Below are 57,671 nucleotides of genomic sequence, written 5' to 3'. Positions count from 1 at the left end.
GCACACGTCAGGCTGACCATGCGCATATCGAGTACTGCCGCGGCATCAAGAATCCGCTCGGTCTCAAGTGTGGGCCGTCACTGCAGCCGGATGATCTTATTCGCCTGATTGATCTTCTGAATCCGGGAAACGAAGCAGGACGTCTGACGCTGATTGCACGCTTTGGCTACGACAAGGTTGGCGATCACCTGCCGCAGCTCATTCGTGCTGTCGAAAAGGAAGGTCGCAAGGTCGTATGGTCATGTGATCCTATGCATGGCAACACGATCACTGCCGGTGGCTACAAGACGCGTCCGTTCGACCGTATCCTCAAGGAAGTGGAGTCCTTCTTCGCGATCCATCGCGCTGAAGGCTCGCATCCAGGTGGTATCCATGTCGAAATGACCGGCAAGAATGTGACGGAATGCACGGGCGGCGCGCGTGCGATCTCGGCAGAAGATCTGCATGATCGCTACCATACGCATTGCGATCCACGTCTCAACGCCGATCAGGCGCTGGAACTGGCGTTTTTGCTGGCCGAACTCCTCAAGAAGGAGCGCGATGCCGGTACGGACAAGCAGGTCGCGAGCGCCTGACGGTTTCCAACATTCCAGAACGTGCAGGGCGGGGTTTAGATCTCCGCCTTGTTGCATTTCGGGGAAACTCACCTATTGATTGCCTTGGAGCGGCATGTGTCTGAATGGATGCACGAGGAACGCTTTATGCTTTCTGAAAATCGGCTTTGATTTTCGGGCCAAGCTGTAACTAATTTGATTGAGGGTAATGATGCAGCGGATTTTCCTGGCTTTTCTTAATTCCATGCGAGCACTGAAGTACCTCGCAGGACACGAAAAGGCAGTTCAACAGGAGCTGGTGCTGTTTCTTCTGTCCCTGCCAGTAGCTTTTTTCCTTGCGACGACCTGGCTTGCTTTCCTTTTTATGACCGGATCGATCCTGTTTCTTATCCTCGTGGAAGTGCTGAACACCGGTATCGAGGCGACTTGTGATGCCGTCTCGCGGGATTTTCATAAGGAAATTCAGATTGCAAAGGATTGCGGGTCACTCGCTGTTCTGATTTCCATCGTGTTCGTCGTCGCGGTCTGGGGCTATATCCTCGTCAAGACATATCTGGTCTGACAAACAAAGCGGTTGATTGATTGCATCCGTTGCATTTGCTTACCCAAGCGCGCTAAAGCTTGGGCATGTTAGCCTCTCACGAGAATCTTGCCATGCTCCGTATTGCCGTTGCGCAGCTTAATCCCGTCATGGGCGATATCGCCGGAAACCTGACCAAGGCACGCGCGGCACGCGCTGAGGCCGCCAGGATGATGGCCGATCTCATTCTGTTTACAGAGTTGTTCATCTCCGGTTATCCGCCGGAAGATCTGGTTCTGAAACCATCCTTTCTTGCTGCATGTGAAAAGGCCGTAAGCGAACTAGCACGCGACACAGCCGATGGCGGCCCCGGTGTCATCATAGGAACACCGCTCAGCCGTGAAAGCGGACTGCATAACTCCATTGCAGTGCTGGATGGCGGCGAGATTATTGCCGAACGGTTCAAGGTCGACCTGCCAAATTATGGCGAGTTCGATGAGAAGCGCGTATTTCAGGCAGGTCCAATGCCGGGACCGGTCAATTTCCGCGGCGTTCGCATCGGGATTCCAATCTGTGAAGATATTTGGGGGGAACTTGGTGTGGCGGAAACGCTGGCCGAGAGTGGCGCAGAGATTTTGCTTGTACCAAACGGTTCGCCTTATCACCGTGCGAAAATGGACCGACGCCATCAAGTGGTCCTGAAACAGGTAATCGAAACCGATTTGCCAATGGTTTATGCCAATCAGGTTGGCGGGCAGGATGAGCTGGTTTTCGATGGTGGATCGTTCGCATTCAACGCTGACCGGTCGCTTTGCCTGCAAATGCCGCAATTCGCGGAGCAGATCACGTTGACCGTTTGGCACAGAGAGAATGACGGCTGGCGCTGTGAAAAAGGTGAGAAGGCCATTCTTCCGGAAGGGCTTGAAGCAGACTATTCCGCCTGCATGCTGGGATTGCGGGACTATGTGAACAAGAACGGTTTCAAGGATGTGGTGCTTGGGCTTTCGGGCGGCATCGACTCGGCAATCTGTGCGGCTCTGGGTGTCGATGCATTGGGTAAGGATCGGGTGCGTTGCATCATGCTGCCCTACCGCTACACGTCGGATGAATCTCTCAAAGACGCTGCTGATTGTGCGAAGGCACTCGGCGTTCGTTATGATATTGTTCCTATTTCCGCGCCAGTTGAAGGCTTTCTTGAAGCACTGAATCCGCTTTTCAAAGGAACCGAGAGCGGTGTTACGGAAGAAAACCTGCAAAGCCGTGCACGCGGCACCATTCTGATGGCTGTTTCAAACAAATTTGGTTCGATGGTTGTCACCACCGGCAACAAGTCTGAAATGTCGGTCGGCTATGCGACGCTTTATGGCGACATGAATGGCGGGTTCAATCCGATCAAGGATGTCTACAAGATGCAGGTCTATGCGATGTCGGAGTGGCGTAACAGCCATGTACCGAACGGCGCGTTTGGCCCGTCGGGTGAGGTGATCCCGCACAATATCATTTCCAAGGCGCCATCCGCTGAACTGCGTGAAAATCAGACGGATCAGGATAGTTTGCCGCCTTATCCGGTTCTGGATGACATTCTTGAATGCCTCGTCGAAAACGAAATGAGCAACACTGAGATTGCCAAGCGCGGGCATCCACTCGAAATCGTTCAACGGATTGAACATTTACTCTATCTCGCTGAATATAAGCGCCGACAGTCGGCGCCTGGTGTTAAAATTACCAAGAAGAATTTCGGACGCGATCGCCGTTACCCTATAACGAACCGCTTCCGCGACCGCTGAAAGACAATAAAATGACCGTAACCGTTCGTTTTGCTCCGTCGCCGACGGGCTATATTCATATTGGCAATACGCGCACAGCGCTTTCAAACTGGCTGTTCGCTCAGAAGAATGGCGGCAAGTTCATTCTGCGCTATGACGACACCGATGTTGAACGCTCCCGGGAAGAATATGCTCAGGCAATTGCAGTCGACCTCGATTGGCTCGGTGTAAAACCTGACCGTGTTGAATATCAGTCGAAGCGTTTCGATGTCTATGGCAAGGCAGTGGAGAAGCTCAAACAGGCCGGTTTGCTCTATGCCTGTTATGAAACTGCGGATGAGTTGGAGCGCCGTCGCAAGCTGCGTCTCGCGCGTCGTTTGCCGCCGGTATATGGCCGCGAAGGCCTGAAGCTGACCGAAGATGAGAGGGCCGCTTTCGAAGCTGAGGGACGCAAGCCACACTGGCGTTTCCTGTTGCCCAATTTCGAAACCGATCCATTCGATACCAAACGCACGGAGATCCATTGGGACGATCTGGTTCGCGGTCCGCAGACTGTCGATCTGGCATCAATGTCGGATCCGGTGCTGGTGCGTGAGGACGGCACTTATCTCTACACGCTGCCATCGGTAGTGGATGATATAGATCTGGGCGTCACGCATATCATTCGTGGCGATGACCATGTGACCAATACCGGCGTGCAGATTGCGATTTTCGAGGCGCTGGGGGCTACCGCTCCAGTTTTCGGACATCACAATTTGCTGACGACAATTTCGGGCGAAGGGCTTTCAAAACGAACCGGCGCTCTGTCTGTCGGTTCACTGCGCGAAGCTGGTTTCGAGCCCATGGCTGTCGCATCGCTGGCGATTCTGATCGGTACATCGGAAAGTGTATCGGCTGCGCCCAGTATGGAAAGCCTGGCCGAACGCTTCGATCTGGCTTCCATATCAAAGTCATCGGCAAAGTTTGACCCTGCGGAACTGGATACGCTCAATCGTGCCCTTCTGCACGAGATGCCGTTTTCAGAAGCCCAGTCACGTCTGGTGGACATGGGTATTTCCGGCGCGAAGGCTGAACCCTTCTGGCTGGCAGTACGAGGAAACCTCGACTGCTTCAAGGATGCTGGGCATTGGTGGTCTATCGTTGATGGCAACTTGCCAGAAATGCCGGACTTGTCAGAAGAGGATCGTGCTTTCCTGAAAGAGGCTTTTGCTCTGTTGCCGTCAGCTCCATGGGATCATCAAACCTGGAAAGTCTGGACTGACGCCGTGAAGGCTGCAACGGGGCGCAAGGGCAAGAACCTTTTCATGCCCTTGCGCCTAGCGCTTACGGGGCAGGCGCATGGTCCGGAACTGGCCGACTTGCTGGTACTGATTGGTCCGGAAAGAACTCTGAGCCGACAACCCTGACATTTGCGTTCGCCGTATAGGGGCGTTCCACAGGCGGGGCTATTTTGGCAGGTGCGACGTGGGTCGGTGTAATATCCGAGGACTGCACCGTCGCAGATGAGGTGTAATCGACTTTTTCCACTTCGACAGGGGCTGGTGTTTCATAGGCAGGCAAAGCAATGGTACTGCTCATCTCGGCGTGCGCCTTGGCTGTTGCTTTGAATTTCTGCTGCGGAATGTGGACCGTTTTCAATTGAGGCTTCTTAGGCGATGCGACCCAGGACGCCTTGCAGGATTTTACGTGTTTGGATGGTGACGCACGTCCGGCAAGCGCCATGTTCAGTTCATTAAGGCGTTCGCGCAAAGTCTGTGTTTCAGATGCCAGTCGATCTGTTCTGGTCAACAATTTTGTACACTGCGCTGATTTGACAGCAGAGGTAAACAAGCTGCCCACGCAACGATCCTGAGACGAGGTTTTTCTCAAGCGGGAAAGCTCTGCTTCCTTGCGATCAAGAGCTGATTGGGTGAGGAGATGCTGTTTCTTAAGCTGCTTTTGTTCGAGAGGCGTGCACAATTTTGTGGGTGGTATAGTAGTACAACCAGCCAGTACTCCAGACAATAGCAGGATTGCTGAGTAAAATATTGCTCTATTAGAGTTAATTGAAATAATAGACATGATAACCTCGATATCGATGCTGGCGTTATCATGTTTGAAAAATATAGTAAATTAAACACTAACGGCGGGTATATTTAAATATACCCGCCGTTTATCAGATTTATATTATATGATTCTAACTTAGTTATTGTTAATTTACTTCTTCTTACGAAGGGTTTCTCCGGATTTCTGCAAGGCTTCGACCACTGCCAGCGCAGTCATATTGACGACACCACGCGAGGTGACCGAAGGCGTCAGAATGTGTGCTGGGCGTGCTGCACCAAGCAAGATCGGACCTACATGCAATGCATCTGTGACCATCTTGACCACGTTCAGCGTAATGTTAGCGGCGTCAAGGTTGGGGAAGACAAGAAGATTGGCTTCGCCCTTTAGCCGTGAATTAGGGAACACGCGATCACGTAGAGCCTGCGAGAGAGCGGAATCACCATGCATTTCGCCGTCGGATTCGAGTTCCGGCGCCTTCTCGGCGAGAATTGCTGCGGCGTCACGCATCTTTTCCGCACTGGCTGATTCTTTCGATCCGAAATTCGAATGCGATACGAGTGCTGCCTTTGGCTCAATACCAAAGCGGCTGATTTCCTTCGCTGCCAGAATTGCCATTTCAGCGATTTCGTTCGCGCCTGGCTCGACATTGACATAAGTGTCAGTGAGGAAGAGGGCACCGCGCTGTGAAATCAGCAAGCTCAGTGCAGAATAGTCACGGATACCTGGAACCTTGCCGATAATCTGGCGTACGACACGGAGGTGGCGTTCGAAGCGACCTTCAAGACCGCAGATCATGGCGTCTGCTTCGTCGCGCATAACCGCGAGAGCGGCAATTGCGGTCGAGTTTGTGCGGACAATGGTACGCGCCGCCTCTGGCGTGACGCCCTGTCTACCGGTGTAGGAAAGATAAAGATCGACATAGTCGCGATAGCGCGGATCGTCTTCGGGGTTGATGAGTTCAAAATCAGTTCCCGGGCGAATCTTGAGGCCGTAGCGACGCAGGCGGGTCTCAATGACCTGCGGGCGTCCCACGAGGATCGGAGCTGCGACGCGTTCTTCGATCACGACCTGAGCAGCGCGGAGTACGCGTTCATCTTCACCATCCGCATAGATGACGCGTTTTGGCTTTTCCTGAGCACGGGCTGCGGCAAAAACCGGCTTCATGATGAGGCCAGAGCGGAAGACGAAGCGATTCAGTCGATCGAGATAGGCTTCCATATCTTCGATCGGACGCGTGGCTACACCTGTTTCCATCGCCGCCTTGGCAACTGCCGGGGCGATACGCAGAATCAGGCGCTGATCGAACGGCGATGGAATAATGTAGTCCGGTCCGAAAGTCGGCGTGTCACCGGAATATGCGCGTGCAGCAACATCTGAAGGCTCCTCGCGGGCGAGCGCGGCAATTGAGCGAACAGCCGCCAGCTTCATCTCTTCGTTAATTGCAGTCGCACCGACATCAAGCGCGCCGCGGAAGATATAAGGGAAGCAGAGGACGTTGTTGACCTGGTTAGGATAGTCCGAACGTCCGGTGCAGATCATGGCATCGGCGCGGGCCGCACGAGCCTCTTCCGGCATGATTTCCGGCTTCGGGTTGGCGAGCGCCATGATCAACGGCTTTTCAGCCATCTGCTTCAGCAGTTCAGGCTTCAACACGCCGGCAGCCGAAAGGCCAAGGAAGACATCAGCGCCGCCGATGACATCGGCTAGAACACGTGCATCGGTCTTCTGTGCGTAAACTTCCTTCCAGCGATCCATCAGCGTGTTGCGGCCTTCGTAGACAACGCCTTCGAGATCGCAGACCCAGATGTTTTCGCGCTTTGCACCGAGATTGACGAGCAGATTGAGGCATGCAAGAGCTGCGGCACCAGCGCCCGATGTAACAATCTTGGCGTCGCTGATCTTTTTTCCGGCAAGCTCCAGACCGTTCAATACCGCTGCTGCGACGATGATCGCCGTGCCGTGCTGGTCATCATGGAAGACAGGAATGTTCATCTTGGCGCGAAGCTGTTCTTCAACCTCGAAGCATTCAGGCGCCTTGATATCCTCAAGATTGATGCCGCCGAAAGTCGGTTCCAAAGCAGCAACAACATCAACAATACGGCCGATTTCATGAGCATCGATTTCGATGTCGAACACGTCGATGTCCGCAAATTTCTTGAAAAGGACGGCCTTACCTTCCATGACCGGCTTGGAAGCAAGGGCGCCAATATTGCCAAGGCCGAGAACCGCAGTGCCGTTTGATACGACGGCAACGAGATTGCCGCGGGCAGTGTATTCGGCGGCAGTTGCCGGGTCTTCGTGGATTGCGAGGCAGGGAGCGGCCACGCCAGGCGAATAAGCCAACGCCAGATCTCGCTGGTTGCCAAGCGGCTTTGTCGCCTGAATCTCCAGCTTTCCGGGCTTCGGATAACGGTGAAAGAACAGAGCTGCTTCATCGAAATCCGAACGGGAAGTGGAAGGTGTTTTGTTGGTCATGGTCGCATCGCTTTCCAAAATCTTTCGCGCAGGGCAAAAGCCCACTTGCACGTGGAGGGCGCGGTGATCGCATACAGTTTCTGCACGCTGCTTCCGCACACTGGGCCGTTATTGTTCTTAGTCTATCGGCTCAAATCTCAGTAGGCCCGTTTTCGAGAATGAGTTTTTCCAAATCTGCAGATCTATCGTTTGGTGCTGTTAAAACGCACTCTGATACGCACCGCCGTCGATAACGAGATTCTGCCCGGTAATGAACCCGGAATGTTCCGAGCAAAGGAAGGCACAAGCCTGACCAAATTCCTTTGGTTGGCCGATTCTTCCAGCAGGAATCGCCGATGCCCGCTTTGCAGCTTCTGCACCCGGTGTCGTGCCGTTTTTCTGGGCCGAGAATGCAAAGCCGCTACGAAGGCGATCCGTGTCGAAGGCACCTGGAAGGATATTGTTGATCGTCACATTGGAGGCTGCAACCGTGCGGGCGACGCCAGCCAGAAACGCAGTCAGACCGGCACGAGCCCCGGAGGAGAGATCAAGACCGGGAATAGGAGAGTAGACCGACGTTGACGTTATATTGACGATACGACCGAAACGGCGCTCCACCATTCCGTCAATCACGGCTTTGATCAGCTCGATGGGGGTAACCATATTCTGCGTCACTCCCTGCAGGATTGCGTCGCGATCAAGAAGGCGGAAATCCTTGAAGGCAGGGCCGCCATTATTATTGACGAGAATGTCCGGCGCAGGGCAGGCAGAGAGCAGTTTTTCCTGTCCTCCAGCAGTTGATACGTCGGCAACCACAGCATCGACTTTTACACCAAATGTCTGGCGAATTATCTTCGCTGTTTCTGCGAGGATTTCTTCATTTCGTCCATTGAGAACCAGGTCGCACCCGGCTTCGGCAAGCGCTTCCGCACAAGCCCGTCCAAGTCCCTTGCTGGAAGCACATACAATCGCCTTTCGACCCTTCAGGCCCAAGTCCACGGTTCGATCCTCATATTTCGTTCAGGTTCTCAAGACATGCCACCAAGCGAGCGGTTCGATCAACCGGATTCTGGTTCACGGGCGTATATGTCCACTTTTTACGGGCAGAAAATGCTGTCCTTGAGAACAATATTTGGTGAGTATCGCTATTCAATGGAGGGAGTGAACTCCGCTCTGGGTCGTATCAGAGATCCGCTATCCGCTTGTTCCAGTGCGTGGGCGAGCCAGCCAGCAATGCGCGCGAGTGCAAAAAGAAACAGCGGCGCATCGGGCGGCAGTTCGTAGATTTCTGTCACCGCAGCGAGTGCGAAATCGACATTCGGTTTTTCACCAAGGATGTCCGCAGCACTTTGCTCCAGATCGCGATATGGAGCAGGCAGGTCCAGATGTTCCAGCAACGCGGAAGCGCGTATATCACCTGTTTCACGATAAAGCGGATGACCGAACAAATGAAATTGAGTGCCTTGCCTGAGTTGGTCTTTTATGGCCGCTTCCGCACCTATTTGCCGAGCTTGGGCAACAATAGTCGCGGCAACAGTTGCCGCTCGCCCGTGTCGCGGGCCGATCAATGTTGATAACCCGGCGAGAATTGTAGCTGAAAGCGGTGCACCCGTCGATGCCGCAACGCGTGTGGCGAATGCCGATGCATTGAGTTCATGGTCCGCCAGAAGCACCAGAACGCGCCGGATTATATCGCTTGCCTGCGGCTTTTCCCAAGCCGAGGCAATACGTTCATGCATAGGCTTATCGGATGCAGCAACTCCAAGAACGGTATTGTGAAAAAGTTGCAGCAGACCAAAGGCTTCGTGCTGCAGAATTGCCGTGGAGCGTCCGGAACTGGGCAGGTCGTTCGCTGCGCGAATGCCAAAAACAGTAAATAACCGTTCCAGAGGTATGGAACTGCTCTGACGGTTGTCTGGATTTGGGGTAGTGCTAGAGACGCTGATATTACCGAAATCCATCTGCCACAGCAAGGCGGCCACTTCTTCCAGTGTCGCTGTTTCTGAGAGTTCAGCAGCGTCGTAACTGCGATAGAGCAGGCGACCATCGATAATGGTCGAGATACCCGAACGCATGATTGGAAGTCCCCAACGAATGGTGTCGGCGGCAACAACGCTATCTCGTTTACGACCGGGGCGCCTGTCAGCCAATCGATGAACGTCCTCCGATCTATAAAGGCTGCGCCTGGGATCGTCGGGCAATGGCTTGGAACGAATGCGACCGCGACTCACATTGGCATAGAGAGTCTGCGGCTTCGTCTGAAGAACGGCGAGGGCTTCTTCCGTTGTCAGCCAGTCCATTATTGCTCCCTACATTGATCGATTTCATCAAGATTGACGTCAACTATACTTGGATTCAATGTCGAAAGGCAAACAAGGAGAATTACAATGAATAGCGGACTCGAAGATGTGATTGCTGCCGAAACCGTACTGTCTGACGTCGACGGGCTGGCAGGCAAGCTGGTTATTCGCGGTCGGTCGCTGGACGATCTGGTCCCGCACAGTAGCGTCGAAGATGGAATAGAACTTCTTTGGGACGGCTTTTTCACCGATCTTCCCAAAGGGGAAGAGCTTCAGAAAGCGCTAGGCGAGGCACGCGTGCAGGTATTTCATCATACGGACGCGCTTGACGATAGCTTGATGGAAATGTCACCCATAGAAGCGCTTCGCGCATTGATGGCGCGCATCCCCGACGACGATGATCTGACTGCAGCACTGCATTTGATGGCGGCACCGGCGGTCTTCACGACCGCCATTCTACGAGCACAAAAGGGACGGCTTCCAATTCGTCCTGATCCTACGCTTCCCCATAGTGCGGACATTCTTCGTATGATGAATGCTGGAATGCCTGCCGAAGCAGAAATTGCCGGGCTGAACACTTATCTTATGACCGTTTCCGATCATGGATTAAATGCATCGACTTTCGCTGCTCGTGTTGTGGCTTCGACGCGGGCCGGATTGACCTCTTCTCTGCTCGCTGCAATCAGCGCTTTGAAAGGGCCGTTGCACGGCGGTGCGCCAGGCCCTGTTCTCGATATGCTGGATGCAATAGGCAGACCCGATAACGCAGAACGGTGGCTGGAATCGGCTGTTGCTGATGGGGAAAGGCTGATGGGATTCGGTCATCGAGTTTATCGCGTACGCGATCCGCGAGCCGATGCCTTGAAAGCCGCATTGAAGCATATTGAAGTGCTTGAGCATGAGCGTGGAAAGCCCCGCGTTGAATTGGCCGAAGCCGTGGAAAAAGCCGCCATCGCGATTCTTAAACGCCACAAGCCGGACCGCTCTCTCGAAACAAATGTCGAGTTCTATACCGCTCTGTTGCTTGAGCAACTCGGTTTCCCGCGTGAGGCGTTTACCTGTGTCTTCGCGATGGGAAGAACTATGGGCTGGGTAGCGCATTGTCGTGAACAGATAGCAGCGAACAAGCTCATTCGCCCGCAATCGCGTTATGTGGGCCCAAAGGTAAGACTAGTCGCTTAGGACGGTCATGAAACGAAGCGCGGAAGCTTGTTTTCCGTGCTTCAAAACAAGCCGTCATATCTTTGTGACATGAATCGGGTTTTCTGCGCTCAGATCAGGTTGCCATTGAAGGGGACAACCAAATGAGCACCGACGCTCCACAGCCCAGAAAACTCCGAACCCTTTTTATTTCGGATGTGCATCTCGGTTCAAAGGCCGCTCAGGCCGAACTGCTTCTGGATTTTCTTCGTTATCATGAAGCCGAGACGATCTACCTCGTTGGTGATATTGTCGATGGGTGGCGTCTGCGGCGCAACTGGCATTGGCCGCAGGAACACAATGATGTGGTCCAGAAGCTGCTCCGCAAGAGCCGCAAGGGCGCCAATATCATCTATATCGCCGGTAATCACGATGAGTTCCTGCGAAACTTCCAGGGGACGCATTTCGGCGGCATCGAAGTGATGAACCGGGCAATCCATGAGACGGCAGACGGTCGCAAGTTTCTTGTCATCCATGGTGACCAGTTCGATGTGGTCGTGCGTAATGCCCGCTTTATCGCCTATCTTGGCGACTGGGCATATGACACGGCGATCTGGATAAATACGGTTATGAGCCGGGTCCGTTCGCTCTTTGGCCTCCGCTACTGGTCATTTTCAGCCTGGGCCAAATTCCGCGTCAAGAAGGCGGTCAATTTCATTGGTCAGTTCGAGAATGTGGTTTCTGAAGAAGCGCAGCGTATCGGGGTCGACGGCGTTATCTGCGGTCATATCCATCATGCCACGATCGAGAGCATGAATGGCGTCGAATACATCAATACAGGCGATTGGGTGGAAAGCTGCACGGCTGTGATCGAACATTTCGATGGTCAGATGGAACTCATCGAATGGACTGAACGGCGCGATCGCCGTCCGATGGCAGGGATTGTCAATTCGGATAGTGAAGGCCATGACGAGGGCAGGGTCATTCAGCTTCCGCGACCTGTTCGTGAGTTGGTGAATTTGCGCCGATGAAGAAAATCGTCATCGTCACCGACGCCTGGCATCCTCAAGTCAACGGCGTCGTGCGCACGCTGACCAAATGCCGTGACTTGATGATCGAACGTGGATACGACGTCACTGTCATATCCCCGCTAGACTACAGATCGATCCCCTGTCCGACCTATCCGGAGATTCGGCTTGCGCTCATCACACCAGGCGCGCTTAGGCGACGTCTGAGGTCCTTGCAGCCGGATTATGTGCACATCGCAACAGAAGGACCTCTGGGTTTCATGGCGCGGCGTGCTTGCCTGAAAATGAGCTGGTCATTCACGACAAGCTTTCACACTCGGTTTCCCGAGTACCTGCAAGAGCGCTTTCCTATACCGTCGAGCTGGACCTACGCATTCCTGCGTCGTTTCCATAATGCGGCTCAGCATACGTTGGTGCCGACCCAATCCATTCTCGATGATCTAAAGGCGCGAGGTTTTACGCGACTGGACCTCTGGACGCGTGGGGTCGACCGAACGCTGTTTTATCCTCGGGCGGAAGCGGTAAAGGACCTGCCGCGACCAATTTTCATCTGTGTGGGTCGAGTTGCCACCGAAAAGAACCTGCCAGCGTTTCTTGAACTTGATCTTCCCGGCACAAAACTGATCGTCGGCGACGGTCCGTCCCTCAATGAGTTGCAGACGCGATTTCCAGAAGCGGTGTTTGTTGGAAAACGGGAAGGCGAGGCATTGGCAAAAACTTACGCTGCCGCAGATGTGTTTGTTTTCCCAAGCCGGACAGACACGTTTGGTCTTGTTTTGCTGGAAGCGATAGCGTCCGGCCTGCCAGTCGCAGCCTATCCGGTGCCCGGTTCACGGGATGTCGTGGGAGCAACAGGTGCCGGTGTTCTTTCCGAAAATCTTGGGGAGGCATGTCTGGCGGCGCTGGAAATGCAGCCGTTTGAGCCTGCGCAAGTACTCAAACAATTCACCTGGGATGCTTGTGCGGATATTTTTGAAGATGCTCTCGCCCCGATAAATGGCACCGCGAGCGAGAGTTATCAACGGGTGGATCAGCCCCAGACGGTGGCTTCGGGCGGATAGACCAGTGCGCCTTCATAGCGCAGCCCCGGATCACGATCATGGGCGAGAAGCAATGGTCCATCAAGATCGACCACATTTGCTTTCTGGGCGAGCAAGACGGCTGGTGCCATCCCAAGGGACGTGCCGACCATGCAGCCGACCATGATCTGAAGGCCGAGGTCTATTGCCTTGTCCCGCATGATGAGACCTTCGGTCAGCCCACCTGCTTTATCGAGCTTGATGTTAACAGCGTCGTAGCGTTCGGCCAGCTTCTCAAGGCCGATGGATGTATGGACACTTTCATCGGCGCAGATGATGACTGGGCGTTCGATCTCGCTAAGAATATGATCATTGTCTGCTGGCAGGGGCTGTTCGATAAGAACGACGCCTGCTTCGGCTGCGGCACGCATGTTCTCGGCAATGTTGTCTGCCGTCCAGCCTTCGTTTGCGTCGATGATGATGCGGCTGTTCGGAGCTGCCTTTGTGACCGCATGGATTTTCTCGATATCGTTCTCGCTGCCCATCTTCACTTTTATCAGAGGATAGTGAGCCACCTTTGCCGCCGATTCAGCCATTTCGACAGGTGTACCGAGCGAGACGGTGATAGCGGTTTCAAGGGGACGGGGCGAGGTGCCGAGCATTTCAGCAACGCTTCTGCCCGACGTCTTGGCTTCGAGGTCCCATAAGGCACAATCGACCGCATTGCGGGCAGCGCCGGCTGGCATCAAAGCCTGGATATCTTGTCGCGTGGCGCCATCTTCAATAGCGGTACGGGTGGCTTCAATCTGGGCGCTCACGCTTTCAATGCTTTCGCCGTAACGCGCATAAGGAACGCATTCGCCGCGCCCCTTATGGAGGCCGTTGCCAATCACACACACAACAACAGCGGCTTCGGTCTTGGAGCCTCTGGAGATTGTGAATTTTCCGACGATGGGATAGCGTTCGACAATGATATTCAAGGTATTGTGCATAGATATGCCCTCTGGGACGCAGTATTTCGGTCGTTCAACGACTCGTATATGAGGTAGGCCATGTTGACCGACACTGCCGACAAAGCAAGAGCTACCGATAATCCTGCGCCGAAGATTGATCTGACGGAGCAGGACGGCGCACGCCATATTCGGCTGAGCGGTCGCTGGGTGTCGCAGAGTGTCAATCTTGTCGACGAAAAGATGCGTGACCTTGAGAAAGCGGACGCGCACAAAGCGACGGTTATTGATGTTTCTGGCGTATCCGGTCTTGATACGGCGGGTGCCTGGCTGATTGAACGCTTGCGGCAGCGGCTTGTTGCAAAGAGCGCAGACGCGCAGCTTGAAGGCGTGCGTCAATCCTGGCTTCCTCTGATGGAGGAAGTGGGGCGGGCTGTCGAGCGCACTCTGGATATTCCACGCCAGAAAAAGCCGTTCTTTTTCGTTTCATTTCTGGCCGCGCTTGGCGGTGGCGTTATCTCTATGGGTAACGACTTCAAGATGGCCATGCATATCCTTGGGGCGACGATCCGCGGAGCCCAACTGAAATATGGACGCGGGAGCGGCATTCCCATTGCTGCCATCGTTACGCAGATGGATCGCATGGGCGTCGGCGCTATTCCCATCATCATTCTGATGTCGACGATCGTTGGCGCGATCATCGCCCAGCAGGGCGCATTTCAGTTGCGCTATTTCGGTGCTGAAATCTTTGTCGTCGATCTGGTTGGCATTCTGGTGCTGCGTGAACTTGGAGTCCTTCTGACAGCCATCATGATCGCCGGTCGTTCTGGCAGTGCGATCACAGCCGAAATCGGCTCCATGAAAATGCGCGAGGAGACGGATGCCCTGACGGTTATCGGCCTCAATCCGGTGGGCGTTCTGGTTTTTCCCCGTCTGGTAGCGCTGGTTGTAGTGCTGCCATTGCTGACTATCATTTCCGACCTGGCAGCGCTGGTCGGGGCAGGTGGCGTCGCCTGGTTCTATTCCAATATTTCGCCGGATGCTTTCATCAGCCGCCTGCATGATGCGGTTGCTTTGAACACTTATTTCGCTGGTCTTATCAAGGCTCCGTTCATGGCCATGATTATCGGAATTCTCGCCTCGGTAGAGGGTATGAAGGTCGGCGGCAGTGCAGAATCACTGGGTCGCCGTGTCACTGCTTCCGTTGTGAAGGCAATTTTTGTGGTTATTGTCGTGGATGGTTTGTTCGCAATGTTCTATGCGGCGATTAATTTTTAGAAACGACTTATGTTCTTTGTTTTTAATGGGTTCTTTGAGACACAGTTGCACAGAAAATTGACCCCTCAATCGTGTTCAACGGTTCAGTCCGAAGCCAAGCTCGGTTAAAGAATGGTTATGAAGAACGGCATCGACCACCGGTCGCAACCGCAGGACGAAGATAATCGCCAGACGGCCCTACCGATGATCTCGGTGCGCGACGTGACGGTTTCGTTTGGGCGTCAAACCGTGCTCGACAAGCTGTCGCTTGAGATTTACCAAGGTGAGGTTCTGGGCTTCATCGGCCCTTCCGGATCCGGCAAATCCGTGCTGATGCGGACCATTCTCGGCCTCAACAAGAAACAGTCGGGTGAGATCGAGATTCTCGGTCGCAATATCGATAAGCTGAATGAACTGGAAAAAATGTCCATCGACATGCGTATGGGCGTCTTGTTCCAGCACGGTGCGCTGTTTTCGGCACTGAATGTTCTTGAAAATATTCAGGTCCCTATGCGCGAATATCTCGATCTGTCACCGAAGCTGATGGACGAGCTGGCGCGCCTTAAAATCGACCTTGTCGGTTTGAAGCCTGACACGGCAGAAAAGTTTCCGTCAGAACTTTCCGGCGGCATGATCAAGCGTGCCGCGCTCGCGCGTGCTTTGGCACTGGACCCGGATATTCTGTTTCTTGATGAGCCAACATCGGGTCTCGATCCTATCGGTGCTGCAGAGTTTGACGACCTGATTGCCAATCTGCGGGATACGATGGGTCTGACCGTCTATATGGTCACTCATGATCTCGATAGTCTTTTTGCAATTTGTGACCGGATTGCCGTTCTTGGAAACAAGAAGGTACTCGTCAGCGGTAGTATTGAAGACATGCTGACGGTAGACGATCCGTGGGTTAAATCCTATTTTCGGGGCAAGCGTGCGCGCCAGATTGATCCATCGGCGCCAACGAGACGGCGGCCCGGCAGCCGCTTGCAGACTGGATAAGATATGGAAACTAAAGCCAATTATGTTCTGGTGGGTGTCTTTACGCTGATCGTCAGCCTGTTGGCTTTCGCATTCGTGTTCTGGATTGCCCGTTTCGGAGAAGCACGCGATTCTCTCGAGCTTGATGTTCGTATCCCGGGTTCTGTTACTGGCCTTTCGATTGGAAGTCAGGTCCTGTTCAACGGCATCAAGGTCGGCGATGTTCGGGCGTTGCATCTCGATGAGACCAATCCAGAAATGGTGATCGTCAAAACGCGCGTCAACGCGACGACGCCTATTACCCGCTCAACCGCAGCAACCCTCGGTTTTCAGGGGCTAACGGGGCAGGCTTATATCGAACTTAAGGGCGGTCGCCTCGATGAACCCAATCTTCTGACCGAAGCTGCGAAAGAAGATACTGTTGCCCGTATTGATGCCGACCCGTCTGCCGTCAACAATCTTCTTGCCACCGCGCAGGATATCGCTGCACGCGCAAATTCAGTGCTCGGTCAGCTGGAAGGCTTCGTGAAGGATGCTCGTGGACCACTGACGGATACAATCAATAACACGAAGACTTTCACCGACGCACTCGCGCAGAATGCCAATATCATTCAGGAGCTTGGCGAGAACACCGGAAACATCAACCAGATCGTCACTGACGCAAAGGACATGATGGCTCGCTTGAATGCGGCTTCCGTTCGCGTCGATGACATTCTGGCTAAGACCGACAAGCTCCTGTCGAGTGATGACAAGGATGGGGTTGTTGCACAAGCAAAGGCAACGCTGGAATCCATCCGCCAAACGTCTGACAACCTCGACAAGCGTTTGGGGCCGATTGCAGACAATCTGCAGCGGTTTTCCGGACAAGGATTGCGTGATGTGCAGTCCGTCGTCGTGGACAGCCGTCGTTCCATACAGCGCATAGAACAGGCAATTACTGATCTTGAGCGCAATCCCCAGCGCCTGATCTTCGGCGGTCAGGGGAATGTACCGAAATATGACGGGAGGACACGCCATTGATTTCCAGAGTCAGTCATATTGAGATGAGATCACCTCGCGCCGCTCGTCGCACAGTTCCTGTTCTTATTGGCCTGCTCCTTGCTGGCTGCGGGACGACAACACCGCTTGACACGTTCAATCTGTCGGCACCGCAACCTGGCATATCTTCGCCAAGCCGTAAGAGCACACAGTTGCTGGTTCCGACGCCAACGGCCCTCAAGGCGCTCGACAGCGAGAATATCGTCGTCAGCTCGGCACCTGGCTCCATTGAATATCTGAAGGGCGCCCAATGGGGTGACAGGCTGACGAATATCGTGCAGTCACGTCTGGTTCAGGCCTATGAAAATACGGGCGTGTTTGGCGGAATTGGTCGTCCGGGAGATGGGCTGGCGATCAATTATCAGATTCTGACTGATTTGCGTATGTTCGGAATTCAGGCCTATGCGTCGCCTAAGCTCGCCGTGGTTGAACTGGCCGTCAAGCTGATGAACGACAAGAATGGTGAAGTCCGTGCAACTCGCGTGTTCCGTACGGCTATTCCTGTGAGCGGTGCAACAAATGCAGCCTATGTGAAGGCGCTCGATGCGGCTTTTGAACGGACTGCAAGCGAGATCGTAAGCTGGACAGTGACAGCGCTTTAAACCGAGGCAAGATAGAATAATAAAAAGGTCGGCGTGTTGCGCCGACTTTTTTCTTGAACGGAACCAACCGTTGTAATCTCTGCCAGACGAACAAAAACGCGGCCCGAAGGCCGCGTTTTCTTTGAGTTCTGGTCTTAGCGAAGGCGACCGCTTGCGTGGGCAAGCATGGTGTAGACCTTGCCAGTGTCCGAGGTGAGGTAAGTCCGCGTCACCATGTTGTCACGGTCGTTGCGAGCTACATCTTCAAGCAGACGCTGGAAGTCGTCCATATAGCGGTCAACGGCGCGGCGGAATTCACCATCCGTCTGGTACTTACGCTTGATATCGTCGAAGGTCTGCTGACCCTTCAGCGTATAGAGACGGCGAGTAAAGACATTACGCTCACCGCGACGATAACGATCCCAAAGTTCTACCGAAGCTTCGTGGTCGATAGCGCGGGCGATATCAACCGAAAGCGAATTCAGCGATTCAACGACATGGCTTGGTGAACGAGGCGTCGCGGTCGGCTGAGCCTTTGGCTGTGCTGCTTCTTCTTCCTCACGGGACGCGCGAGCGAGAAGATCGGAGACCCATCCACGTGGCTTTTCTTCTTGCGTGGCTGTCGGCGCTGGCTGAACTTTCGGCGCATCATAGGCGCGCTGGCGGATTGCAACATCTGTCTGTGCTACCGGTGCCTGAACCGGAGCTGGGCGAGGTGCTACCGGTGCCGGGCGCGAAACCGGACGATCTGCACGGCTTTCGCCGACATCGACCAGACGACCGGATTTGTTGACGATTTCAGCCAATTCCTTGAGCGCGTTGATCTGCTCGCTAACAGCCTTGCGCATCGCAGTCGTGGTTTCCTTGGCTTCGGCAGGCATGTCGAGAACGCCGCGCTTCAGTTCGCCACGGGTCGTGTTGAGCTCGTTGCGGATTTCGCTTGCCGTTCGGCGGATATCATCGGTTGCCGCAGAGAATTTCTGTGCAGCCTGCTCGACGATTTCCGAAACGCTTTCGCGCATCTTTTCGGCAGATGAACGGGTCTGGCCTTCGGCGCGCTGGAATGCAGAAGACACCAGCTCTTCGAAGGACTGCATCAGCTTTTCTACGCCTTCCGACTTCTCGACCAGACCGGATGCCAGCTTGTCGAGTGCCTGATGGCGATCTTCGAGCGTGCTGACAAGGCCGTTCTGGGCCGTGTTGATCATATCAGAAGCCGAAGAGAGAACCTTTCCATGCTCTTCGAAGCGGTCGGCGATGTCTGCAATCTGCGACAGCGTGCTGTCGGAGATGGCACGCAAGGTGCCGATATTGCCGTCGATCAGACCGGTGGAAGCCTGGAACATCTGTGCTGCGCGATTGGTGTTCTCAACAAAGCTCGACGTTGTGTCGACAAGGCGACCGTCGATATCAGTGAGATTGCGTGTTGCAGCATCTATCAGCTTGCCCAGTTCACCGTTCGACGCAGCAAGACGGTCGATCAGCTCGCTGACATTGTCGGAAAGACCGGCCTTGGCCTGCTGAACGGCAGCAATCGTTTCCGCCGTGCGGCTTGCAAGTGCATTGACCAGAGCGGCATTTTCCGAACGAAGCCTATCGGTTGCAGCGTGGGTTGCTTCTTCAAGCTGCTGTGCAAGTCCACGACCGCTATCAGCAAGCCGCTGTACAAGCGGTTCCGCCGTATCGTTGAGAATCTTGGTGATTTCCTGCGAACGGGCAGCGAGAACGGCGTTGAGTTCGCGAGTACGTTCTTCCAGCGTAACCGCCGTCGTGTCGGTTACCTGTGCGATACGTGCCTCGACGGAGCCGAGTTCCATCGTGATGCGCGAACCGATGTCACCGAGACGGGTTGCAATCGCATCTGCGCGTTCTGCAAGGCGCGTTTCGGTACCGGCGAGATTGTCGGCAACGCTGGCTGAGAAGGATTCGCTATGACCGGCAAGCGTTTCGCTCGTCTTGGATGCCGTATCCGCGATCCGGGCTTCAATCGAGCTAAGTTCGCCGGTGAGGCGGCTTTCGATTGCTTCGAGGCCGCTGGCGATGGCACCGGCGCGTTCGTTGAGGCGTGTTTCCGTGCCAGCCAGATTGTCGGCAACGCTCGCAGCAAAGGCTTCGCTATGGCCAGCAAGTGTTTCGCTCGTCCTGCTTGCCGTGTTCGCAATACGGGCTTCGATCGAGCCGAGTTCGCCGGTGAGACGGCTTTCGATCTCGCCAAGACGACCCGCAATCGCATCGGCGCGGTCGCCGAGACGGGCCTCGGTGCCAGACAGGTTGTCGATCAGGCGGGCGCTGAATGCTTCGCCGAAACCGTCCAGCGCTTCACCAGCCTTCGCTGCTTCAGCGGAAAGCGTGCTCGCGGCTTCACCAATTTTCTCGCGCAGCGTGCCAGCAACGATACCGGCGCTCTGTTCAAGCGCACGACGAACATTGTCGACGCCGATGGTGAGTGCCTTTTCCATTGTCTGTGTGCGTTCTTCGATAATGCCAGTCTGGCCTTCGAAAGCGCGGCTGATGGTAGAGCTGCTGTCGGCGATTGCATTGTGCAGGTTGGTTGTGCGCTGTTCCAGAATGTCGCTGTGATCCTGCAGCGTCTGGCTCAGTGATGCCGTGCTGTCGCTCAAAGTCGAGCGGATTTCGGCAGCACGGGTTTCAATAGTACGTTCGTGTCCGTCCAGAATGCCGGAGAGGGCATTGTTGTGATCGTTCAGGACAGTGTGGAGGCCACTTGTACGCTCTTCGACCTGACGGACGTGTTCGCCAAGGGCGGCGACGAATGCATCGCGACCAGCACCAATGGATTCATTCATGCTGCCTGCGCGTTCGTCGAGAATGCGTGCGAGCGTGTCCTGGTTATCAGCGATAAGCGCCTGCAGCGAATTCACGCGTTCATCGAAGGTGCGGGCAAGAATTTCACGGTTTTCGTTGAAGTTATCGCGCATTGCAGCAGCACGCTCATCCATCAGTTGAGCAAGCATGGCCTGATTGCCAGCGATGACGCCGTGAAGCGTGGTCGCACGTTCTTCCAGAGAGCGGGCGTGGTCTGCAAAGCTCGTATCGAGCAATGCTGAGTGGCTTTCCATCGTCTGGCGTAGTGCGTTCGTCCGCTCTTCCAGAATTGCCGCATGATTGTCGGCAACCGACTTGAGGGCAGATGCACTGGCATTGACCGCATTTTCGATGTCGCTCGTGCGTGCAGCAAGCGTATCGGCATGGCCGCGGATGACAGAGGAAACGCGTTCCGTTTCACCTTCCAGTGACGCAGCAAGTACGTCGCGGCTTTCAGCAAGCTTGCCTGCAAAGGCATTGGCCTTTTCGCCGAGAATATTGCCAACGCTTTCACCGATAGAGGTCAGATCTTCGCCGATCTTCGTCTTGGTTTCGTCAATCATCGTGCTCAGAGACGTACGACCGCTGGAGAAGGTTTCCGCGATTTCACGAGTACGAGCGATGAGGTTTTCGTTGATCTGGCGCGAACGGGTTTCGAGAGCTGCATTGAGCTTTTCAGTGCTGCTGTCGAGGGCATGCGCGCGCGCTTCGAACTCGGATAGAAGCGACCGGCCACGCTCGGAAAGGGTGCTTTCGAGGTTGACAAGACGCGTGTCGAATTCGCTGACCATGGACTGTGTTGCGCCGCCCAGCAGATTGGCAATGCCGGTTGTGCGTTCGTCCAGAGCTTCCGTCAGGCGGTCCGATACTGTGCGCGATTGCTCATCCAGTGTTGCAATGCGTGTATCGAGCAGATTTGCGAAGGCTTCACCCGAAGTCGTGATGCGTGAGCCAATGTCGCCGGTACGGGTTTCGATGGCTTCGGCAATGGCGCCGCCGCTTTCGTTGATGCTGCCGATCAGGCGCTCGCCGGATTCACCGAGCAGGGTGCTCAACTGCTGCGATGCAGAGAGAACATTGTCGCGGATGATGTTGGAAGCACTCGAAAGTTCTTCCTTAAGCTGTTCATGCGCTCCAGAGATCGATGAACGCACACGCTCGGCATGGCTGACAACCGCTTCGCGTTCGTTGCCGAGATCGCTAACGAGCGAACGGATACGAACTTCATTGTCGCTATAGGCGCGTTCAAGCTGATTGACTTCCGACTGAACGAGCGTTTCCAGCTCGACGGCCCGCGCCAAAGTGCGTTCGATGCCTTCGTTCATGGCGGCGACTTCGCGGCGCACAGCCTGTCCAAGGGTCGAAACGCGATCACCGGATACAGCTTCCGGCTGGAGCAGCCGCATGGCAGCTTCCGACATGCTGCGTGCTGCCGTATGCATTTCCTGTGCACGCTTCACGAGCTGCGCGAAACCCCAGAACATTGCGACTGGCAGTGCAACGCCTGCGACGACGCCGAGACCGGCAGGTGAAGTGAAGAAGTCCTTGGTGGCCTGCAAGGTCGAGAAGACATCGGGATTGATGGCCTTGCTCAGTGCAACGCCGCCAGCGGCCCATAGCACGCTGATTGCAGTTGTGGTCCAGAAAAGCTTCGAGGAGTTTTCGGTCGCACGGCGCGGAGCGGCGATAATCGCTTTTTCACTGCGGGAATCATCGTTTGCCGGCGTGAAGGTAGGGGATGCAACGTTGGCGGCGGTCGCAACAGGCGCAGCGGCAATAGGCTTGCTGACAACAGGTTCAGGTGCAGGCGTTGCGACCTTCGATGTGTTGGCAGGCTTGTGCTGAACGTTGACTGTAGCTTGCGAAACTGGTCCGGCAGCTTTTACGACCGGCGGGACCGGAGGCGCTGCAGGCGTTGCAATCACTGAAGCAGTGGTAATGGTGGCTACTTTTGCAGCAGTTTCGACAGCAGCCGGCTCGACTGTTTTGGTCTTCTGTTCGGCAACCAGCTCTTCAGCAGCGCGCGAAATCTGCTCTTCCAGATCGTCGACTGAGAAGCCATCATCGAATGCACTCAAGTCCATATCGATATCAAGATCGTCACCGAAATCGATATCGAGTGCCTGTTCCAGTGCCTTTTCAACCTCAAGGTCGAGCTTCTGTGCCTTGGATTTGGAAGCCATTGTTTGCCTACCTCGTACTCATTACTGCGACGGCCGGACCATAAAAAGGCCGTTACAAAACTTTCTCCGCCATTTTGCATCGTATCGGCTCGGGCTTGTTAAGGAAATAGGCGACTTCTGCCGATACCTAAAACTTTAAATACAAGGTTAACGGAAAGCGGCTCAATTCATGAAAATTCGACATTTCCGGGCTTTCCACATTTACCAGCAAGTTGTGGAAATCGGTCGAGGCTGTTTCCTTCAACCGACACTACTCTACGAGTTTATTAACAAAAATGCTCGTATAGAGTGTCCAGAGTCGTAATTATCATTTTATGGTTGCGTGAGCCGGGCGCGGGATTCTTTCCGTCATTCCTCATTCTCTCTCAGCCACATCATATGATGCACTTTCCGCAGACGACAAGGAAGAGTTTTCCGGTTTCGGGCGCAACTGGCAGGTTTGGCAGGTGCCAGGCTCTCAACGGACGCACGGCATATTGGCGCAGTTGCCTGCTTGGGTGCGGTCAAGGTTGAAACTATTTGCAGAACGCCGTATCTGCCATTCCGAGTTTATTTGCGTTTTTTCGTCGGGACGGCGACGAACGCCAAAGATGAAGATCGCGCGGAATTTGCGTGTTTCAAGGAATGAAAATGACGAAGATCGTATTCGTATCAGCTGATGGCGCGACACGGACCGAGGTCGAAGCCGATAACGGGTCAAGCGTGATGGAAGCTGCCATTCGCAATGGCATTCCGGGCATCGATGCGGAATGCGGCGGTGCCTGTGCTTGCGCAACCTGCCATGTCTATGTTGATGAAGACTGGAGTGACACTGTCGGTGGCCCCGACGCGATGGAAGAGGATATGCTGGACTTCGCCTATGAAGTTCGCCCTACCTCGCGCCTTTCATGCCAGATCCGCGTGTCGGATGACCTTGAAGGCCTCGTCGTGCAGGTGCCTGAGCGCCAGAACTAAATTGTTGAAGAAATGGTGATGCGATGGGCGTCGAACCGCAGAATGATATTGTCATTATCGGCTGCGGGCCTATCGCACTTTTCTCCGTTTTTCAGCTTGGGCTGTTCGGTTTCCGGTGCCGTCTTATAGATGCCAGTGATCAGCCTGGTGGTCAATGTACGGCGCTCTATGCCGACAAGCCGATTTACGACGTGCCCGGTTTTCCCGAAATTATGGGCGAGGAACTCGTAGAACGGCTTCTCAGGCAGATCGAGCCGTATAATCCCGTTTTTCATTTCAACAAGATCGCGGCCAGCATCACAGTCGATGACGACGGTGTGGCCGTTGGCATTGGTAATGGTGACAAGCTTAAAGCGTGCGCAGTGGTGATTGCATCCGGTCTTGGTGCGTTCAACGGGGATGGACAGGTCATCCGTCCCGACCCGCTGGCCGAGCTTTCTTTCAGTAAGACGGGTAACATGCTGTCTGTGAGTCCCGAGACCTTCCGAACTTCAACTCCGAAGGTCTACGCTATAGGCGATGCCTGCCACTATCCGGGCAAGCTGAAACTCATTCTGTCAGGGTTCCATGAAGCCGCATTGATGACACAGGCTATACGGCGCGAATTGCGCTAGTGGTCTGATTCCGACATTTTCATCCTTCGGATATGAGCGCCGAGCAGATGCCGGATCAGACCACTACTCTCGTTGCTTCATTTGGAAGCTTGCTGGGCGCGCTCCATGCGATAGGTCAGCAAGCGCGCAAAGCGGTTTTCGAAATTGATCGTCTCAACCCGGTCAAACCTTTGCTGCTCCTTGTCGTGTGCTTCCATAAGGCGTGCAGTGACTTTGTCGATGTCAGTGCGAAGCACAGAACAATCCGTGCGGGTGCGCAGTCCACGTATTTCCCGTTCCATCTGGCTTGCAAAGCTGCGGGCAATCACGATGTGGCTTTCTTCGTGACGGCGAATGTCCTGTAACAACGTATCCCAGATCAGCGCCAGTTCCGGCGTTGCCTTGCGACGCTGTTTCCAGCGAGGTAGGGAAACCTTTGCGTGAACGTTTACGTAAACGTCCTGCACTTTGCAGGCTTTTCCAGGCGCACGGCCATAACGGACCTTGGCATCGAAACGGATTTCGGCGGCGCCTGGGTGATGCTGGCCGGTCTTCTTGAGGAAGGGGCCATTACGGGAAAGAGCCCTGTCGAGGTCTGCTGCCGTTTTGCCACTTACAGTATAATAGTTGAATTCGCGAAAGATCGCGGCGGCTTCCGCCTGCGGAGCTACGATGGCAAGAACTGCACTGAGAGCCAGAACCTTCTTCCTCAAATTCATGTCCTGGCACCTCTTTCTAAAACCAGTAAGAAATTCGCTTTTTATTGCCGCGAGCATGGCATGCAATCGTCAAGAGAACTATAACGCCCTTCACAAAATGACTTCAGGCGAGGTTGGTTGCAACCTCGCCACAATGAAATGGCCCAGGGAAACAACCCCAGGAAATGGCACAGGAACATTTCGCTATGACGAAAGAATGGCACGTTGCTCATGGAAGAAGCCTTCGTCTGGGGGAAAAGTCCGTGATCATGGGCATATTGAATGTCACGCCAGACTCTTTTTCCGACGGTGGCCACCACAACGAGTTGGAAAAGGCCATGGAAGTGGCCGGTCAGATGCTCGTCGATGGAGCAACGATCATCGATGTTGGCGGTGAATCAACCCGCCCCGGAGCTGCTGCGATCAATTCCGAAACGGAAATCGAACGCGTTGTTCCGGTTATCGAAACATTGGTGAAGAAATACGATTGCATCATCTCCATAGACACTTACCGTGCTGCAACAGCGCAGGCTGCAGTCAAAGCCGGAGCTCATATCGTCAATGATGTCTGGGGGCTGCAACGAGAGCCTGAAATCGCTGATATTGCCAAAACAACCGGCGCAGGATTGGTCATCATGCATACCAGCAGGGATCGACCCGTTCTCGCCGATGTTATCGATGATCAGTTATCGTTCCTGAATGTTTCGCTGGATATAGCGAAAAAGGCCGACATTGAAGAATCCCGCATCGTGCTCGATCCCGGTTTTGGCTTCGGCAAGAATAAGGATGAGGATGTTGCATTGTTGGCCAGAGCAGATGAGTTGCAGAAATTCGGATTCCCGTTACTCGTCGGCACGTCGCGGAAACGCTTTATCGGCGGCATGACGGGCAGGGACAATCCGCTCGACCGCGACATTGGAACTGCGGCAACGTCTGTCGCACTGCGTTTGGCAGGTGCCGACATCTTCCGTGTTCACAATGTCGCTTTTAATAGAGATGCACTTGCCGTTGCAGATGATATCCTGCAATCCAGACGCAGTGAAAATAGAAAGTAAAGCCGTGTACACGATCCGAATGATGAATTGCGCATTTTTCGCGCACCACGGCGTTTTCGATGAAGAGCACAAGCTCGGTCAGCGTTTCTACGTCGATGCTATTCTCGATGTCGATCCGGGCAATGCGCTGGAGAATGACGATATCGACGGTACTGTGCATTACGGTATCGCCTTTGCTGTCATTGAAGACATTATCACCGGTCGTCAGCGCTATCTGATCGAAACGCTGGCTCTTGACGTGGCCAAGGCACTGACAGCCCGGTTTCCGCAGGTAAAGCGTGCAGAAATTACGGTCCGTAAGCCGAATGCACCTGTTCCGGGTGTGCTGGACCATGTTGAAGTGACCGTGGTTTATCCGCAGTGAAAGCAGGCAGCCATTATCGCGCCTGGCTGGGGCTTGGCGGAAATATCGATGATCCCGTCGCGTCTATGGGTAAAGCGTTACGCTTCTTGGACGAGAGGGGCGACACCAATATCGTTGCGGTCTCCGCTGTCTACCGCACGCCCCCATGGGGCAAGACAGATCAGGCGTGGTTTCACAACGCATGTGCTGAAATCGAAACCACGTTGCAGCCATTAGAGCTGATTGCGACCTGTCTCGATGTGGAGCGCTCATTGAAGCGCGTGAGGATTGAGCGATGGGGGCCGCGTATCATCGATATCGATTTACTGGCGATGCAGGATGATGCGGGAAAGGCTGTCGCCATGAATGATGCAGCTCTCCAGCTTCCGCATCCACGCATGCATGAGCGGGCTTTCGTTCTCGTGCCCTTGAACGATATTGCGCCATCTCTCAAAATTGCAGGCAAGACGGTTGCGGACTGGAATGCCGGGATGGAACGAGCCGGAATAGAAAAAGCCCGCACGGATGCGGGCTGGTGGCGTGAATAAAATTCTTGTCAGTTCTTCGCGATGCTGCCGACGGCGAGATTATCCACACGCTTCAGGCTCATGCCGATGACCGGAACCAGTTCCTTGTCGACGCGAACGGAAACCGTCACATTCATCGTGTTCTGATCGGAAACGCGGGCCAGCATGGCACCGTTGAGCTGCTTGCGGTTCAGGCCGAAAACAACCTTGTTGCCGCTGACAGAACCTGATGTGACATCAAGTCCCTTGCCCTCGGCGCCGTCATTGAACTTGCCGGAATAAGCCGAACCAACACGTGTAACTGTTGCCTTCATTGGTTGCGAAAACACACCGACGCGGCAGGTGCCGTCAAGCGTCATACCGACATTTTCATCAGGCGTTGATCCGGCGAGATTACAGACGAATTTCGTGCCTTTGTATTTTCCGGCAACGATTTCGCCCGGGCCGGACCATTGGCCTTCGATCGTTTGAAAGAACTGTTTGTCCTTGTCGGCGGCCAAAACCGGCGCGGCGGAAAATGACATGGGCAGCAGCGTCAGGCAGGCGGCGATGCAATTCTTCATATTCAGCTCTGTCCCGGATTCACGACCTTGATCGGACGTCATTCCTAATCGTTGTTTTTAAGCATGTCACGACCAAAAGCTGGTCGCGCCTCGCAAACTGTCGGATTTTCCGACATTGCCATAAGCCGATCGATGGAGAAGGGCACGGGTTCAGGGGGAGTGTGCCGATACACCGGATCGCTCGATTCTGGCGCAGATTTCTATCTGCACATAATCGTCGCGAATGGTTAATGCTTCGGAAATAAACCGCTATTTTCCGGGATGCTTTTTATCGGTTCGCTCGCCACTCATCCTAGCAAGATCGCCGATAAAGTCTCCAATTCCGGGGCGCTTTTCCGCATTGAAAGGAAACGGACGCACCACATCCATGGCAGCAATCCCGATGCGCGCCGTCATGAGTCCGTTGACTACACCTTCACCCAGCTTGGCTGATAGCCGGGAGGCAAGACCATGGCCGACAAGCTGTTGGATAACGCTGTCCCCCATGGCCAGCGTTCCCGTCACAGCCAGATGGGCAATGACGCGGCGGGCAAGCTTCAGAAAGCCCAGTGTGCCTGGACGACCACCATAGAGTTGAGAAAGCCTGCGGATCAGCCGTGCCGATTCAAAAATGACATAGCCGATATCAACGAGCGCGCGCGGGCTGATTGCTGTGACAATCGAAACGCGTTTTGAAGCATTCAAAATGAGCGCGCGCGCTTCGCGGTCGAGAGGACGAAGGATTTCCGTTTCGGCAAGCTGGATCAGATTTCGCCCGTCAATAATATCGTCTGTCAGACCGTCCAGAAGCTGCCGCCCGCGCGCTGTCTCGGGCAAGCCCGTCGCAATCGAGCGCAACGCGTCCACTGCTTTTCTGGCTGCGGCCATATCGTCGCGTTCTGCTGCATTTGCAGCGTCTTTACGAAGGTGCTGCACGGACGCGAGGCGGCGGAGCGCGATCAGTTCCCGAACGACGATGGCGATAAAGGCGGCAAGCGCAATTATAGCGACGCCCAAAGCGGTCCAGCCGAGCCAATCTGCACGGGAAAATAGCGCCCGGATAAGGTCTTCGGTCCAGATGCCGACGGCGAATGAAACGAGAATACCCAGTGCGCCGAAAAGTATTCTGCTAAGCGACCAGCCCTTGCGTTCAGGCGCTTCAAACGACGGATCAAGGATTTCCAGTTCTGCCGCCTCGTCTTCGCTCAATGCGAAGACATCCGGTTGGGAGATAACGGCGTCGAGGTCCCGAACTGCACGAGGACGGCGTGGCGCTTCATCCACTGTTTCGGTGCGGGCGCAGGGCTGGCTTACTGTAAAGGAAGCAGGCTTGCGTGGCGTCTTCTCTGTCATGCGAGACGATCCCCAATCAGAAACTGCAGGGCACGATCCAGCCTTATATGAGGCAGGGACAAGGTGATGCCTTCGGCGGTACGTTCGAGCCGAGGTGGGCGAAAACGGACAAAACGGATGGCCGGATCATCCTGCGCAAAAGACTTTTCAAAGATCGCATTGGGATTCTTCGGTAAGTCGCCGGGAAATATAGCTGTTTCGGTTTCACCATCGAACACTTCACCATCGATTTTTTCACCCTTCAATGGTGTGCCGACGATGACGGGAAGGGTTTCCTTGTCCTGTGTTACAGTTGCCTCACGGGTAGTGCGAACGGCGGCCATTGCCAAAACATCAATATCCGCGCCGGAAAAATCGGCGCGCTCTATTGCTCGCTCCACGAGACGCCGCACAATGGCTTGCAGACGGTCATGACTTTCATGGTGCAGATGGTCGGCTTTGGTTGCGGCAACAAGAATGCGCCCGATCCGGCGCTGTATCAGGCCAGTCAGCAGGTTCGAGCGTCCAGGTCTGAAGCAGGACAGGATGTCGGTAAGCGCGCGTTCCAGATCGGCGACGACTGCGCCACCTGCATTCATCGCCTGCATGGCATCAATGAGTACAATCTGCCGATCCAGCCGCGCAATATGTTCGCGAAAGAAGGGCTTGATGACGTAGGTTTTATAGGCTTCGTAACGCCGTTCCATCATTGCGCCCAGAGAACCGGCCTTCAGATCGTCCGGTTTCAGGTCCGGGAGAGGGGCGAATGTTAGCGCTGGCGAGCCTTCGAGATCACCCGGCATCAGGAACCGTCCCGGCGGCAAGGTCGACAAAGCGCGCTCATCGGCTTTGCCTGCGCGCAAATAAGCCGTGAAGCTCTTTGCCAGTCGCTGTGCGGTCAGTTCGTCTGCCTTTTCGGAAGGCGTGACGAGGGAAACTTCGGCGATCCACTCCTGAGCCAGATCCTTATGTGTCGGCTCATGGGCCAGTGCAAAGGAATCCGCACTGAATTCTGCATAGGATTTGCCGAGCAAAGGCAGATCCAGCAGCCATTCTCCGGGATAATCCACAATATCGACCGAAAGCTTGCCCGGTGACAGCCAACGTCCCCAGGCAGAAGCGGATTCATATTCGATCGTCAGGCGCAATTGCGAGATAGCGCGAGTGGAGTCCGGCCATATACGTTCATCGATCAATGCCGACAGATGTTCTTCATATTGAAAACGGGGGACGGCATCATCGGGTTGAGGCTCGAGCAGCGCGCGTGAAATACGGCCAGATTTATAGGCCTCGAACATCGGAAGCCTGCCGCCATGCAACATGTTGTGAACGAGGGCTGTGATGAAGACTGTCTTTCCCGCACGCGACAAACCGGTCACACCGAGCCGCAACGATGGCGACAATAGCCCGGTCGCACGATCCGCCAGTGTATCCAGTGCGATCTTCGCTTCGTCGCCAATACTTGTCAGCTTAGCCAATTAACCCTCGCCGAAATCATTGATCTGTCAGCGGTATAGATAGGGTCGCGTCTGCGGTCTTGGCAAGGAATGTCAGTGTACTTAAGGAAAATCTACTGAGGCAACATAAAACTCCCGAGACAACCGGCACCACGCTCGAGTTCGCCTAGCGAAACTGGAAATGTGATATTTGCCAGTGCGGCAGTTGGAAAACCTGCACGGAGCTTCAAGAGGCCATCCTTGTTGCCTTCACCACATAAGGCGAGTGCCAGATCTTCAATGCTGGGATTATGTCCGACGAGCATCAGCGTCGGCGCATCGCCATGTTTGCGTATGGCTTGCATGTAGTCAGCCGCGCCGCCGTTATAGATCGTATCGTCGACGATGGTTTCGACCTCGATACCCAGACGTTCAATAATGCCTAACGCGGTTTCTCGCGTTCTACATGAACCGGAAAGAACCACCCGATCAGGATAAAGCTCGACAGCCTTCATTGCCCTTGCAAGCCGGTCGAGCGAAGCGTTGCCTTCCAGATCGAGAGGGCGGTCGAAATCCTTCATTCCGGGTTTTGCCCACGCGGCTTTGGCATGTCTTAGGAGAAGCAAGCGACTCATCTGTAACGTTCCAAGCTGTGTTTAATGAGCATTTCCGGCCATGTGCTGAGCGCAAATGAGCCGCCCATAAGCCCATTTTCCCGATTTTTTGATGTCTGTCAGCATTATTTGCAAGGGGTGTCTGCCTAATTATTAGGCGGATGATACTGTCTCAGTTTGATGGTGGCTGAGACTGGAAAATATACCCACTTTATTGGCAATCGATTGAAGTTATTCTGAAAGTCTAGAGAGCAACTTTTTACAAACATTTTTTGATTGCATAATTTTGATGCAAAATCATACAAAATTGATGCACTAAAAAGTAGTGGGATACGGTTGTTTGATGTTGTGTCCTTGTTGCTATGGAACTATATAACCGCTCGCGTCTCCTAGATGTGGGGTAATTCAGAATGAGTGAATTGATTGACCTTGACTATAGGCCCACTGAAGACGAGCCGTTCATGAATGAGCGGCAGAAGTCTTACTTCCGCACGAAACTGATCGCGTGGAAGAATGATATTCTGCGGGAAGCGCGCGAAACGCTTGAAGCGCTACAGCAGGAAAATGCAAACCACCCCGACCTGGCGGATAGGGCATCCTCCGAAACGGATCGGGCAATTGAGCTACGTGCTCGCGACAGGCAGCGCAAATTGATATCCAAAATCGACGCGGCCCTGAGCCGCATTGATGAGGGAACATACGGCTTCTGCGAGGAAACGGGAGAACCTATCAGCTTGAAGCGGCTTGATGCGCGTCCGATCGCTACGCTATCCATCGAAGCGCAGGAGCGCCACGAGCGTCGTGAGAAAGTCTATCGCGACGATTAAGTTTCAAGACGGTTTGAAAAATTTATAGGCTGCGGTTTCCGCAGCCTATTTTCTTTTATCGAGATGCATTTCGGCTGGAAGTTCAGCTTCTGCGAATCTCATCCTTGGTCAATTCACCAAGGAGCTTTTCCATTTCATCTTCGATATCATCCTTCGCCTTGTCTTCGACAACGTCGTCGGTTGCGGAAATATCAAGTGAGCTTAGAAGCTCATTCTCGAAGAATTCAGTATCGAATGAGATCGCGTCCTTGGCGTCATCGCTGGCGGCGCTCTCCGAATTGACGTCTGCAGCGATTGCTTCGTACAACGCACCGCCGAGATCGGCCAGGTTATCGCTCGGCGTTTCTACTGCTACGGCTTCTGTTTCTACAGGCTTTGACTCGGCAACCACGATTTTCGGCTCGACGCGCTCCGGTTCCGAAGGGGCGCTGAATGCCGGAGCTGCAGTCGAAGAGACTGTAGGTCCGGTTACATCGACCGAAGGAGACTTATCCGCAACCGTTGTTTCGCGCTCGGGAATGATGCTGCCAAGATTTGCTGAAGCAACCGATGCGGCGGCGACAACACCGGCTGTAGTGGCGGTCGCACCGGACGAGGTTGAACTCAGAACGCCGCGCGAAACCTGGCTCAACGGATAGGCCGGATGTGCACGTGTTGACTGCGGCTGTGCTTGCGCGGGACGGGGCGGTAATACTGTACGGGGCTGTGGCGGATAGTTCGGCGCCGGGCGCGGTTGAGGCCGTGGTTGGGGTGGTTGAGCGGATTTCTGCTCGACAGGTGGTCGCGGCGGGATTGGTGCCGTCGGCGCCTGCGGCGGCACGCGAACAGGTGCAGCAGCCTGCTGGACCGGCTCTTCTCGTGCTGGCTCAGGCTTGCGGTAGACCGGCGTTTCAATTGCGGACGTGATCTGGATCGCCTCGTCCTTCTCTTCGGCCTGCGGTGTTTGCAGTGGAAGAGCAGGGCGCTCCGCCTTTTCATTGGTCAGTGTTGCTTCGTGCTGTTTGAAGCGTTCGATGTGCTCAGGTTCTATGCGTGAAGCCTGCACACGCGCATGAGCCCGCGATTCCATAACAATATTCTGTTCCACCACAACGTCGGTCGGCCCACCGATGAGCAGCAGATGTTCCACATCGTCACGGCGAATAAGGACCAGCTTGCGTCGGCTATCGACTGCAGCAGCATCCATCACCGAAAGGCGCGGTTGCCGCGTGCGCCCGTTAGATACGAAAGTACCGCCGCTGAAACGGCGAATGATGCTGAGAACAACGAAAATTCCGCCAAGAATGATCGCAAATATTAGGATGAAGCCAACAATATTAGCCGCACTCTCTCCAACGATGCCGCTGAGCCATTCCTTCATGCGGATACCCTCTTATACAATAAACGAAAAACCTGCGACGAATGGAGACTGCGCTTCCCCCGACACTCCGCATCATCACATGATTGGTACAGTAGTTGAATTTCTAAGCCTTGGGAATGTTTCTTGGAAATGCGAGAAATATATGATCCCCAGGCAAAACGGTGCAAAAAAGTCCGATTTGCACCGTTTCAGTGCAGCAATGCTTGTACTGCTCGCCGATTAAAGCATTCTGCGAATCGGATATACCCTGACATATTGGCTGCGCGTTCCCACGTGATAGCTGAACTGCGCAGAAAAGTGCATTCGAGAAAATCGGATATGCGGATGATTGAAATGACGTCTTGGCTGATCGAAAAAACACAAGGCTCCCGGAGCACGCTGATGCCCGTTGGTGCCCAGCCACGCAACATGAAAGGGCAGCAGGCTTGATGTCGCGACAGACGGACAATGCTTACCCGAAACCGCTCGTAATGCCCAAGCGCAATCGCAGCGGTGCCCTTCGCCTGTTGATTGTCGGCATTTTGCTGACTGTCGCCGCAATCGCCTATTTTGTGTTTCGCGACCAGTTGGGAGACGGATTTGCCCTTGTCCTCATGGGCATTCTTTCGATGGTAGGCGTCTTCTATCTTTTCGGCGCTGCAACCGGCCTCATTCAGTTCAGCCAGAAGAACGGTGAGCAGGACCTTGCTCATTCGTTCATGGATTCGCAGCCCGAGGGAACGGTTATTTCCGATGCGCGCGGCCAGATTGTTTATGCTAATCAGGCTTATGCCGCCATGACCGGAGTTGCTAATGCGGAAGGCGTTCGCTCACTTGATAATGTGCTGACGGCTGAACCAGCGGCATCAGATGCCGTTTACCGCCTGACGAATGCCGTTCGCGATGGTCTGTCGGCACAAGAGGAAGTGCGGCTTTCTGGCGGTCTTTCTCGTGAAGCTCATGGTTCGCTGGCTCCAGTCTGGTATCGCATCAAGGCACGTCCTATCGAGGCGGGGCAGGAATTCAAAAGCCCGCTCGTTGCCTGGCAGATCGCGGATATTTCCGACGAGCGTGCGGAGCAGGAGCGTTTCTTTCAGGAACTGCAGGAAGCCATCAATCACCTTGACCATGCACCAGCGGGCTTCTTTTCCGCTGATCCTTCGGGTCGGATCATCTATCTCAATGCGACGCTTGCGGAATGGCTTGGCGTCGATCTGACCCAGTTCACGCCGGGATCGTTGACGCTCAACGATATCGTGGCAGGCAGCGGGATGGCACTCATCAAGGCGGTGAAAGCCGAGCCGGGCACGAGCCGTAACACAGTTATCGATCTTGACCTTATCAAGCGGAACGGACAGAGCCTCGCTGTTCGCTTCTATCACCGCGTTCAGGCCGCGCGTGATGGAACACGCGGTACGAGCCGTACCATCGTTCTGGATCGTGCGGAGGGTGAAGACTCATCGATGGCGCTGCGCTCCGCCGAAGTACGCTTCACGCGTTTCTTCAACTCGGCTCCGATGGCCATCGCTGCGGTTGATGCCGCCGGACATATATTGCGCACCAACGCGCGCTTCCTCGATATTTTCGCTCCGGTTGTCGATCGTGATGCGATTGATGGCAATGCAAAGCTTGAAATCGTCGTGCACGAGCGCGACCGTGAGACTTTCAACCGGGCACTTGCAGCCGCTTTCGCCGGACAGGCGAGCATTTCGCCTGTCGATACGGTTTTGCCGGGTAATGAAGAGCGGCATATCCGCTTTTATATGAGCCCGGTAACCGATCTGGGTGGTGAACGCGCCGAAGAAGCGGCGATTATCTCGGCTGTCGAGACGACCGAGCAGAAAGCTCTCGAAAACCAGATGGCGCAGAGCCAGAAGATGCAGGCCGTTGGCCAGCTCGCTGGCGGCATTGCGCATGACTTCAACAACGTTCTGACGGCGATCATCATGTCGTCGGATTTGCTGCTGACGAACCATCGCGCATCCGATCCGTCCTTCCCGGACATCATGAACATAAAGCAGAATGCCAATCGCGCGGCCTCGCTGGTGCGCCAGCTTCTGGCATTCTCGCGTCGTCAGACACTTCGCCCTGAAGTGCTCGATCTGACCGATGTCCTTGCAGACCTGCGCATGTTGCTGGCACGTCTTGTCGGCAAGGATATCGAGCTGAAGATCGACCATGGACGCGATCTCTGGCCGGTCAAGGCCGACCTCGGGCAGTTCGAGCAAGTTGCCGTCAATCTGGCGGTGAATGCACGCGACGCTATGCCGGAAGGCGGTGCAATCACGTTGCGCACGCGTAACGTGCCGACGCAGGAAGCTGCAAAGCTTCATTATCGTGATCTGCCGGAAGCAGATTATGTGGTCTTCGAAGTGGAAGATACCGGAACGGGTATTCCTGCGGACGTGCTTGAAAAGATTTTCGAGCCGTTCTTTACGACGAAGGAAGTGGGTAAGGGCACCGGGCTCGGTCTGTCGATGGTCTATGGCATCATCAAGCAGACCGGTGGCTTCATCTACTGTGATTCCGAAGTTGGAAAAGGCACGACGTTCAAGATCTTCCTGCCGCGTCTTATCGAGGAAAAACGCGCTGACGATGCGCCAGTCGTTGTGAAGGAAAAGAAGGTCGAGAAAGCGACCGATCTTTCCGGTTCCGCGACCGTTCTCCTGGTGGAAGACGAAGACGCGGTCCGTATGGGCGGCGTGCGCGCACTCCAGTCACGCGGTTATACAGTCCACGAAGCAGCATCCGGTGTCGAAGCGCTTGAGGTCATGGCCGAACTTGGCGGCGAGGTGGATATCGTCGTATCGGATGTGGTCATGCCTGAAATGGATGGCCCGACGCTACTGCGCGAACTGCGCAAGACTTATCCTGACATTAAGTTCATCTTCGTATCGGGTTATGCGGAGGATGCGTTTGCACGTAATCTTCCAGCCGATGCCAAGTTTGGATTCTTGCCAAAGCCTTTCTCACTCAAACAGTTGGCGACAACTGTTAAGGAAATGCTGGAGAAGCAGGATTAATATTTCGGCGAGGCTGACACCGTGATGCCTGAAGGCAATATTGCCATTCTTGGAGGCGGGCCATCTGGTCTGATGGCTGCCGAAAGATTGTCCGCTCGGGGCTATCGCGTGACGGTTTACGAACAGATGCCCACGGTTGGTCGCAAGTTTTTGCTCGCTGGCAAGTCTGGCCTGAATATTACGCATTCGGAAGAATTTGCAGCTTTTGCGAAGCGGTACGGCTCAAGCCGTGACCGTATATTATCAGCGTTGACCGCTTTTGGTTCGACCGAGTTACGCACATGGGCGGATGAACTTGGTGCGGAGACTTTTATCGGTTCATCCGGCCGTGTTTTTCCTAAGGCGATGAAGGCGTCGCCGCTTTTGCGTGCGTGGGGAAAACGTCTGGAAGATCGGGGTGTTCGCATTCTCACTCGACATCGCTGGCTTGGCTTCGAGGGTAATGGTCTCCGTATCGAGAACCCGGATGGTATTCAGACGATTACATGTGACGCTGTGCTCTTTGCTTTTGGTGGCGGAAGCTGGCCAAAACTCGGTTCCAATGGCCTCTGGATTGATGAGTTTCGACGCAAATTAATCGATATAGCGCCGTTTCAACCTGCAAATTGCGGTTTTGATGTTGCTTGGAGTGATTTCTTTGCCGAACGCTTTGCCGGTGAACCGGTGAAGTCGGTCACCGCGACGTCCAGTGAAGGCACGACACAGGGCGAGTTTGTCATTACGCGCGGTGGGGTGGAGGGTAGCCTCGTTTATGCTCATTCCGCAGCTCTGCGCGACCGCTTGCAGGAGAATGGGAAGGCGTTTCTGACACTCGATCTGGTTCCGGGACGAACTCTTGAGCGGCTGGTGGCTGACATTTCCCGGCAAGATGCAAAGCTGAGCTTCGGTAATCTTCTGCGCAAGGCGGCAGGTCTTTCCGGCGTGAAGGCAGCTCTTGTGACTGAGTTCACCCGCGACAGAAATCCGAAAGCGCTGGCCGCCACGATCAAGGCTCTTTCCATTCCGCTACTCCGCCCACGCCCGTTGGATGAAGTGATTTCGTCAGCAGGCGGTATTCGCTGGCACGAAATCGACAAGAACTACATGTTGCTAAAGCTGCCTGGCATTTTCGTTGCAGGAGAGATGATTGACTGGGAAGCACCGACTGGTGGTTATCTCCTGACCGCCTGTTTCGCTATGGGCCTTGCGGCAGCGGACGGTATCGATACATGGCTCGAGGCAGGTAACACGTTCGGCGGGAAATAAGCTGACGCTGCCTTCTTTAAGTGGAAATCAGCACATTCGGATATACGGCTGATCGACTGCGGGCTAAGCTATTAGGCAGTGGCATTGAATGCTTGCCGTCTGAGGGGAAGGTACATTCGCATGAATACAGCTTCTGCCGTCGCTGAACACCCGCTTTTGAGACAACGAGACGGGCATCATGCCCGGGTTACCTTCGAGGAACTGTTCTTCGATCTGGTGTATGTTTTCGCAGTTACGCAATTGAGCCATGAGCTTCTGCACAATCTGACGCTGACCGGCGTTGTCGAAACGCTGATCCTCTGGTTCGCAGTGTGGCTCGGCTGGCAATATACCTGCTGGGTAACAAACTGGTTCAACCCGGAGACGCCGCAGATGCGCAGCCTTTTGTTCTGCGTGATGCTGCTCGGTTTGATTATGGCATCCTCCATCCCCGGCACTTTTGCAGACAAAGGCTGGATATTCGCACTGGCTTATGTGGCAATGCAGGCCGGTCGGACTGCCTATATCGTGTTTGTCTTGGGGCAGGGCCATCCGCTTGCCGCCAATTACCGGCGAATGCTCGGATGGTTTGCGATTTCCGCTGTCTTCTGGATAGCCGGTTGTTTCGTCGAGCATGAGGCTCGTATGGCTTTGTGGCTGATTGCCGTACTTTGCGAATATTTATCGCCGATGCTGGGCTTTGCGCTACCGGGCCTCGGACGTTCCCATACCAGCGACTGGACCATAGAGGGGGGACATCTTGCAGAACGATGCCAGTTGTTCGTGATCGTGGCGCTCGGCGAAACGTTGCTGGCTACTGGTGCGTCCCTTTCCGGCGCTGAAGAATGGAATATGCCCCTCATGTCGGCCCTGCTTGCAACCTTTGTCGGCACGCTTGCCATGTGGTGGCTGTATTTTGGCACTTCCAGCAAGGACGCAACAGAAACAATCACCCATTCCACCGATTCCGGGCGGATTGGTGCATACTTTCACTATGTCCATGCCATTCTGGTTGCGGGTATTATCGCAACTGCAGTCGGAAACGATCTGGTGATGGAGCATCCGCACGACCCGTTGAAAACAGCCTATGTACTTATTCTGGTAGCGGGGCCGGCGATCTACCTGATCGGCAGCGCGATCTACAAGAAGGTCGTCTATGGTGTCATCCCTATGTCGCACATCTTTGGCGTTCTGGCCCTGCTGATCGCGATCCCGGTCGGTTATGTGGCCGATCTGTTGGAAATGGGCATATTGACGACGGTTATCATGCTGGTTGTGAGTATTTGGGAGGGGCGTAATAAAAGACTGCGCAGCGCTACGGGGGCAGGATAGGCGGGGCTTTCGGCGTTGTCGTCCGATCCCTATCTACGGACACAGGTCACTTTTTGGAAGCTCGTAAGGCATCATGTCAGATACACAGTCCGTCGATAATGGCCATGTAAAAGTTGCCCGCAAGGTCGACATTGTGGTCATCGGAGCTGGTCAGGCGGGGCTTTCGTCGGCCTATCATCTGAATAAGCTTGGGCTTGCAGGAGAGCGGCAATTTGTGGTTCTCGATAAGGCTGTAGGGCCGGGCGGAGCTTGGCAATTCCGCTGGCCTTCGCTGACGCTCAGAACCGCGAACGCCATTCATGATCTCCCCGGCATGAAGTTCGAGGACATTGTCGAAACGACTAATGGCGAGGTACGCGCATCGGTTGCCGTCCCGCAATATTACCGTGCATATGAAGAAAAGTTCAATCTGCCGGTGCACCGTCCCGTCATGGTCAAAGTGGTTTGTGACCGCGGAGAACGGATTCGCGTGGAGACCGATAGGGGCAACTATTCGGCACGCGGGATCATCAACGCAACGGGTACGTGGGAAACGCCCTATATTCCGCCTTATCCCGGTGCAGAACTGTTCGAAGGCCAGCAGCTTCACACACGTGATTACCAAACAGTGGATGCCTTCAAGGGTAAACGTGTTCTGGTTGTTGGTTCGGGCATCTCGGCTGTGCAACTTCTGGACGAGATATCGCGCGTGACAGAAACTGTATGGGTCACGCGGAAAGAGCCTGCTTTCCGGGAAGGCCCGTTTACACCGGAGCTTGGCCGTGCTGCCGTGGCTTTGGTGGAAGAACGTGTACGCCGAGGTTTGCCACCGGGATCGGTGGTTTCAGTGACAGGTTTGCCATTGACACCGGCAATCGAAGCTGCTCGAGCTAGGGGTGTGCTCAACAGGTTGCCAATGTTCAGCGAGATCATGGAAACAGGTGTTCGATGGGACGACGGAACCGAACAATCCTTTGATGTTATTTTGTGGTGCACGGGATTTCGTAGCTCGCTCGACCATCTTGCCCCGTTGCAATTACGCAGTACGGAAGGTGGCATCCTCATGACCGGTCGTTTGGCGACACAGGTTGCCATTGATCCTCGCATCCATCTTGTTGGTTATGGCCCGTCTGCCTCGACCATCGGTGCAAACAGGGCAGGCGGTGCCGCCGCGCAGGAGTTGGCAAGCCATCTCGGCCTGATATGATCTGACATATGATTATTTGCGAGGGGCAGTATGAAGCGTATTGTGAAGTTCGTCGGCGGTCTTCTGCTTGCCATTGTGCTTGGAGCAATTCTCTGGCTGACGGTTCGACCACCTGAACTCTTGCGTGTGGGAACCGGCTATGCCGCCAAGATCATCTGCTCGAATGTTTTCGTTGCAGGCCGGGATGCTGATTCCGTCCTTGCAGACGATGTTCAAGCACCGGGAAACCCGCTTCTGCGATTTCTGAATGCTTCTCTCGACAAGAATAACAGCAGCGTGACGGTGCGTATTTTTGGGTTTTTCGCACCAAGTACCGCAACCTATCGCCCTGCACTTGGATGCGCGAATATCCAGAAAGACGATTTGCGCGTAGAAATTCCAACAGGCCCGCAGGTACCGGCGGAGCCGATCCGGATTGAGGCCGATCCAGCAGTGCAGGCTGTGATTGAGGATCAGGCACTTGCTGGTCCGGGTATGCGCGCGATTGCGGTCATCCGAGATGGCAAGCTGATCGCCGAGAATTACGGTCCGGGCTTTAATGCTGATACGCCTTTATTGGGTTGGTCCATGACCAAGTCCGTCATTGCGACATTGATTGGCATGCGGATTGCCGAAGGGCGCATGAGCTTGGAAAGCACCGCGCTTTTGCCGGAATGGAAAAGTGATGAACGGGCGAAGATTTCTCTCGCAAACCTGATGGCGATGAATAGTGGCCTGCGCTTCGATGAAGATTACGGCACCGTCACCGATGTCACGCGCATGTTGTATCTGGAGCCTGACATGGCCGGCTTTGCTGCGTCTTTGCCACTGGAGGCCGCGCCTGGGACGAAATTCAATTATTCCAGTGGAACGGCCAATATTCTGTCAGAGCTGTTCATGGACAGTTTCAATAGTCGCGAGGAGGCTCTGGCCTATCCACGGCTGGCACTTTTCGGTCCGCTTGGCATGAGCAGTACTATTCTGGAAACGGATGCATCAGGAGTCTTTGCCGGTTCTTCCTATATGTACGCAACGGCCCGTGACTGGGCGCGGCTGGGCGCGTTTCTTGCTGATGGCGGAAATCTATATGGAAAGCCGGTTCTGCCTGCAGACTATATTTCATTTATGCGCACACCCAGGCCGGAGTCCGATGGGCGCTATGGTTCCGCTCAGGTCTGGTTACAGATTAGCGGCGTGAAGGCTGGCGTGGACGGCATTCCCGAAGATGCTTTCTGGATGTCAGGACATGACGGGCAAAGCGTGATGATCGTTCCATCGATGCATCTTGCCGTAGTTCGTCTTGGCCTGACACCGTCACGCGTGCGCTATAATGTTCAGCACCTGAATGCCAAAATTATTGAGGCTGTCCGACAGGTGCACTGATCGTCAGCTTGCGAAAATCATTGCCGCTCGGATTCTGGAAGGCGCTGAGGCCGAATTCCGGCAGAACCGCATAAAGATGATCGAAAATATCTGACTGGATTTGTTCGAACGACGCCCAGACGGTCGTGTTCGTGAAGCAGTAGATTTCGAGCGGCAGGCCTTCGGGCGTAGGGTCCATCTGGCGTACCAGCAAAGTCATGCCTTTGTGTACGCCGGGATGATTGCGCAGATAATTGTCCACATAGGCGCGAAATGTGCCGATATTGGTGAACTGACGCCTGTTGACCGGATTATTGGCGCGGTCGCCAAGCTTCTGGTTCCATTCGGCGATTTCTTTTGCCTTTTTCGGCAGATAATCCACCAGCCAGTCAACTGTACCAAGTCTGGCTCGCTCCTCATCCGACAGAAAGCGAATAGTGTTCTGATCGATATAAAGCGCACGCTTGATGCGACGCCCGCCGGATTCCTGCATGCCGCGATAGTTCTTCATCGGCTCGGTGATGAGTTTGCGGATCGGAATGGTGGTGATCGTCTTGTCGAAGTTCTGCACCTTCACAGTATAGAGCGCGATTTCGGTGACATCGCCATTGGCGTCGAGGTTCTTCATTTCAATCCAGTCGCCGACACGGACCATGTTGGAAGAGGCGATCTGCATACTGGCGACCAGTGAAAGCAATGTATCCTGAAAGACCAGGATAAGCACGGCGGCCATGGCGCCGACACCCGAAAGAAGGATAACCGGCGACTTGTCCAGCAGTGTCGCGATGATGAGAACCGTCGCGATGATATAGACCGCCAGCTTGGCGACCTGAATATAGCCCTTCATGGGGCGGAATCTCGCCTCTGGACGGCGGTGATAGAGTGTGTCGACAAGCCCGAACACAGCGTTGACCGCCAGAGCCAACGTCAGAATGATAAAGGCGATAGCCACATTTCGGATGACGGTGATAACGCCCTCGGGAAGCCCCGGCACCGCCATGATTCCGGACGAAATAATCAAGGCCGGAACGATGTTGGCCAGGCGACTGATGACGCTGTGTTTCTTGAGCTCTTCGTCCTGCCCGAACGACGTTTTCTGGACAATACGATCAAGCAGTTTGAGCAAGATCGCCTTGATCAGAAAGTTTGCAATAAAAGCTGAAAGAAATAATCCCCCGAGCGCGCTAAGCGTTTCCGCCCAAGGATGAGCAATAAAAAATTCCGACAATAGACTTTCCTGAGACTAACCTGATGAAACTTAGCGGCTATGCTGCGATGCCTGCATTGCGTTCTACCAGGAATTAAGGCGGTCGTATGAAGATTTCAACCGCGAGCGATGACCATTTGCATCAAAACCCCGGCCAGTAGGCCGGGGTAGACTTGCCGAATTGACTATTAGGACGAGATTACTGTGCCGGAGGAGGCGATGCGGGGGCCGTATCGCTTGCCGGCGCGTCAGTCGCCGGAGCATTCGTCTCCTTTGCCGCTGAAGGATCAGCCACACCATCCGCAAAAAGCTTTGAGCGGTCAAATGCCGGAGCATCGGTCAACTGTTGTTTGGTCGCCTTGATGACCAGCCATTTTTTGCCGTCGCTACGGGTTGCAAGCTGCAACTGATCGGGGCTTACTGCAACGTCCTTTTCTCCGATACCGAGAAAACCACCCACGCCTATCACTGCGGCCTCAATCTCGCCTTCGGGGCTGGCGATGAGGTCATTCAGCTTGCCGACAGTCTGGGCATCGGCCGCGTCACTTTCATAGACATTCTGTCCGATGAAAGAGGAGACGAGAATCTGGCCTTCTTTCGGTTCCAGAAAGCCGACCTTGTCGGTTTCGCCCGATGTGGGATTGCCAAACATGTCCTTGGACGAAACAGGCATTTCCTCTGCCGCAGCCGGTGGCTCGGCAGGCGCGGGCGCTGGAGCTGTTGTCTGAGCATAGGCTGCGCCGCCAATCAGCAATGCACACGTCGTCGTCAGAAGTTTAGTCCTGAACATAACTATCTCCTTTATACGTTCGGTTGCTTAGACTGAACGTAGAAATAGTCGCTTCGTTCCGAAATTAATTGAATTGTTATCTTCCGTTATACAATTACATATAGCCTGATGTTTTGCTTTATAGAAACCCGGAATAAAGAAAGGCCCGCACAAGACGAGCCTTTCTATTTGCATTCTCCGCCAACTAAACTTAGCTGCAGCCGCTTGTTGCACCGCAGGTATCGCACTTCAGGCAGGTGCCATTGCGGACCATGGTGAAGTTCTGGCACTCGGTGCAGCTATCGCCGGTATAGCCTTGCATCATCGACTTGATGCGGCGGTCAGCTTCCAGCTTCTTGGCAGCATTTGCGCTTTCCGCACGGGCAGAGGCAGCGTCTGCAGCAGCCTTGTCGGAGAAAAGTTCAGTTGCCGAGGCGCTTTCCTGCTGTTGCGCCGGTGCAGCCTGTTCCTCGAACTCGCGCTTGAAGGCTGTCGCACCGTCCGTCACCAGACCGATCGTTGCCGGGCGATTGCCTGTCGGAGCGGTCGACTTCAAGGTTGTGACATTGGAAGCCTGCGGAGCAGAACTCGTAGATCCCTTGGCTTCGTTACCTGAGTTCGTCACCAGCGTAGGCTTGTAACCGCGCGTCCAGCCGGTCGAGACCAGATTGGTTTTGCCTTCCTTGATGCCCTTGCCGAGCGCCGTATTGCCAAAATCGCTTGTGTCGACGTGAGCGAGGTCATTGCGACCGAGATAGGACACGGCCAGTTCGCGGAACACATAGTCGATGATAGACGTTGCGGTCTTGATGGCATCGTTACCGATGACCATGCCAGCCGGTTCGAATTTCGTGAAAGTGAAGGCTTCCACATATTCTTCGAGCGGCACGCCGTACTGCAAGCCGAGCGATACGGCGATGGCGAAGTTGTTCATCATCGCACGGAAAGCAGCGCCTTCCTTGTGCATATCGATGAAGATTTCGCCAAGGCGTCCGTCACCGAATTCGCCGGTGCGCAGATAGACCTTGTGTCCACCGACGACTGCCTTCTGGGTATAGCCCTGACGACGGTTCGGCAGCTTTTCGCGTTCATGCACGATCTTTTCTACAACCTTCTCGACGATCCGCTCGGTAACCTGAACTGCACGGGCCGCCGCCGGCGCTTCGATCAGTGCCTCGACTGCATCGTCCTCGTCCTCATCATCAGAGATGAGGGCGGCGTTGAGCGGCTGCGAAAGCTTGGAGCCGTCGCGATAAAGCGCGTTGGCCTTGAGGGCCAGCTTCCAGGACAGCATGTAGGCGTTCTTGCAGTCCTCGACGGTTGCGTCGTTCGGCATATTGATCGTCTTGGAGATCGCGCCCGATATGAACGGCTGCGCGGCGGCCATCATGCGAATGTGGCTATCGACCGACAGATAACGCTTGCCGATCTTGCCGCACGGATTTGCGCAATCGAATACAGCGTAATGCTCTTCCTTGAGGAAAGGCGCACCTTCGAGGGTCATCGCGCCGCAAACATGGATGTTGGCAGCTTCGATGTCCTTCTTGGCGAAGCCCAGCGCCGGGAGCATCTCGAACGAGAAATCGTTGAGCTGTTCATCGGTGAGCTTCAGTACGTCCTTGCAGAAGTCTTCGCCCAGCGTCCACTTGTTGAAAGCGAACTTGATGTCGAATGCGCTCTTGAGAGCGGCATTCAGGGCTTCTATCGTCTCATCGGTGAAGCCCTTGGACTTCAGCGAAGACGGGTTGATGCCCGGCGCCTGATTGATGTTACCGTGACCGACTGCATAGGCTTCGATTTCGGCGATCTGGCTTTCTGAGTAGCCGAGCGTGCGGAGTGCTTCCGGCACAGCGCGGTTGATAATCTTGAAGTAACCGCCACCGGCCAGCTTCTTGAACTTTACCAGTGCGAAATCCGGTTCGATACCGGTCGTGTCGCAGTCCATGACGAGGCCGATCGTGCCGGTCGGCGCGATGACAGTGGACTGTGCGTTGCGATAACCATGCTTCTCACCGAGTTCCAGCGCCTTGTCCCAGGCTGCGCGAGCATGAGTAATCAGGTCCTGATCCGGGCAATCTTCGGCAATCAACGCCACTGGATTGACAGCAAGGCCTTCATAACCTTCGGTCTCACCATGGGCAGCGAGGCGGTGGTTGCGAATGACGCGCAGCATGTGCTCGGCATTGGGCTCATAGCTCGGGAAGGTTCCGAGTTCCTTTGCCATTTCAGCAGAGGTGGCATAGGCCACACCGGTCATGATCGCCGTCAGCGCACCGCAGATCGCGCGGCCTTCGTCGGAGTCATAAGGAATACCGGAAGTCATCAGCAGGCCGCCAATATTGGCATAGCCGAGGCCGAGCGTACGGTATTCATAAGAGAGACGGGCGATTTCCTTCGACGGGAACTGCGCCATCATCACCGAGATTTCGAGAACGATGGTCCACAGGCGCGCCGTATGCTCGTAAGCCGCAATATCGAACGAACCGTCCTTGTTGCGATAGGTGAGCAGGTTGATCGACGCCAGATTGCAGGCCGTGTCGTCAAGGAACATATATTCCGAGCACGGATTGGAAGCGCGGATCGGACCAGCCGTCGGGCAGGTGTGCCAGTCGTTCATGGTCGTGTTGTAATGCAGGCCCGGATCAGCGGACGCCCAGGCGGCGTAACCGATCTTTTCCCAAAGATCGCGCGCCTTCAGCGTCTTCATGACACGACCGTCGCGACGAGCCGTCAGGTTCCAGTCGCCGTCGTTTTCGACAGCGCGCAGGAATTCGTCCTTCAGCGAGACGGAATTGTTGGAGTTCTGGCCAGAAACGGTGAGATAGGCTTCCGAATCCCAGTCCGTGTCATAGGTCTTGAACTGAATATCGGTATAGCCCTGACGCGCGAACTGGATCACCCGTTTGACGTAGTTCTCCGGAACCTGGTTCTTCTTCGCAGCCTTGATTTCACGCTTCAGGGCAGGGTTCTTCGCCGGGTCGAAGCAATCATCATTGTCGGCTTCGCAGTTGACGCAAGCCTTCATGATGGCGGTCAGATGCTGCTTGACGATCTTGGAGCCGGTGACGAGCGAAGCAACCTTCTGCTCTTCCTTGACCTTCCAGTCGATATATTCCTCGATATCCGGGTGATCGATGTCGACCACCACCATCTTGGCGGCGCGGCGGGTCGTACCGCCCGACTTGATTGCGCCCGCAGCACGGTCGCCGATTTTGAGGAAGCTCATCAGACCGGAAGACTTGCCACCGCCGGAAAGCTTTTCACCTTCGCCGCGCAGATAGGAGAAGTTGGAACCGGTGCCAGAGCCGTATTTGAAGAGGCGTGCCTCGCGGACCCACAGATCCATGATGCCGCCTTCGTTGACGAGGTCGTCGCCAACGGACTGGATGAAGCAGGCATGCGGCTGCGGATGTTCGTAGGCCGACTTGGACTTGGTCAGCTTGCCGGTTTGCCAGTCAACATAGAAATGGCCCTGGCCGGGACCGTCGATGCCATAGGCCCAATGTAGGCCGGTGTTGAACCATTGCGGGCTGTTTGGAGCCACGCGCTGCGTTGCAAGCATGTATGCAAGCTCGTCGCGGAAGGCGAGGGCATCTTCCTCGGAAGCGAAATAGCCACCCTTCCAGCCCCAGTAGGTCCAGGTGCCGGCAAGACGGTCAAAAACCTGGCAGGCATCCATTTCGGAGCCATAGCGTTCGCTTTCCGGCAGCTTGGCAAGCGCGTCCTCGTCAGCGACCGAGCGCCACAGCCACGAAGGAACGTCGTTTTCCTCGACCTTCTTCAGCTGTGCGGGAACGCCAGCCTTGCGGAAATACTTCTGCGCGAGAATGTCAGCGGCAACCTGGCTGAACTGCGCGGGCACATTGATGTTTTCGAGGCGGAATACGATGGATCCATCGGGATTCTTGATCTCGCTGGTCGCAGTCCGGAACGCGATGTCCGCATAGGCCGACTGATTCTCTTTCGTGAAACGGCGTTCGATCTTCATCTGTCCCATCCAAACGTTCTATATATAGTAGCTCTAGTGACGGTTTTCAGCCACGGCCTGTCTGTATCGCGTCTCTGTCAAAACAGCTCTTCTGCGGGGAGGAGCGTCTTGTTGGGGAGAAAACTCCCGGAAATCCGCTTCCGCATCATCGAAAGCCCACGAAAAAACGCCTCAGGGGAGCTTAATTGCAACCTTGCTGGCATTATCGAAGTTCAAAATCAGCGGAACGAAAAATACCTTATCTTGTAAGAAGCATGAGCGCAAATACTAAATCTAGTGTTAACGCTGTTTCTGCTCGACGCTGCATCTGCTTCTCCAGAGACCGGCACGCCCAGATTCTGGGCGCAAGAAAGCACCAAGCGAAAATCGCACTTTCAAAGCGCTACGCCCGTTCGATACTCAACTTGACCGAAAAAAAGACCGGCAGATTACAACATCCGATCACGCTACCTACGCAACGATAGCTCCATAAAAAACGACTCGGATGCGACCGTCAAGCAATGGTTTGCTGCAACACTCCAGCATCTAGATATTGTGCGTAACAGCTTGGGGCAAATGTGGATAACGGGGAGAAGCGACACTTTTGCGAACCAAGCCGGCTACAAGGTTTTGGGAGCCAGAAAAGCCGCTTGTAGTGGCAGCCTGAGGGGGAATTTCGGTAGAATGCGCCTAAGAAAGCGGAAATCCCCACGAAAAGAACGCTATACAGAATAAATGTTGGCAGTGCAGGCTGCGAGTTACTCACTCGGCGGCCGCAGCGATCCCCGAATCACCAAACTGGTTCAATATCTGCTTCAATTCGGTTTCTTCAACACGATGGGCCGCCTCCTGCGGCGACACCCATTCACAGATGCGTTGATCCCGTTCAGGCCAGTCTTTCTCCTGCCCGGTAAACTGCACTGCAAATACCGCTGCTGTGAACTGGTTTATGCGTTCAGGCGGAAGATCCGTCTTGCAATAGCAGAAACTGCCAATTGGTACGGGTGAGACTTCGCCACGGATGCCAGCTTCTTCATAGGCTTCGCGAAGCGCTGTTTCCGCCAACGTGCGACCAACCTGCGGCCAGCCCTTGGGGATGATCCAGCGGCCTGTTCCGCGGCTCGTGATGACAAGAACCTTGAGGGCACCCATGTCGCGACGATAGACCAGCGCCGCAACCTGCTGCAAACGACCCGAAGGCGTTAGAATACGCTTTTCGGTTGCAATAAGTTGTTTGGCCTGCGTCTTCACCGCGAAAATCCCCCTTTTTAAATAGCATGATCCGATTCGCCAAAATAACAACTGATTAGTTAGGCAGCAGACCTTTGAAAATATCCGAAAAAAGCTTTTATTTTAAAGATATTACTAAAATTATGGGATGGGATGGCTGCTTTGAAAATGCTATCCGCCCTTAATCGGCGTTATTTCGGAGCGCTTTCCATAAGGTGCGATTGCGGCGGAAATATCACCGCAATCGCGTTCATTTGTTTTCGTTTCGTAGCGTTTTCATAAAACGAATATCGAGTTTGCACCGGTTCTGACCGGATGCGCAACGTGTCAGCCGCGCTTGTCGCCTGCGATCGGCTCCTGATAGGTAAAGCCCATATCCCACGGGAAGTAGATCCAGGTGTCCTGAGAAACCTCTGTCACAAAGGTATCGATCAGCGGACGGCCTTTAGGCTTGGCATAGACCGTTGCAAAATGGGCCTTCGGCATCATTTCGCGAACGATGGCTGCGGTTTTGCCGGTGTCGGTCAGATCATCAACGACGATGACGCCTTCGCCGCCATTTTCCAGAAGCGTTTCGCTCACGCCCTTGAGGATCTGCATGTCACCTTGCGACGTGTAATCATGATAGGAGGCAATACAGACGGTTTCGATGAGGCGAATACCGAGTTCGCGGCAAACGATTGCCGCCGGAACCAGACCGCCACGCGTGATGGCGACAATTGCATGCCAATCGCGATTCATGCCGGAAATGCGCCAGGCGAGGGCGCGGGCATCGCGGTGGAATTGATCCCAGGAAACGGGAAAGGCTTTATCTGGCAAGGACATCGAAACGCTCCGTGGAATGATCCGGAATTCGTTCTCCGGACCTTTAAAAACCAAAAATGCGCTGTGACGGATTGCCAAGCGCTGTAACTGTCAGGATCTGCAGCTTTTCTTCATCCGCGCCCATTTCAGGCGGGCGGCGGGAGAGGAAAAGGCTCTCCACCCGGCACAGTCAGCGCCGGGTGATGCTGATAACCGCAAAAATGGTGTTCTTGCAAGCGCGTCGTGTCATCTGATGCCAGTTGTCGGGTCAAACTGGCTTTAATAGTGTCGTCTAACGCGAGAAAAGCGTGAGAATGGGCAACTCGTTCAACATGGATCGTGTCACGCCACCAAAAACCAGTTCTCGCAGCCGCGAATGACTGTAAGCACCCATTACCAGAAGATCAGCGCGTTCCGCGATGATATGTTCCCGCAACGCATCCTGCGCATAGCGTCCGTTGGATGCAATGGCCGCAGGGGTTACGTTAATGCCATGCCGCGATATCGACTCTGCAATATCATGGCTCGCCAAAGCCTGATCCTCGCCTTCTATTTCCGGCGGGTCGACCCAAACGATTTCCGTTCTGTCTGCATGTTTCATCAAGGGCAGGGCGTCGAAAGCGGCCCGGGCCGCTTCCCGCTTGCCGTTAAATGCGACGACGATGCGGTCGAGCGAAACCATCTGTAGCACCGGTGCATAGGGAACCAGCAAAACGGGGCAGCTTGAATTGAAAACAATCGCATCGGCGGTTTCGTCATTGGTGGCAGGATCGTCCGGGTCGGGCTGTCCAGCGACCAGCATTTCTGCCCCAAGACATGCCGTCAGCACACCATCTGCGGCTGTGCCCGTTTCCGAACGCGTGATGCGATATTCATAATTGATGCCCTGACGGCGCATTTCCTCTTCGAAGACATGTTTCAGTCTTTCGGAAAGCTCCTTGTGCTGCTTGTCGTGCAGTTCGAACATTCCCGGATCGATGAAGCCGTTCGGGTCGGCATAGACAATGGGAGAAGGAATGGAATAAAGCCCGATAACATGAATATCGGGCACCTTCTGCTTTAGAAGTCCAACGGCGGACGCAACCCGCTTCAACTCGGATTCACTGCGAGAATAGGCAACCACCGTCTTGTAGGACATGACCGAACTCCTTCCGGTTGTTCTTCTATTTTAGCATATAGTGCAACGAGTTGCGCGGGCAAAAGGTTGCAAAGGATTAAGCAGCTCCTTCGGTTTCCAGCGATGAGATCATTTTTTCGATTGCATCGATTGCCGTATCTATTTTTTCTGGATCACTTCCGCGGACAACCAGCTCCGTGCTGAAGCGTCCATTCTCGAATTTCGGATAAGAACCGATGATCGTCTCGGGGTTTTCCTTTTGAATTTTCGTCAATGGAGCGCCGATCACGCCTTCGCCAAAGGGACAAAGCACCGATCTGGACAGAAGTTTGCGACCGGTCTTCAGTGTGGGCAGCACATTGTCGAGCATAGCCTGAAAGACGGACGGCACGCCCGCCATCACATAGACATTGCCGATATGAAAACCGGGTGCAGCGGAGATAGGGTTCGCTATATGCTCCGACCCTTGCGGCATGCGCGCCATGCGCTTGCGTGAGTCGGTGAATTCCAGTCCGCGCTTTGCATAATTGTCGCCGAGCAGCTTCATGGCTTTCTCGTCATAGATGCACGGCACGCCAAAGGCCGCGGAAACCGCATCGGCGGTAATGTCGTCATGGGTAGGGCCTATCCCGCCTGACGTGAAGACATAGTCATAATGCGGCCGCAACGCATTGAGAGCCGCTACAATGGCCGCTTCCTCGTCCGGGACAATCCGCACTTCCTTGAGATCAATGCCTGCCGCTGTGAGAACATCGGCGAGATGCCCGATGTTCTTGTCCTTGGTGCGGCCTGAGAGAAGCTCGTCGCCAATTGCCAGCATGGCGGCCCTGACGGCTTGCTGCGGATTGTTGGTCATATCCAGACTCCATTTCTGACATCAGTTAAGCCCCAGCAGGACAAGGCTGCAACTGCTTTATTTCAGCATTTCCTTGGTTTGCGAGAAGTTGCGCCTTTTCAAAGAAGGCCGCTCCCCTAATTGAACCTTTCGAGGTTGGGGCCTCACAAAACGGGATATGGAGACGTCACATGGTTAAAGTGCTGGTGTTGTATTATTCGGCCTATGGTCACATGGAAAAAATGGCCAAGGCTGCCGCTGAGGGGGCAAGGGAAGGCGGTGCGGAAGTCACGATCAAGCGGGTGCCGGAATTGGTTCCGCCTGATGTCGCGAAGGCCTCGCATTATAAGGTTGACCAGGAGGCGCCGATTGCCACGCCGGCTGAACTTGCGGATTACGATGCCATTATCATCGGTACTGCCACCCGCTACGGCATGATGGCATCTCAGATGAAGAATTTTCTCGACCAGACCGGCGGGCTTTGGGCAAAGGGCGCGCTCATCAACAAGGTCGGGTCGGTGATGGTTTCAACAGCCACCCAGCATGGTGGGGCGGAACTGGCGCTTATTTCCACGCAGTGGCAGATGCAGCATCACGGTATGATTATCGTCCCGCTTTCCTATGCTTACCAAGGGCAGATGGGTAACGATGTGGTGCGCGGCGGTGCTCCTTATGGGATGACGACAACAGCTGATGGTGACGGCTCCCGCCAGCCTTCGGAGCAAGAACTGGATGGTGCCCGGTTCCAGGGTAAACGCGTTGCAGAGATTACCGCAAAGCTGCATGGCTAAGTCCTATTAGATAAAGAAAAGCCGCAGCATCAGCCTGCGGCTTTTTTCATGCAGACTGTTAGAGAGCTTACTTAGTGCCTTCTGTTTTATTGTCTTTTTGACAACATGATAAGTGATCTGAGCGTATGGGATGTTGACGCTTGCCTTGTCGAGCTCGATCTTCACCGCGTCGATTGCATCGACTGCCCCTCATGTTTACAGGTCAGGCTAAAGCGATAGCGCTTCCCCTTAAAACTGACAGCTCCTTCCCACGACTAACCCACGGTTTTGCCATTGAAAGCTCTCCTTTTAATTGCTAAGGACGCGCATACCCAAGCGATGCCCGCATGGTGAAATTGGTAAACACTGCGGACTTAAAATCCGCCGCCCGTTTGGGCTTGCCGGTTCAAGTCCGGCTGCGGGCACCACTATAGTTACTCCTGCTTTGAATTGTTGATTTAGCGGCCTGACACCACATTGGTTTCAGAGGGTAACCGGTCGTAAATCTATCTGGTCAAACGATGCATTCCAGCTCAAGTTCAGACCTTCAACCTTGTCTGCATTGTTAAACCCATGTAGCCATGGGCAAATCCCGCAGGAAATGCAGAAAGTCGAATGATGACCGCCTTCGTCAAATCCGTATCCGAGGCCGAAAAGGCAATGCGCGCGCTGTTTCCCGAAACGCCGCTGCAACTCAACGATTATCTGTCGCGGAAATACGGTGCGGAAATTTGGCTCAAGCGCGAGGATCTCACGCCTGTCCGCTCCTACAAGATTCGCGGTGCCTTCAACTTTATTTCCAAGGCTGTCGAAACGACCGACAAGAACGCGGTGTTCGTTTGCGCCTCCGCAGGCAATCACGCGCAGGGCTTTGCATTCGTCTGCCGTCATTTTGGCCGCAAGGGTGTGGTTTTCATGCCGGTTACGACGCCGCAGCAGAAAATCGACAAGACCCGCGCTTTTGGCGGCGAGTTCATCGAAATCAAGCTGGTGGGTGATATTTTCGATGTTTGCTATGCTGCCTCGCAGGAATTTGCCGCAAGCCAGAAAGGCGTGATGGTTCCGCCTTTCGATCATCCCCGCATTGTCGAGGGACAGGCGACGGTGGCGCTGGAAATCGAACAACAATTGCCGGAAGGAAAGAAGCCCGACTTTATCCTGCTGCCTGTCGGCGGCGGCGGACTGTCTGGCGGCGTTACGCAATATGTTTCCGATCTGGGCTGGAAGACGAGTTTCCGCTTTATCGAGCCGCAGGGCGCAGCGAGCCTGAAGGGAAGTCTTGAGGCGGGCAAGCGTATCAAGCTCACCCATGTCGACAATTTCGTCGATGGTGCGGCTGTGGCAGAGATCGGCAAGGAAAATTTCAAGCTTCTCAAAGGGTTCGATCCGAAAACTGTCATAACGGTTCCGGAGAACCGGCTTTGTGCAACGATTATCGAAATGCTCAATATTGAGGGTGTCGTGCTCGAGCCCGCCGGCGCGCTCGGCATCGATGCGCTGAAGGATTTCAAGAAGAATGATCTCAAAGGCAAGCGCGTCGTCATTGTTGTCTCGGGCGGCAATTTCGATTTCGAGCGCCTGCCGGATGTGCGTGAGCGCGCACTGCGCTTCGAAGGCTTGAAGAAATATTTCATTTTCCGCTTTCCGCAGAGGCCGGGTGCGCTTCGTTCATTCCTCGATCTTTTGGGACCGGAAGATGATATCGCGCGTTTCGAATATCTGAAGAAATCGGCGCGCAATTTCGGTTCCGTGCTGATCGGCATCGAAACGAAGAACGCATCAAACTTCAAGCTTCTGGAAAAGAAATTCGCAGAAGCCGGTTGGGCTTATCAGGACATCACGGACAATCAGGTACTCGCTGATTTCATCATCTGATTTTGATGGTTTAAGCGAAATCGGTTGCTTTTTCGGTGAAAACACCCCATATGCCGCGTCAGGCGCATGGGCCGACGTTTTCGTCGGCTTTCCCGGCATTGGACTTGTTGCGTCTCGCCTCTGTCTTTCGGAATGGTCCGGAAGCGGGGAGACCCGAGAAAATGTTCGGGCACGGCAGCGCAAGTCGCCAGGAGTTTGAAGACTTCGGCGTCCCGTCGTTATCATTGTACAGATAGAGTTCGGCAAGTTGCGCTTGACCGGCATTTGGATGCGGACCATGACATCATGGTGCCGCCGAAAGAGATTGAATTGACAAAAGAAATTACGGGCGGTTTTGCCGCTCTTGGCGTTACCGGCATTTTGCTCAAGGGCGTCGAAGCCGCTGGCATGACCGAGCCGAAGCCGATCCAGTTGCAGGCGATCCCGCACCAGCTTGAGGGTCGCGATATTCTGGGCATTGCGCAGACGGGCTCCGGCAAGACCGCAGCTTTCAGCTTGCCGATCCTGCAGAAGATCATCGGCCTCGGCGACAAGCGCCGTCCGAAGACCGCGCGCGCCCTGATCCTCGCACCGACGCGCGAACTTGCAGTGCAGATCGAGCAGACGATCCGCAATGTTTCCAAACACGCGCATATCTCGACAGCGCTTGTTCTTGGTGGCGTTTCCAAACTGTCGCAGATCAAGCGTATCGCACCGGGCATTGACGTTCTGATCGCGACGCCAGGTCGCTTGACCGATTTGATGCGTGACGGTCTGGTGGACCTTTCGCAGACGCGCTGGCTTGTTCTCGACGAAGCGGATCGCATGCTGGACATGGGCTTCATTAACGATGTGAAGCGCATCGCAAAGGCAACCCACTCCGACCGTCAGACCGCGCTGTTTTCGGCCACTATGCCGAAAGAAATCGCGTCTCTGGCTGGAAGCCTGCTGCGTGATCCAGTCCGCGTTGAAGTGGCTCCGCAGGGAACGACGGCTGCCGAAATCACGCAGGTCGTGCATCCTGTGCACACCAAGGAGAAGCGTCGTCTTTTGTCCGCACTGCTGGGTGACAAGGCTATGCGTTCGGTCATCGTCTTCACCCGTACGAAGCACGGTGCCGACGCAGTGGTTCGTCATCTGGAGCGCGATGGCTATGAAGTTGCCGCCATTCACGGCAACAAGTCGCAGAATGCACGCCAGCGCGCGCTGAACGGATTCCGTGATGGGTCGCTGCGGATTCTGATTGCAACCGATATTGCCGCGCGCGGTATCGACGTGCCGGGTATCAGCCATGTCGTGAACTATGATCTGCCTGACGAGCCGGAAACCTATGTGCACCGTATCGGCCGTACTGGCCGAAATGGCGCTAGTGGCGCTTCAATCACACTCTATGATCCGGCAGCGGAAGAATCCAAGCTGAGAGCTGTCGAGCGTGTGACGCGCAACAAGCTTCCGATCAAGGATGCACCTGTGGAGCTTGCACCTGCTCCGGCACCGCGCGCAGCGGCTCCGGGCGAACGCCCACAGAAGACCCAGCATCGCAAGGGCGGAACGGCGCAGAAGCCGCGTCGTGCAGCCCCGAAGTCAGGCGACCATCGTACAGGCGGTCACGCAGCAGGTGAAGCGGCTCCGAAAGCAAAGCGTCCGTTCCGTCGTAAGCGTCGCAATGCCAACGGCAATGGCGGACAGCGCGCAGCGTAAGCTTGCCTTGAATATTTTTCCAGAAAGCCGCCCATTTCGGGCGGCTTTTCTATTTATGGCCGCAAGATGGGTTTCAGTTTGCGTAATGGCTTGGAAAAATATTCTATGCTTGCTTGAAGGGCAGGGCCGTTCCTCATAATTTCCTCTTCAAAACAGGAAGGACGGAAGCCATGTTCCAATCGGTGCTCGACGCAATCGGCAATACGCCATTGATCCATTTGAAGAAGGCTTCCGAACTGACCGGCTGCGCAATTTACGGCAAGGCCGAGTTTCTCAATCCCGGACAGTCGGTGAAGGACCGCGCAGCGCTCTATATTATTCGCGATGCCGAAAAGCGTGGGCTTCTGAAACCCGGTGGTGTCATCGTTGAAGGTACGGCCGGCAATACCGGCATCGGCCTCACGATGGTTGCAAAAGCGCTTGGCTATCGGACAGTTATCGTTATTCCCGAAACGCAGAGCCAGGAAAAGAAGGACGCCCTGCGCCTGCTTGGCGCCGAACTGATTGAAGTTCCAGCCGCACCCTATCGAAATCCGAACAATTATGTACGCCTGTCGGGACGATTGGCCGAGCAACTTGCCAAAAGCGAACCCAATGGCGCGGTATGGGCCAATCAATTCGATAATCCGATCAACCGGCAGGCCCATATCGAAACCACGGCGCAGGAAATCTGGCGTGATACTGACGGTAGGGTGGATGGGTTTGTCGCCGCTGTCGGATCGGGCGGAACGCTTGTCGGCACTGCATTCGGCCTGAAGGACCACAATGCCGACATCAAGATCGCACTTGCCGATCCATATGGAGCCGCGCTCCATTCCTTCTATACGACAGGCGAACTGAAGGCCGAAGGCGACTCGATTACAGAAGGCATCGGGCAGGGGCGTATTACTGCCAATCTGGAAGGATTCACCCCCGATTTCTCCTATCGCCTTTCCGACGCGGAAGCGCTCGATATCGTGTTCGACCTCGTGGAAAATGAGGGGCTTTGCCTCGGCGGTTCTTCGGGTATCAATATCGCAGGCGCAATCCGGCTTGCAAAAGATCTCGGGCCGGGCCACACAATTGTGACGGTGCTTTGCGACTATGGTAATCGTTATCAGTCCAAGCTGTTCAATCCTGCTTTCCTGCGCGGTAAAGATTTGCCTGTGCCGGGATGGCTGGAGAGGAAGACCGAGATAGACATACCGTTCGAGGGATAATCATGGCATACGAGACCGAAGCGCTTTTCCGCGAAGATTCCTATCTTTCAACGGCGGAGGGCACGGTACTCGCCATTACCGAGACGGGCGGGATTATTCTCGACCAGACAAATTTCTATGCGACCTCCGGCGGCCAACCGGGGGATATCGGCTTTCTCGAACGCGCTGACGGTGCTCGTATCGAGATAGCGGCGACTGTCACCGGCGAAAACAAGAACGAAATCATTCATGTTCCGGCAGAAGGGCAGGCTTCGCCCGCTGTCGGTGAAAAGCTGGTCCTGCATGTCGACTGGCCGCGTCGCTACAAGCTGATGCGGATGCATACGGCATGCCACCTGCTTTCCGTTGTCTGCCCGTTCCCGATTACTGGCGCTGCTGTGGGCGAGGATGAAAGTCGCGTTGATTTCGACCTTCCCGACGCGAGCTACACCAAGGAATTCGTGACGGAAAAGCTCATGGAACGGGTGAACGCGAATGACGCGGTTGCCATTCGCTGGATCAGTGATGAAGAATTCCTTGCAAATCCGGATATCGTGAAGTCGAAGAATGTGCGTCCGCCGGTCGGGCTCGGTCGCATACGTCTTGTCCTTATTGGTGAAAACGGTGTGGTGGATTCGCAACCTTGCGGCGGTACGCACGTTTCCGAAACGCAGGAAGTGGGTGAAATCCACATCGGCAAGATCGAGAAAAAGGGCAAGGAAAACCGCCGGTTCCGCATTCGTTTTGGCGCTCTGCCAGAAGCCTGAACCCATTGTTTTCCGCATGTTTCCGGTTTTGCGAAATATGCTTGAGGAGTGTTGACCCATGGTAGAGAAAAGCGCCTTCGTCGTTTCACAGGATTGGTTGAAAGAGCGGCTCGGCAAGCCCGGCCTCGCGATTGTCGATGCCTCCTGGTATCTCCCGGCTGCTGGACGCAATGGTGAGGGCGAATACAACGCCGGACATATTCCGGGCGCCGTATTCTTCGATCAGGAAAAGATTGCTGACAAGGAATCCGGCCTGCCGCACACCCTGCCGTCGCCACAGCTTTTCGCGCAGCATGTAGGAGCCATGGGAATCACGGCTGATGAGACTGTCGTGGTCTATGACGGGGTTGGCATGTTTTCAGCGCCGCGCGTCTGGTGGATGTTCCGTGTCATGGGTGTGAAAAATGCCTATGTGCTGGATGGCGGCTTCGACGGCTGGAAAAAGGCCGGTTACCCGGTCACCGATGAA

47 protein-coding genes and 1 tRNA gene (2 of these 48 only partly in view) are annotated in these 57,671 nt (G+C 54.7%); 29 read left to right on the top strand and 19 right to left on the bottom strand.

What is annotated here, in order from left to right:
- From F9K94_RS02815 to gltX, 4 genes are all read left to right on the top strand, one after another.
- Window positions 1-575 carry the final stretch of a class II 3-deoxy-7-phosphoheptulonate synthase gene (locus F9K94_RS02815; RefSeq protein WP_151643546.1) on the top strand. It extends 805 nt beyond the left edge of the window, so the window shows 575 of its 1,380 coding nt (coding positions 806-1,380); its start codon lies beyond the left edge, outside the window; the stop codon is at window positions 573-575.
- Between the two features lie 190 nt (window positions 576-765).
- The gene (locus F9K94_RS02810) at window positions 766-1,116 is read left to right on the top strand and encodes a diacylglycerol kinase (RefSeq protein ID WP_151643544.1); all 351 of its coding nucleotides are present in this window, start codon (window positions 766-768) and stop codon (window positions 1,114-1,116) included.
- 65 nt (window positions 1,117-1,181) lie between these two features.
- Entirely contained in the window at window positions 1,182-2,861 is a 1,680-nt protein-coding gene (locus F9K94_RS02805) for an NAD+ synthase (protein ID WP_151643542.1), read from the top strand.
- Window positions 2,862-2,872: 11 nt separating this feature from the next.
- The gene (gene gltX, locus F9K94_RS02800) at window positions 2,873-4,246 is read left to right on the top strand and encodes a glutamate--tRNA ligase (RefSeq protein ID WP_151643540.1); all 1,374 of its coding nucleotides are present in this window, start codon (window positions 2,873-2,875) and stop codon (window positions 4,244-4,246) included.
- Here gltX and F9K94_RS02795 read toward each other — a convergent pair.
- From F9K94_RS02795 to F9K94_RS02780, 4 genes are all read right to left on the bottom strand, one after another.
- Window positions 4,164-4,901, bottom strand: a complete 738-nt coding sequence (locus F9K94_RS02795; protein WP_151643538.1) for a hypothetical protein — start codon at window positions 4,899-4,901, stop codon at window positions 4,164-4,166. The genes gltX and F9K94_RS02795 overlap by 83 nt on opposite strands.
- 135 nt (window positions 4,902-5,036) lie before the next feature.
- Complete coding sequence (locus F9K94_RS02790) at window positions 5,037-7,361, bottom strand: NADP-dependent malic enzyme (RefSeq protein WP_151643536.1); 2,325 nt, start codon at window positions 7,359-7,361, stop codon at window positions 5,037-5,039.
- 198 nt (window positions 7,362-7,559) lie between these two features.
- A complete protein-coding gene (locus F9K94_RS02785) occupies window positions 7,560-8,339 on the bottom strand; it encodes an SDR family oxidoreductase (protein ID WP_151643534.1) in 780 nt (259 codons plus the stop codon).
- 146 nt (window positions 8,340-8,485) lie between these two features.
- On the bottom strand, window positions 8,486-9,640 hold the full coding sequence (locus F9K94_RS02780) for a citrate synthase (RefSeq protein WP_151643532.1): 1,155 nt from the start codon (window positions 9,638-9,640) through the stop codon (window positions 8,486-8,488).
- An 87-nt stretch (window positions 9,641-9,727) separates the two neighbouring features.
- On the opposite strand from F9K94_RS02780, the gene F9K94_RS02775 reads away from it, so the two are divergent.
- The 3 genes from F9K94_RS02775 to F9K94_RS02765 all read left to right on the top strand — a co-directional run bounded on the left by F9K94_RS02775 (window position 9,728) and on the right by F9K94_RS02765 (window position 12,869).
- Window positions 9,728-10,822: a citrate synthase/methylcitrate synthase gene (locus F9K94_RS02775; RefSeq protein WP_151643530.1), complete on the top strand. Its 1,095-nt coding sequence runs from the start codon at window positions 9,728-9,730 to the stop codon at window positions 10,820-10,822.
- Between the two features lie 122 nt (window positions 10,823-10,944).
- Window positions 10,945-11,811: a UDP-2,3-diacylglucosamine diphosphatase gene (locus F9K94_RS02770; RefSeq protein WP_151643528.1), complete on the top strand. Its 867-nt coding sequence runs from the start codon at window positions 10,945-10,947 to the stop codon at window positions 11,809-11,811.
- On the top strand, window positions 11,808-12,869 hold the full coding sequence (locus tag F9K94_RS02765) for a glycosyltransferase family 4 protein (protein ID WP_061346263.1): 1,062 nt from the start codon (window positions 11,808-11,810) through the stop codon (window positions 12,867-12,869). The genes F9K94_RS02770 and F9K94_RS02765 overlap by 4 nt, the downstream gene beginning before the upstream one ends.
- Here F9K94_RS02765 and dgcA read toward each other — a convergent pair.
- Window positions 12,839-13,819 carry an N-acetyl-D-Glu racemase DgcA gene (gene dgcA, locus F9K94_RS02760; protein WP_151643526.1) on the bottom strand — a complete coding sequence of 327 codons (981 nt, stop codon included), beginning with the start codon at window positions 13,817-13,819 and terminating at the stop codon, window positions 12,839-12,841. The genes F9K94_RS02765 and dgcA overlap by 31 nt on opposite strands.
- A gap of 60 nt (window positions 13,820-13,879) precedes the next feature.
- Between dgcA and F9K94_RS02755 the strand changes: the two genes are divergently transcribed.
- The 4 genes from F9K94_RS02755 to F9K94_RS02740 all read left to right on the top strand — a co-directional run bounded on the left by F9K94_RS02755 (window position 13,880) and on the right by F9K94_RS02740 (window position 17,649).
- Complete coding sequence (locus tag F9K94_RS02755; RefSeq protein WP_151643524.1) at window positions 13,880-15,055, top strand: ABC transporter permease; 1,176 nt, start codon at window positions 13,880-13,882, stop codon at window positions 15,053-15,055.
- Window positions 15,056-15,166: 111 nt separating this feature from the next.
- Window positions 15,167-16,030 carry an ABC transporter ATP-binding protein gene (locus F9K94_RS02750; RefSeq protein WP_151643522.1) on the top strand — a complete coding sequence of 288 codons (864 nt, stop codon included), beginning with the start codon at window positions 15,167-15,169 and terminating at the stop codon, window positions 16,028-16,030.
- A gap of 3 nt (window positions 16,031-16,033) precedes the next feature.
- Entirely contained in the window at window positions 16,034-17,029 is a 996-nt protein-coding gene (locus tag F9K94_RS02745) for an MlaD family protein (RefSeq protein WP_061346267.1), read from the top strand.
- A gap of 23 nt (window positions 17,030-17,052) precedes the next feature.
- On the top strand, window positions 17,053-17,649 hold the full coding sequence (locus tag F9K94_RS02740) for an ABC-type transport auxiliary lipoprotein family protein (protein WP_407922021.1): 597 nt from the start codon (window positions 17,053-17,055) through the stop codon (window positions 17,647-17,649).
- 134 nt (window positions 17,650-17,783) lie between these two features.
- Here the strand turns inward: F9K94_RS02740 and F9K94_RS02735 are convergent, their stop codons facing one another.
- Window positions 17,784-22,637, bottom strand: a complete 4,854-nt coding sequence (locus F9K94_RS02735) for an apolipoprotein A-IV repeat region-like domain-containing protein (RefSeq protein WP_151643520.1) — start codon at window positions 22,635-22,637, stop codon at window positions 17,784-17,786.
- Between the two features lie 630 nt (window positions 22,638-23,267).
- On the opposite strand from F9K94_RS02735, the gene F9K94_RS02730 reads away from it, so the two are divergent.
- Both F9K94_RS02730 and F9K94_RS02725 read left to right on the top strand, forming a co-directional pair.
- Window positions 23,268-23,591: a 2Fe-2S iron-sulfur cluster-binding protein gene (locus tag F9K94_RS02730; protein ID WP_061346270.1), complete on the top strand. Its 324-nt coding sequence runs from the start codon at window positions 23,268-23,270 to the stop codon at window positions 23,589-23,591.
- Window positions 23,592-23,614: 23 nt separating this feature from the next.
- Complete coding sequence (locus tag F9K94_RS02725) at window positions 23,615-24,205, top strand: NAD(P)/FAD-dependent oxidoreductase (RefSeq protein WP_151643518.1); 591 nt, start codon at window positions 23,615-23,617, stop codon at window positions 24,203-24,205.
- Between the two features lie 77 nt (window positions 24,206-24,282).
- Here F9K94_RS02725 and F9K94_RS02720 read toward each other — a convergent pair whose 3' ends face one another.
- Window positions 24,283-24,903 carry a DUF922 domain-containing Zn-dependent protease gene (locus F9K94_RS02720; RefSeq protein WP_109988158.1) on the bottom strand — a complete coding sequence of 207 codons (621 nt, stop codon included), beginning with the start codon at window positions 24,901-24,903 and terminating at the stop codon, window positions 24,283-24,285.
- A 185-nt stretch (window positions 24,904-25,088) separates the two neighbouring features.
- Between F9K94_RS02720 and folP the strand changes: the two genes are divergently transcribed.
- From folP to folK, 3 genes are all read left to right on the top strand, one after another.
- The gene (gene folP / locus F9K94_RS02715) at window positions 25,089-25,937 is read left to right on the top strand and encodes a dihydropteroate synthase (protein WP_061346492.1); all 849 of its coding nucleotides are present in this window, start codon (window positions 25,089-25,091) and stop codon (window positions 25,935-25,937) included.
- A gap of 4 nt (window positions 25,938-25,941) precedes the next feature.
- Entirely contained in the window at window positions 25,942-26,301 is a 360-nt protein-coding gene (gene folB / locus F9K94_RS02710) for a dihydroneopterin aldolase (RefSeq protein ID WP_061346273.1), read from the top strand.
- Window positions 26,302-26,366: 65 nt separating this feature from the next.
- Window positions 26,367-26,828, top strand: a complete 462-nt coding sequence (folK, locus tag F9K94_RS02705) for a 2-amino-4-hydroxy-6-hydroxymethyldihydropteridine diphosphokinase (protein WP_235920571.1) — start codon at window positions 26,367-26,369, stop codon at window positions 26,826-26,828.
- A gap of 8 nt (window positions 26,829-26,836) precedes the next feature.
- Here folK and F9K94_RS02700 read toward each other — a convergent pair whose 3' ends face one another.
- The 4 genes from F9K94_RS02700 to F9K94_RS02685 form a co-directional block, all read right to left on the bottom strand.
- The gene (locus F9K94_RS02700; protein ID WP_151644116.1) at window positions 26,837-27,370 is read right to left on the bottom strand and encodes a hypothetical protein; all 534 of its coding nucleotides are present in this window, start codon (window positions 27,368-27,370) and stop codon (window positions 26,837-26,839) included.
- Window positions 27,371-27,619: 249 nt separating this feature from the next.
- Complete coding sequence (locus F9K94_RS02695) at window positions 27,620-28,702, bottom strand: YcjF family protein (protein ID WP_151643514.1); 1,083 nt, start codon at window positions 28,700-28,702, stop codon at window positions 27,620-27,622.
- The gene (locus F9K94_RS02690) at window positions 28,699-30,159 is read right to left on the bottom strand and encodes a YcjX family GTP-binding protein (RefSeq protein ID WP_151643512.1); all 1,461 of its coding nucleotides are present in this window, start codon (window positions 30,157-30,159) and stop codon (window positions 28,699-28,701) included. The genes F9K94_RS02695 and F9K94_RS02690 overlap by 4 nt, the downstream gene beginning before the upstream one ends.
- Window positions 30,160-30,251: 92 nt before the next feature.
- On the bottom strand, window positions 30,252-30,752 hold the full coding sequence (locus F9K94_RS02685) for a SixA phosphatase family protein (RefSeq protein ID WP_151643510.1): 501 nt from the start codon (window positions 30,750-30,752) through the stop codon (window positions 30,252-30,254).
- 389 nt (window positions 30,753-31,141) lie between these two features.
- Here F9K94_RS02685 and dksA point away from each other — a divergent pair, with 389 nt between their 5' ends.
- The gene (dksA, locus tag F9K94_RS02680) at window positions 31,142-31,558 is read left to right on the top strand and encodes an RNA polymerase-binding protein DksA (RefSeq protein ID WP_061346278.1); all 417 of its coding nucleotides are present in this window, start codon (window positions 31,142-31,144) and stop codon (window positions 31,556-31,558) included.
- 82 nt (window positions 31,559-31,640) lie between these two features.
- Here dksA and F9K94_RS02675 read toward each other — a convergent pair whose 3' ends face one another.
- Complete coding sequence (locus F9K94_RS02675) at window positions 31,641-32,918, bottom strand: flagellar biosynthetic protein FliO (RefSeq protein WP_151643508.1); 1,278 nt, start codon at window positions 32,916-32,918, stop codon at window positions 31,641-31,643.
- Between the two features lie 428 nt (window positions 32,919-33,346).
- Here F9K94_RS02675 and cckA point away from each other — a divergent pair, with 428 nt between their 5' ends.
- The 5 genes from cckA to F9K94_RS02650 all read left to right on the top strand — a co-directional run bounded on the left by cckA (window position 33,347) and on the right by F9K94_RS02650 (window position 41,024).
- The gene (cckA, locus tag F9K94_RS02670; RefSeq protein WP_151643506.1) at window positions 33,347-35,920 is read left to right on the top strand and encodes a cell cycle histidine kinase CckA; all 2,574 of its coding nucleotides are present in this window, start codon (window positions 33,347-33,349) and stop codon (window positions 35,918-35,920) included.
- Window positions 35,921-35,944: 24 nt separating this feature from the next.
- A complete protein-coding gene (locus F9K94_RS02665; RefSeq protein WP_151643504.1) occupies window positions 35,945-37,165 on the top strand; it encodes a TIGR03862 family flavoprotein in 1,221 nt (406 codons plus the stop codon).
- A 120-nt stretch (window positions 37,166-37,285) separates the two neighbouring features.
- Window positions 37,286-38,476, top strand: a complete 1,191-nt coding sequence (locus F9K94_RS02660) for a low temperature requirement protein A (RefSeq protein ID WP_151643502.1) — start codon at window positions 37,286-37,288, stop codon at window positions 38,474-38,476.
- A gap of 73 nt (window positions 38,477-38,549) precedes the next feature.
- On the top strand, window positions 38,550-39,662 hold the full coding sequence (locus F9K94_RS02655; RefSeq protein ID WP_151643500.1) for an NAD(P)-binding domain-containing protein: 1,113 nt from the start codon (window positions 38,550-38,552) through the stop codon (window positions 39,660-39,662).
- A gap of 30 nt (window positions 39,663-39,692) precedes the next feature.
- Entirely contained in the window at window positions 39,693-41,024 is a 1,332-nt protein-coding gene (locus F9K94_RS02650) for a serine hydrolase domain-containing protein (RefSeq protein ID WP_151643499.1), read from the top strand.
- Here the strand turns inward: F9K94_RS02650 and F9K94_RS02645 are convergent.
- From F9K94_RS02645 to F9K94_RS02610, 7 genes are all read right to left on the bottom strand, one after another.
- On the bottom strand, window positions 40,996-42,231 hold the full coding sequence (locus F9K94_RS02645; RefSeq protein WP_151643497.1) for a mechanosensitive ion channel family protein: 1,236 nt from the start codon (window positions 42,229-42,231) through the stop codon (window positions 40,996-40,998). The two genes, F9K94_RS02650 and F9K94_RS02645, sit on opposite strands and share 29 nt — an antisense overlap.
- Window positions 42,232-42,409: 178 nt before the next feature.
- Complete coding sequence (locus F9K94_RS02640; RefSeq protein WP_151643495.1) at window positions 42,410-43,000, bottom strand: PRC-barrel domain-containing protein; 591 nt, start codon at window positions 42,998-43,000, stop codon at window positions 42,410-42,412.
- Window positions 43,001-43,190: 190 nt separating this feature from the next.
- Complete coding sequence (locus F9K94_RS02635; protein WP_151643493.1) at window positions 43,191-46,967, bottom strand: vitamin B12-dependent ribonucleotide reductase; 3,777 nt, start codon at window positions 46,965-46,967, stop codon at window positions 43,191-43,193.
- Window positions 46,968-47,708: 741 nt separating this feature from the next.
- Window positions 47,709-48,197 (bottom strand): NUDIX hydrolase, encoded by a 489-nt coding sequence (locus F9K94_RS02625; protein ID WP_151643490.1) that lies wholly within the window; start codon window positions 48,195-48,197, stop codon window positions 47,709-47,711.
- Between the two features lie 306 nt (window positions 48,198-48,503).
- Window positions 48,504-49,001 carry a xanthine phosphoribosyltransferase gene (gene gpt / locus F9K94_RS02620; RefSeq protein ID WP_061346287.1) on the bottom strand — a complete coding sequence of 166 codons (498 nt, stop codon included), beginning with the start codon at window positions 48,999-49,001 and terminating at the stop codon, window positions 48,504-48,506.
- A gap of 271 nt (window positions 49,002-49,272) precedes the next feature.
- Complete coding sequence (locus F9K94_RS02615) at window positions 49,273-50,118, bottom strand: universal stress protein (RefSeq protein WP_151643488.1); 846 nt, start codon at window positions 50,116-50,118, stop codon at window positions 49,273-49,275.
- Between the two features lie 76 nt (window positions 50,119-50,194).
- A complete protein-coding gene (locus tag F9K94_RS02610; protein WP_151643486.1) occupies window positions 50,195-50,953 on the bottom strand; it encodes a competence/damage-inducible protein A in 759 nt (252 codons plus the stop codon).
- Between the two features lie 170 nt (window positions 50,954-51,123).
- Between F9K94_RS02610 and wrbA the strand changes: the two genes are divergently transcribed.
- From wrbA to sseA, 7 genes are all read left to right on the top strand, one after another.
- Entirely contained in the window at window positions 51,124-51,723 is a 600-nt protein-coding gene (wrbA, locus tag F9K94_RS02605; protein WP_151554924.1) for an NAD(P)H:quinone oxidoreductase type IV, read from the top strand.
- A 320-nt stretch (window positions 51,724-52,043) separates the two neighbouring features.
- Window positions 52,044-52,130 (top strand) — tRNA-Leu (locus F9K94_RS02600).
- A gap of 187 nt (window positions 52,131-52,317) precedes the next feature.
- The gene (gene ilvA, locus F9K94_RS02595) at window positions 52,318-53,577 is read left to right on the top strand and encodes a threonine ammonia-lyase IlvA (RefSeq protein ID WP_151643484.1); all 1,260 of its coding nucleotides are present in this window, start codon (window positions 52,318-52,320) and stop codon (window positions 53,575-53,577) included.
- Window positions 53,578-53,862: 285 nt separating this feature from the next.
- Window positions 53,863-55,257, top strand: a complete 1,395-nt coding sequence (locus F9K94_RS02590) for a DEAD/DEAH box helicase (protein ID WP_036563724.1) — start codon at window positions 53,863-53,865, stop codon at window positions 55,255-55,257.
- Window positions 55,258-55,427: 170 nt separating this feature from the next.
- The gene (locus F9K94_RS02585) at window positions 55,428-56,456 is read left to right on the top strand and encodes a cysteine synthase A (RefSeq protein ID WP_151643482.1); all 1,029 of its coding nucleotides are present in this window, start codon (window positions 55,428-55,430) and stop codon (window positions 56,454-56,456) included.
- A 2-nt stretch (window positions 56,457-56,458) separates the two neighbouring features.
- Window positions 56,459-57,202, top strand: a complete 744-nt coding sequence (locus tag F9K94_RS02580) for an alanyl-tRNA editing protein (RefSeq protein ID WP_151643480.1) — start codon at window positions 56,459-56,461, stop codon at window positions 57,200-57,202.
- A gap of 58 nt (window positions 57,203-57,260) precedes the next feature.
- A protein-coding gene (gene sseA / locus F9K94_RS02575) for a 3-mercaptopyruvate sulfurtransferase (protein WP_151643478.1) crosses the window boundary here: on the top strand, window positions 57,261-57,671 show its beginning. The gene runs 444 nt beyond the window's last position; only the first 411 of its 855 coding nucleotides appear in the window; its start codon is at window positions 57,261-57,263; the stop codon falls past the right edge of the window.

It is taken from the genome of Brucella tritici, from assembly GCF_008932285.1.
In the GTDB taxonomy this organism is placed as follows: Bacteria; Pseudomonadota; Alphaproteobacteria; order Rhizobiales; family Rhizobiaceae; genus Brucella; species Brucella tritici.
The sequence above is the reverse complement of the archived record's forward strand: the minus strand, read 5'-3'. Positions and strand labels throughout refer to the sequence as shown.

What these genes read in the sequence shown, in the direction of transcription:
- F9K94_RS02810 (WP_151643544.1), top strand. Translation starts at nt 766, where the DNA reads ATGCAGCGGATTTTCCTGGCTTTTCTTAATTCCATGCGAGCACTGAAG.
- F9K94_RS02805 (WP_151643542.1), top strand. Translation starts at nt 1,182, where the DNA reads ATGTTAGCCTCTCACGAGAATCTTGCCATGCTCCGTATTGCCGTTGCG.
- gltX (WP_151643540.1), top strand. Translation starts at nt 2,873, where the DNA reads ATGACCGTAACCGTTCGTTTTGCTCCGTCGCCGACGGGCTATATTCAT.
- F9K94_RS02795 (WP_151643538.1), bottom strand. Translation starts at nt 4,901, where the DNA reads ATGTCTATTATTTCAATTAACTCTAATAGAGCAATATTTTACTCAGCA.
- F9K94_RS02790 (WP_151643536.1), bottom strand. Translation starts at nt 7,361, where the DNA reads ATGACCAACAAAACACCTTCCACTTCCCGTTCGGATTTCGATGAAGCA.
- F9K94_RS02780 (WP_151643532.1), bottom strand. Translation starts at nt 9,640, where the DNA reads ATGGACTGGCTGACAACGGAAGAAGCCCTCGCCGTTCTTCAGACGAAG.
- F9K94_RS02775 (WP_151643530.1), top strand. Translation starts at nt 9,728, where the DNA reads ATGAATAGCGGACTCGAAGATGTGATTGCTGCCGAAACCGTACTGTCT.
- F9K94_RS02770 (WP_151643528.1), top strand. Translation starts at nt 10,945, where the DNA reads ATGAGCACCGACGCTCCACAGCCCAGAAAACTCCGAACCCTTTTTATT.
- F9K94_RS02765 (WP_061346263.1), top strand. Translation starts at nt 11,808, where the DNA reads ATGAAGAAAATCGTCATCGTCACCGACGCCTGGCATCCTCAAGTCAAC.
- dgcA (WP_151643526.1), bottom strand. Translation starts at nt 13,819, where the DNA reads ATGCACAATACCTTGAATATCATTGTCGAACGCTATCCCATCGTCGGA.
- F9K94_RS02755 (WP_151643524.1), top strand. Translation starts at nt 13,880, where the DNA reads ATGTTGACCGACACTGCCGACAAAGCAAGAGCTACCGATAATCCTGCG.
- F9K94_RS02750 (WP_151643522.1), top strand. Translation starts at nt 15,167, where the DNA reads ATGGTTATGAAGAACGGCATCGACCACCGGTCGCAACCGCAGGACGAA.
- F9K94_RS02745 (WP_061346267.1), top strand. Translation starts at nt 16,034, where the DNA reads ATGGAAACTAAAGCCAATTATGTTCTGGTGGGTGTCTTTACGCTGATC.
- F9K94_RS02740 (WP_407922021.1), top strand. Translation starts at nt 17,053, where the DNA reads ATGAGATCACCTCGCGCCGCTCGTCGCACAGTTCCTGTTCTTATTGGC.
- F9K94_RS02735 (WP_151643520.1), bottom strand. Translation starts at nt 22,637, where the DNA reads ATGGCTTCCAAATCCAAGGCACAGAAGCTCGACCTTGAGGTTGAAAAG.
- F9K94_RS02730 (WP_061346270.1), top strand. Translation starts at nt 23,268, where the DNA reads ATGACGAAGATCGTATTCGTATCAGCTGATGGCGCGACACGGACCGAG.
- F9K94_RS02725 (WP_151643518.1), top strand. Translation starts at nt 23,615, where the DNA reads ATGGGCGTCGAACCGCAGAATGATATTGTCATTATCGGCTGCGGGCCT.
- F9K94_RS02720 (WP_109988158.1), bottom strand. Translation starts at nt 24,903, where the DNA reads ATGAATTTGAGGAAGAAGGTTCTGGCTCTCAGTGCAGTTCTTGCCATC.
- folP (WP_061346492.1), top strand. Translation starts at nt 25,089, where the DNA reads ATGACGAAAGAATGGCACGTTGCTCATGGAAGAAGCCTTCGTCTGGGG.
- folK (WP_235920571.1), top strand. Translation starts at nt 26,367, where the DNA reads ATGGGTAAAGCGTTACGCTTCTTGGACGAGAGGGGCGACACCAATATC.
- F9K94_RS02700 (WP_151644116.1), bottom strand. Translation starts at nt 27,370, where the DNA reads ATGAAGAATTGCATCGCCGCCTGCCTGACGCTGCTGCCCATGTCATTT.
- F9K94_RS02695 (WP_151643514.1), bottom strand. Translation starts at nt 28,702, where the DNA reads ATGACAGAGAAGACGCCACGCAAGCCTGCTTCCTTTACAGTAAGCCAG.
- F9K94_RS02685 (WP_151643510.1), bottom strand. Translation starts at nt 30,752, where the DNA reads ATGAGTCGCTTGCTTCTCCTAAGACATGCCAAAGCCGCGTGGGCAAAA.
- dksA (WP_061346278.1), top strand. Translation starts at nt 31,142, where the DNA reads ATGAGTGAATTGATTGACCTTGACTATAGGCCCACTGAAGACGAGCCG.
- F9K94_RS02675 (WP_151643508.1), bottom strand. Translation starts at nt 32,918, where the DNA reads ATGAAGGAATGGCTCAGCGGCATCGTTGGAGAGAGTGCGGCTAATATT.
- cckA (WP_151643506.1), top strand. Translation starts at nt 33,347, where the DNA reads ATGTCGCGACAGACGGACAATGCTTACCCGAAACCGCTCGTAATGCCC.
- F9K94_RS02665 (WP_151643504.1), top strand. Translation starts at nt 35,945, where the DNA reads ATGCCTGAAGGCAATATTGCCATTCTTGGAGGCGGGCCATCTGGTCTG.
- F9K94_RS02660 (WP_151643502.1), top strand. Translation starts at nt 37,286, where the DNA reads ATGAATACAGCTTCTGCCGTCGCTGAACACCCGCTTTTGAGACAACGA.
- F9K94_RS02655 (WP_151643500.1), top strand. Translation starts at nt 38,550, where the DNA reads ATGTCAGATACACAGTCCGTCGATAATGGCCATGTAAAAGTTGCCCGC.
- F9K94_RS02650 (WP_151643499.1), top strand. Translation starts at nt 39,693, where the DNA reads ATGAAGCGTATTGTGAAGTTCGTCGGCGGTCTTCTGCTTGCCATTGTG.
- F9K94_RS02640 (WP_151643495.1), bottom strand. Translation starts at nt 43,000, where the DNA reads ATGTTCAGGACTAAACTTCTGACGACGACGTGTGCATTGCTGATTGGC.
- F9K94_RS02635 (WP_151643493.1), bottom strand. Translation starts at nt 46,967, where the DNA reads ATGAAGATCGAACGCCGTTTCACGAAAGAGAATCAGTCGGCCTATGCG.
- gpt (WP_061346287.1), bottom strand. Translation starts at nt 49,001, where the DNA reads ATGTCCTTGCCAGATAAAGCCTTTCCCGTTTCCTGGGATCAATTCCAC.
- F9K94_RS02615 (WP_151643488.1), bottom strand. Translation starts at nt 50,118, where the DNA reads ATGTCCTACAAGACGGTGGTTGCCTATTCTCGCAGTGAATCCGAGTTG.
- F9K94_RS02610 (WP_151643486.1), bottom strand. Translation starts at nt 50,953, where the DNA reads ATGACCAACAATCCGCAGCAAGCCGTCAGGGCCGCCATGCTGGCAATT.
- wrbA (WP_151554924.1), top strand. Translation starts at nt 51,124, where the DNA reads ATGGTTAAAGTGCTGGTGTTGTATTATTCGGCCTATGGTCACATGGAA.
- ilvA (WP_151643484.1), top strand. Translation starts at nt 52,318, where the DNA reads ATGATGACCGCCTTCGTCAAATCCGTATCCGAGGCCGAAAAGGCAATG.
- F9K94_RS02590 (WP_036563724.1), top strand. Translation starts at nt 53,863, where the DNA reads ATGGTGCCGCCGAAAGAGATTGAATTGACAAAAGAAATTACGGGCGGT.
- F9K94_RS02585 (WP_151643482.1), top strand. Translation starts at nt 55,428, where the DNA reads ATGTTCCAATCGGTGCTCGACGCAATCGGCAATACGCCATTGATCCAT.
- F9K94_RS02580 (WP_151643480.1), top strand. Translation starts at nt 56,459, where the DNA reads ATGGCATACGAGACCGAAGCGCTTTTCCGCGAAGATTCCTATCTTTCA.